The 56,677-nt window shown below is 32.6% G+C and carries 62 protein-coding genes, 10 tRNA genes, 1 other RNA gene and 2 pseudogenes (2 of these 75 cut by a window edge); 34 read left to right on the forward strand and 41 right to left on the reverse strand.

The genetic code is table 11. From position 1 onward, the window contains the following. Positions 1-109, forward strand: partial view of a CinA family protein gene (locus CHLWT_RS06755; RefSeq protein WP_111985423.1) — the final stretch only. 983 nt of this gene lie to the left of the window's left edge; the window shows 109 of its 1,092 coding nt (coding positions 984-1,092); its start codon lies off the left edge, out of view; the stop codon is at positions 107-109. 181 nt (positions 110-290) lie between these two features. Here the strand turns inward: CHLWT_RS06755 and CHLWT_RS06760 are convergent, their stop codons facing one another. The 3 genes from CHLWT_RS06760 to CHLWT_RS06770 form a co-directional block, all read right to left on the reverse strand. After that, positions 291-2,432, reverse strand: a complete 2,142-nt coding sequence (locus CHLWT_RS06760) for a hypothetical protein (RefSeq protein WP_111999867.1) — start codon at positions 2,430-2,432, stop codon at positions 291-293. Positions 2,433-2,528: 96 nt separating this feature from the next. Continuing rightward, positions 2,529-3,782 (reverse strand): arsenic transporter, encoded by a 1,254-nt coding sequence (locus CHLWT_RS06765; RefSeq protein WP_111999868.1) that lies wholly within the window; start codon positions 3,780-3,782, stop codon positions 2,529-2,531. Positions 3,783-3,797: 15 nt separating this feature from the next. Next, positions 3,798-4,925, reverse strand: a complete 1,128-nt coding sequence (locus tag CHLWT_RS06770) for a GGDEF domain-containing protein (RefSeq protein ID WP_111999869.1) — start codon at positions 4,923-4,925, stop codon at positions 3,798-3,800. Positions 4,926-5,207: 282 nt separating this feature from the next. Between CHLWT_RS06770 and CHLWT_RS06775 the strand changes: the two genes are divergently transcribed. From CHLWT_RS06775 to CHLWT_RS09475, 10 genes and pseudogenes are all read left to right on the forward strand, one after another. Further along, positions 5,208-5,283 (forward strand) — tRNA-Lys (locus CHLWT_RS06775). Between the two features lie 3 nt (positions 5,284-5,286). Continuing rightward, a tRNA-Val gene (locus tag CHLWT_RS06780) sits at positions 5,287-5,362 on the forward strand. A 9-nt stretch (positions 5,363-5,371) separates the two neighbouring features. Beyond that, positions 5,372-5,448, forward strand: a tRNA-Asp gene (locus CHLWT_RS06785). Positions 5,449-5,456: 8 nt separating this feature from the next. After that, positions 5,457-5,532, forward strand: a tRNA-Lys gene (locus tag CHLWT_RS06790). A gap of 26 nt (positions 5,533-5,558) precedes the next feature. Beyond that, positions 5,559-5,635, forward strand: a tRNA-Glu gene (locus CHLWT_RS06795). Between the two features lie 13 nt (positions 5,636-5,648). Beyond that, positions 5,649-5,724, forward strand: a tRNA-Val gene (locus tag CHLWT_RS06800). A 9-nt stretch (positions 5,725-5,733) separates the two neighbouring features. Continuing rightward, positions 5,734-5,810 (forward strand) — tRNA-Asp (locus tag CHLWT_RS06805). A 23-nt stretch (positions 5,811-5,833) separates the two neighbouring features. Next, positions 5,834-5,909: transfer RNA gene (locus CHLWT_RS06810), tRNA-Lys, on the forward strand. Between the two features lie 14 nt (positions 5,910-5,923). Next, positions 5,924-5,998, forward strand: a tRNA-Glu gene (locus CHLWT_RS06815). Positions 5,999-6,077: 79 nt separating this feature from the next. After that, positions 6,078-6,638, forward strand: a pseudogene (locus CHLWT_RS09475) (IS1595 family transposase). A gap of 15 nt (positions 6,639-6,653) precedes the next feature. Here the strand turns inward: CHLWT_RS09475 and CHLWT_RS06820 are convergent. From CHLWT_RS06820 to CHLWT_RS06845, 6 genes and pseudogenes are all read right to left on the reverse strand, one after another. After that, positions 6,654-6,988 (reverse strand): annotated as a pseudogene (locus CHLWT_RS06820) (hypothetical protein); the annotation flags it as partial. A gap of 490 nt (positions 6,989-7,478) precedes the next feature. Continuing rightward, on the reverse strand, positions 7,479-8,303 hold the full coding sequence (gene lgt, locus CHLWT_RS06825; protein WP_111999870.1) for a prolipoprotein diacylglyceryl transferase: 825 nt from the start codon (positions 8,301-8,303) through the stop codon (positions 7,479-7,481). Next, on the reverse strand, positions 8,296-8,847 hold the full coding sequence (locus CHLWT_RS06830; protein ID WP_111999871.1) for a hypothetical protein: 552 nt from the start codon (positions 8,845-8,847) through the stop codon (positions 8,296-8,298). Before CHLWT_RS06830 ends, lgt begins: the two co-directional genes overlap by 8 nt. Before the next feature lie 77 nt (positions 8,848-8,924). Then, positions 8,925-11,090 (reverse strand): heavy metal translocating P-type ATPase, encoded by a 2,166-nt coding sequence (locus tag CHLWT_RS06835; protein WP_309300079.1) that lies wholly within the window; start codon positions 11,088-11,090, stop codon positions 8,925-8,927. Positions 11,091-11,099: 9 nt separating this feature from the next. Beyond that, on the reverse strand, positions 11,100-11,303 hold the full coding sequence (locus CHLWT_RS06840) for a hypothetical protein (protein ID WP_063997876.1): 204 nt from the start codon (positions 11,301-11,303) through the stop codon (positions 11,100-11,102). Then, positions 11,300-11,854, reverse strand: a complete 555-nt coding sequence (locus CHLWT_RS06845; RefSeq protein WP_111999872.1) for a GNAT family N-acetyltransferase — start codon at positions 11,852-11,854, stop codon at positions 11,300-11,302. The genes CHLWT_RS06840 and CHLWT_RS06845 overlap by 4 nt, the downstream gene beginning before the upstream one ends. Positions 11,855-12,253: 399 nt before the next feature. Between CHLWT_RS06845 and CHLWT_RS06850 the strand changes: the two genes are divergently transcribed. Next, a complete protein-coding gene (locus tag CHLWT_RS06850) occupies positions 12,254-13,255 on the forward strand; it encodes a Cj0814-related protein (protein ID WP_111999873.1) in 1,002 nt (333 codons plus the stop codon). Between the two features lie 238 nt (positions 13,256-13,493). Here the strand turns inward: CHLWT_RS06850 and dsbI are convergent, their stop codons facing one another. The 7 genes from dsbI to CHLWT_RS06880 form a co-directional block, all read right to left on the reverse strand. Further along, the gene (gene dsbI / locus CHLWT_RS06855; RefSeq protein WP_063997873.1) at positions 13,494-14,141 is read right to left on the reverse strand and encodes a protein-disulfide oxidoreductase DsbI; all 648 of its coding nucleotides are present in this window, start codon (positions 14,139-14,141) and stop codon (positions 13,494-13,496) included. Between the two features lie 62 nt (positions 14,142-14,203). Next, positions 14,204-14,335, reverse strand: coding sequence for a hypothetical protein (locus tag CHLWT_RS09600; RefSeq protein ID WP_258521925.1), 132 nt, complete (start codon positions 14,333-14,335; stop codon positions 14,204-14,206). A 125-nt stretch (positions 14,336-14,460) separates the two neighbouring features. Further along, on the reverse strand, positions 14,461-14,952 hold the full coding sequence (locus CHLWT_RS06860; protein ID WP_063997872.1) for a peptidylprolyl isomerase: 492 nt from the start codon (positions 14,950-14,952) through the stop codon (positions 14,461-14,463). Positions 14,953-14,977: 25 nt separating this feature from the next. Continuing rightward, the gene (locus CHLWT_RS06865) at positions 14,978-15,685 is read right to left on the reverse strand and encodes a YebC/PmpR family DNA-binding transcriptional regulator (RefSeq protein WP_111970698.1); all 708 of its coding nucleotides are present in this window, start codon (positions 15,683-15,685) and stop codon (positions 14,978-14,980) included. 150 nt (positions 15,686-15,835) lie between these two features. After that, positions 15,836-16,324 carry a flavodoxin FldA gene (gene fldA, locus CHLWT_RS06870; protein WP_111999874.1) on the reverse strand — a complete coding sequence of 163 codons (489 nt, stop codon included), beginning with the start codon at positions 16,322-16,324 and terminating at the stop codon, positions 15,836-15,838. Continuing rightward, positions 16,321-17,043: a hypothetical protein gene (locus CHLWT_RS06875; RefSeq protein ID WP_059433543.1), complete on the reverse strand. Its 723-nt coding sequence runs from the start codon at positions 17,041-17,043 to the stop codon at positions 16,321-16,323. Before CHLWT_RS06875 ends, fldA begins: the two co-directional genes overlap by 4 nt. Continuing rightward, positions 17,040-17,354, reverse strand: a complete 315-nt coding sequence (locus tag CHLWT_RS06880) for a DUF2325 domain-containing protein (protein WP_063997868.1) — start codon at positions 17,352-17,354, stop codon at positions 17,040-17,042. Before CHLWT_RS06880 ends, CHLWT_RS06875 begins: the two co-directional genes overlap by 4 nt. Positions 17,355-17,503: 149 nt before the next feature. Here CHLWT_RS06880 and CHLWT_RS06885 point away from each other — a divergent pair, with 149 nt between their 5' ends. After that, positions 17,504-18,004 (forward strand): hypothetical protein, encoded by a 501-nt coding sequence (locus CHLWT_RS06885; RefSeq protein WP_111999875.1) that lies wholly within the window; start codon positions 17,504-17,506, stop codon positions 18,002-18,004. On the opposite strand, the gene CHLWT_RS06890 is transcribed toward CHLWT_RS06885, so the two are convergent. The 13 genes from CHLWT_RS06890 to CHLWT_RS06950 all read right to left on the reverse strand — a co-directional run bounded on the left by CHLWT_RS06890 (position 17,925) and on the right by CHLWT_RS06950 (position 29,010). After that, positions 17,925-19,577 (reverse strand): lytic transglycosylase domain-containing protein, encoded by a 1,653-nt coding sequence (locus CHLWT_RS06890; protein WP_111999876.1) that lies wholly within the window; start codon positions 19,575-19,577, stop codon positions 17,925-17,927. The two genes, CHLWT_RS06885 and CHLWT_RS06890, sit on opposite strands and share 80 nt — an antisense overlap. Then, complete coding sequence (locus tag CHLWT_RS06895; protein WP_111968559.1) at positions 19,555-19,851, reverse strand: YggT family protein; 297 nt, start codon at positions 19,849-19,851, stop codon at positions 19,555-19,557. The genes CHLWT_RS06890 and CHLWT_RS06895 overlap by 23 nt, the downstream gene beginning before the upstream one ends. Further along, a complete protein-coding gene (gltX, locus tag CHLWT_RS06900) occupies positions 19,851-21,137 on the reverse strand; it encodes a glutamate--tRNA ligase (protein ID WP_111995759.1) in 1,287 nt (428 codons plus the stop codon). The genes CHLWT_RS06895 and gltX overlap by 1 nt, the downstream gene beginning before the upstream one ends. A gap of 74 nt (positions 21,138-21,211) precedes the next feature. Beyond that, complete coding sequence (gene queC, locus CHLWT_RS06905; protein ID WP_111999877.1) at positions 21,212-21,895, reverse strand: 7-cyano-7-deazaguanine synthase QueC; 684 nt, start codon at positions 21,893-21,895, stop codon at positions 21,212-21,214. Then, the gene (locus tag CHLWT_RS06910) at positions 21,895-23,265 is read right to left on the reverse strand and encodes a phosphomannomutase/phosphoglucomutase (RefSeq protein WP_111999878.1); all 1,371 of its coding nucleotides are present in this window, start codon (positions 23,263-23,265) and stop codon (positions 21,895-21,897) included. Before CHLWT_RS06910 ends, queC begins: the two co-directional genes overlap by 1 nt. 40 nt (positions 23,266-23,305) lie before the next feature. Next, positions 23,306-24,085, reverse strand: a complete 780-nt coding sequence (locus CHLWT_RS06915; protein WP_063997862.1) for a TIGR02757 family protein — start codon at positions 24,083-24,085, stop codon at positions 23,306-23,308. A gap of 3 nt (positions 24,086-24,088) precedes the next feature. Then, the gene (gene flgK, locus CHLWT_RS06920; protein ID WP_111999879.1) at positions 24,089-25,942 is read right to left on the reverse strand and encodes a flagellar hook-associated protein FlgK; all 1,854 of its coding nucleotides are present in this window, start codon (positions 25,940-25,942) and stop codon (positions 24,089-24,091) included. 1 nt (position 25,943) lies between these two features. Then, complete coding sequence (flgN, locus tag CHLWT_RS06925; RefSeq protein ID WP_111949569.1) at positions 25,944-26,375, reverse strand: flagellar export chaperone FlgN; 432 nt, start codon at positions 26,373-26,375, stop codon at positions 25,944-25,946. A gap of 37 nt (positions 26,376-26,412) precedes the next feature. Beyond that, the gene (locus tag CHLWT_RS06930) at positions 26,413-26,616 is read right to left on the reverse strand and encodes a flagellar biosynthesis anti-sigma factor FlgM (protein ID WP_111949571.1); all 204 of its coding nucleotides are present in this window, start codon (positions 26,614-26,616) and stop codon (positions 26,413-26,415) included. A 51-nt stretch (positions 26,617-26,667) separates the two neighbouring features. Next, entirely contained in the window at positions 26,668-26,964 is a 297-nt protein-coding gene (locus tag CHLWT_RS06935) for a rod-binding protein (RefSeq protein ID WP_111999880.1), read from the reverse strand. After that, positions 26,964-28,013, reverse strand: a complete 1,050-nt coding sequence (locus tag CHLWT_RS06940) for a flagellar basal body P-ring protein FlgI (protein WP_063997858.1) — start codon at positions 28,011-28,013, stop codon at positions 26,964-26,966. The genes CHLWT_RS06935 and CHLWT_RS06940 overlap by 1 nt, the downstream gene beginning before the upstream one ends. An 84-nt stretch (positions 28,014-28,097) precedes the next feature. After that, positions 28,098-28,670, reverse strand: a complete 573-nt coding sequence (gene rsmD / locus CHLWT_RS06945; protein WP_063997857.1) for a 16S rRNA (guanine(966)-N(2))-methyltransferase RsmD — start codon at positions 28,668-28,670, stop codon at positions 28,098-28,100. After that, positions 28,660-29,010: a hypothetical protein gene (locus CHLWT_RS06950; RefSeq protein ID WP_063997856.1), complete on the reverse strand. Its 351-nt coding sequence runs from the start codon at positions 29,008-29,010 to the stop codon at positions 28,660-28,662. Before CHLWT_RS06950 ends, rsmD begins: the two co-directional genes overlap by 11 nt. A gap of 117 nt (positions 29,011-29,127) precedes the next feature. Between CHLWT_RS06950 and CHLWT_RS06955 the strand changes: the two genes are divergently transcribed. From CHLWT_RS06955 to CHLWT_RS06970, 4 genes are read left to right on the forward strand one after another with little or no spacing between them, the layout of a single operon-like run. Next, on the forward strand, positions 29,128-29,487 hold the full coding sequence (locus CHLWT_RS06955) for a flagellar protein FlaG (RefSeq protein ID WP_111968534.1): 360 nt from the start codon (positions 29,128-29,130) through the stop codon (positions 29,485-29,487). A 3-nt stretch (positions 29,488-29,490) separates the two neighbouring features. Next, entirely contained in the window at positions 29,491-31,284 is a 1,794-nt protein-coding gene (fliD, locus tag CHLWT_RS06960) for a flagellar filament capping protein FliD (protein ID WP_111999881.1), read from the forward strand. 9 nt (positions 31,285-31,293) lie between these two features. Next, complete coding sequence (gene fliS, locus CHLWT_RS06965; protein WP_063997853.1) at positions 31,294-31,665, forward strand: flagellar export chaperone FliS; 372 nt, start codon at positions 31,294-31,296, stop codon at positions 31,663-31,665. Positions 31,666-31,667: 2 nt separating this feature from the next. Beyond that, positions 31,668-31,883 (forward strand): hypothetical protein, encoded by a 216-nt coding sequence (locus CHLWT_RS06970; protein ID WP_063997852.1) that lies wholly within the window; start codon positions 31,668-31,670, stop codon positions 31,881-31,883. On the opposite strand, the gene rnpB is transcribed toward CHLWT_RS06970, so the two are convergent. The 4 genes from rnpB to CHLWT_RS06990 all read right to left on the reverse strand — a co-directional run bounded on the left by rnpB (position 31,879) and on the right by CHLWT_RS06990 (position 34,637). Continuing rightward, an RNA gene (gene rnpB / locus CHLWT_RS06975) (RNase P RNA component class A) lies at positions 31,879-32,203 on the reverse strand. The two genes, CHLWT_RS06970 and rnpB, sit on opposite strands and share 5 nt — an antisense overlap. A 32-nt stretch (positions 32,204-32,235) precedes the next feature. Continuing rightward, complete coding sequence (truD, locus tag CHLWT_RS06980; RefSeq protein ID WP_111999882.1) at positions 32,236-33,369, reverse strand: tRNA pseudouridine(13) synthase TruD; 1,134 nt, start codon at positions 33,367-33,369, stop codon at positions 32,236-32,238. Next, positions 33,347-34,165, reverse strand: coding sequence for a thiamine-phosphate kinase (locus tag CHLWT_RS06985; RefSeq protein ID WP_111999883.1), 819 nt, complete (start codon positions 34,163-34,165; stop codon positions 33,347-33,349). The genes truD and CHLWT_RS06985 overlap by 23 nt, the downstream gene beginning before the upstream one ends. After that, positions 34,158-34,637 carry a helix-turn-helix domain-containing protein gene (locus tag CHLWT_RS06990; RefSeq protein WP_051663732.1) on the reverse strand — a complete coding sequence of 160 codons (480 nt, stop codon included), beginning with the start codon at positions 34,635-34,637 and terminating at the stop codon, positions 34,158-34,160. Before CHLWT_RS06990 ends, CHLWT_RS06985 begins: the two co-directional genes overlap by 8 nt. 132 nt (positions 34,638-34,769) lie before the next feature. Here CHLWT_RS06990 and CHLWT_RS06995 point away from each other — a divergent pair, with 132 nt between their 5' ends. The 6 genes from CHLWT_RS06995 (at position 34,770) to CHLWT_RS07020 (ending at position 38,798) form a co-directional block, all read left to right on the forward strand. Next, positions 34,770-35,876, forward strand: a complete 1,107-nt coding sequence (locus CHLWT_RS06995; protein ID WP_111995768.1) for an aminotransferase class I/II-fold pyridoxal phosphate-dependent enzyme — start codon at positions 34,770-34,772, stop codon at positions 35,874-35,876. Next, complete coding sequence (locus tag CHLWT_RS07000; RefSeq protein WP_104064396.1) at positions 35,857-36,471, forward strand: pimeloyl-ACP methyl esterase BioG family protein; 615 nt, start codon at positions 35,857-35,859, stop codon at positions 36,469-36,471. Before CHLWT_RS06995 ends, CHLWT_RS07000 begins: the two co-directional genes overlap by 20 nt. Continuing rightward, complete coding sequence (locus CHLWT_RS07005) at positions 36,461-37,150, forward strand: methyltransferase domain-containing protein (RefSeq protein ID WP_111949593.1); 690 nt, start codon at positions 36,461-36,463, stop codon at positions 37,148-37,150. The genes CHLWT_RS07000 and CHLWT_RS07005 overlap by 11 nt, the downstream gene beginning before the upstream one ends. Further along, positions 37,147-37,758: an ATP-dependent dethiobiotin synthetase BioD gene (gene bioD, locus CHLWT_RS07010; RefSeq protein ID WP_111999884.1), complete on the forward strand. Its 612-nt coding sequence runs from the start codon at positions 37,147-37,149 to the stop codon at positions 37,756-37,758. Before CHLWT_RS07005 ends, bioD begins: the two co-directional genes overlap by 4 nt. Continuing rightward, entirely contained in the window at positions 37,755-38,120 is a 366-nt protein-coding gene (locus CHLWT_RS07015; protein WP_063997844.1) for a hypothetical protein, read from the forward strand. The genes bioD and CHLWT_RS07015 overlap by 4 nt, the downstream gene beginning before the upstream one ends. A gap of 123 nt (positions 38,121-38,243) precedes the next feature. Next, on the forward strand, positions 38,244-38,798 hold the full coding sequence (locus tag CHLWT_RS07020; protein ID WP_111999885.1) for a YceI family protein: 555 nt from the start codon (positions 38,244-38,246) through the stop codon (positions 38,796-38,798). Between the two features lie 37 nt (positions 38,799-38,835). Here the strand turns inward: CHLWT_RS07020 and CHLWT_RS07025 are convergent, their stop codons facing one another. The 8 genes from CHLWT_RS07025 to gpmI form a co-directional block, all read right to left on the reverse strand. Beyond that, entirely contained in the window at positions 38,836-39,276 is a 441-nt protein-coding gene (locus CHLWT_RS07025; RefSeq protein WP_063997842.1) for a Dps family protein, read from the reverse strand. 659 nt (positions 39,277-39,935) lie between these two features. Then, positions 39,936-40,124, reverse strand: a complete 189-nt coding sequence (locus CHLWT_RS07030) for a hypothetical protein (protein ID WP_111999886.1) — start codon at positions 40,122-40,124, stop codon at positions 39,936-39,938. Between the two features lie 1,075 nt (positions 40,125-41,199). Continuing rightward, positions 41,200-42,132, reverse strand: a complete 933-nt coding sequence (accA, locus tag CHLWT_RS07035; RefSeq protein WP_111949597.1) for an acetyl-CoA carboxylase carboxyl transferase subunit alpha — start codon at positions 42,130-42,132, stop codon at positions 41,200-41,202. Continuing rightward, a complete protein-coding gene (locus CHLWT_RS07040; protein ID WP_111970714.1) occupies positions 42,132-43,346 on the reverse strand; it encodes a beta-ketoacyl-ACP synthase II in 1,215 nt (404 codons plus the stop codon). The genes accA and CHLWT_RS07040 overlap by 1 nt, the downstream gene beginning before the upstream one ends. A gap of 24 nt (positions 43,347-43,370) precedes the next feature. After that, positions 43,371-43,604, reverse strand: coding sequence for an acyl carrier protein (acpP, locus tag CHLWT_RS07045; protein WP_063997838.1), 234 nt, complete (start codon positions 43,602-43,604; stop codon positions 43,371-43,373). A gap of 59 nt (positions 43,605-43,663) precedes the next feature. Further along, positions 43,664-44,407: a 3-oxoacyl-ACP reductase FabG gene (gene fabG / locus CHLWT_RS07050; RefSeq protein WP_111999887.1), complete on the reverse strand. Its 744-nt coding sequence runs from the start codon at positions 44,405-44,407 to the stop codon at positions 43,664-43,666. Positions 44,408-44,615: 208 nt separating this feature from the next. After that, positions 44,616-45,014 (reverse strand): AEC family transporter, encoded by a 399-nt coding sequence (locus tag CHLWT_RS07055; protein WP_111999888.1) that lies wholly within the window; start codon positions 45,012-45,014, stop codon positions 44,616-44,618. Between the two features lie 106 nt (positions 45,015-45,120). Continuing rightward, positions 45,121-46,584 (reverse strand): 2,3-bisphosphoglycerate-independent phosphoglycerate mutase, encoded by a 1,464-nt coding sequence (gene gpmI, locus CHLWT_RS07060; RefSeq protein WP_111999889.1) that lies wholly within the window; start codon positions 46,582-46,584, stop codon positions 45,121-45,123. A 97-nt stretch (positions 46,585-46,681) separates the two neighbouring features. On the opposite strand from gpmI, the gene mraY reads away from it, so the two are divergent. From mraY to CHLWT_RS07115, 11 genes are all read left to right on the forward strand, one after another. Beyond that, positions 46,682-47,746, forward strand: a complete 1,065-nt coding sequence (mraY, locus tag CHLWT_RS07065; protein WP_111949607.1) for a phospho-N-acetylmuramoyl-pentapeptide-transferase — start codon at positions 46,682-46,684, stop codon at positions 47,744-47,746. A gap of 3 nt (positions 47,747-47,749) precedes the next feature. After that, positions 47,750-48,952 (forward strand): UDP-N-acetylmuramoyl-L-alanine--D-glutamate ligase, encoded by a 1,203-nt coding sequence (murD, locus tag CHLWT_RS07070; RefSeq protein WP_111999890.1) that lies wholly within the window; start codon positions 47,750-47,752, stop codon positions 48,950-48,952. 92 nt (positions 48,953-49,044) lie between these two features. Then, a tRNA-Phe gene (locus CHLWT_RS07075) sits at positions 49,045-49,120 on the forward strand. A gap of 217 nt (positions 49,121-49,337) precedes the next feature. Next, entirely contained in the window at positions 49,338-50,624 is a 1,287-nt protein-coding gene (locus tag CHLWT_RS07080; protein WP_111999891.1) for a tyrosine-type recombinase/integrase, read from the forward strand. 137 nt (positions 50,625-50,761) lie between these two features. Next, positions 50,762-51,751, forward strand: coding sequence for an AAA family ATPase (locus CHLWT_RS07085; protein WP_111999892.1), 990 nt, complete (start codon positions 50,762-50,764; stop codon positions 51,749-51,751). Positions 51,752-52,255: 504 nt separating this feature from the next. After that, on the forward strand, positions 52,256-52,588 hold the full coding sequence (locus tag CHLWT_RS07090) for a plasmid mobilization relaxosome protein MobC (protein WP_111999893.1): 333 nt from the start codon (positions 52,256-52,258) through the stop codon (positions 52,586-52,588). 393 nt (positions 52,589-52,981) lie between these two features. Beyond that, positions 52,982-53,383: a hypothetical protein gene (locus CHLWT_RS07095; protein ID WP_058893337.1), complete on the forward strand. Its 402-nt coding sequence runs from the start codon at positions 52,982-52,984 to the stop codon at positions 53,381-53,383. Positions 53,384-53,392: 9 nt separating this feature from the next. Further along, positions 53,393-53,719 (forward strand): nucleotidyltransferase family protein, encoded by a 327-nt coding sequence (locus tag CHLWT_RS07100; RefSeq protein WP_111995777.1) that lies wholly within the window; start codon positions 53,393-53,395, stop codon positions 53,717-53,719. Further along, entirely contained in the window at positions 53,712-54,269 is a 558-nt protein-coding gene (locus tag CHLWT_RS07105; RefSeq protein WP_111999894.1) for a HepT-like ribonuclease domain-containing protein, read from the forward strand. Before CHLWT_RS07100 ends, CHLWT_RS07105 begins: the two co-directional genes overlap by 8 nt. Before the next feature lie 279 nt (positions 54,270-54,548). Beyond that, positions 54,549-54,755, forward strand: coding sequence for a helix-turn-helix domain-containing protein (locus CHLWT_RS07110; RefSeq protein WP_111968552.1), 207 nt, complete (start codon positions 54,549-54,551; stop codon positions 54,753-54,755). A 773-nt stretch (positions 54,756-55,528) separates the two neighbouring features. Then, positions 55,529-56,677: the 5' portion of a DUF262 domain-containing protein gene (locus CHLWT_RS07115; protein ID WP_111968553.1), read on the forward strand. 513 nt of this gene lie beyond the right edge of the window; the window shows 1,149 of its 1,662 coding nt (coding positions 1-1,149); it begins with the start codon at positions 55,529-55,531; its stop codon lies beyond the right edge, outside the window.

A 56,677-nucleotide genomic window follows, 5' to 3' on the forward strand; every position in this document is an offset into this window, starting at 1 on the left:
TTATACTCAAAGACTAAGCTTAAATGGCGATAGAGACTACATCAGAGAGCAAAGCGCCTTGCACGCTTACGCTCTACTTTTAAGGAGTTATCCAAGCTTGCTTGAGTAAATCCAAATTTATAAATTTGGATTTTTTAAATTTATAAATTTTTTTGAATTTAGAGATTTTGATTTGAGCCATAGCTATGCTTAACAAGCATTAAAGGCTATTTTATTAAGTAAATTTAATAATGCTTTTAAAGGGTATTAAATCGCATTTTAAATCTAGTGCAAATTTATACTCATAGCATTTACCAATCTATACGTTGTTGTCTTCTAGCTTTTGACTCATCAGCATCTTTTATGCCCATAACTTTTCCCTCAGCTCCAGCACCATGCCATTGTGACTTAGTGCTAAATTCTACATTAAATATACCAACTTCTTTTTCATCTTCCATTAGCCAAGTAGCGATAGTATCTGTTTTTACGCCATCTTTAATAACATAAGGGGTAAATTCTATAGCTTTTGCAACAAATTTGCTTGGACTATATGAGAACTCGACTTGCTCTACTCCTTTGTTGAAATCTAATAATTTCACTTGTGTATCTTTAGGCGTATAGTCTGTGTTTATGGTATCTTTACCCATAAACTCAGTTATATAAAATCCTTTATTTTTAGGTACTTTTTTCTTATCACTACTAGTTTTTCCTATGACTTGCTCTATGGTTTGTCTATAAATTTCTCTGTTTTCTTCAGATTCTACCATATTGCTTATACACTTATCATCGCAAAATACACTATAATACGCAGTAACAATCTGCTTGTTGTTTTGTAAATTATCTAAAAAAACATCAGGCACAATCAATGATCCATAGAAAAATTTTGCATAACTCTCATCAAATTTATCATTTTGTATTATATTTACACCATTTTCTATCGCTTCAAATTTATTATCTTTTAAATGGCCCTCAGTTAAATTTTCGGCACGAATCTTATCATTTTTAACTAAAACTAAATTTTGTGGGCTTGAACTCTTATCTAGTGAAAATTTGACTTTTGTGTTAGACTTTCCGCCATTAAATTCGCTTTCATCTACCACAAATTTATCATCTATCCTTAAAGCAGCGCCATCAGTTTTTTCTTTTACGCCATAAAATTTAATATTTTGATCATCTTTATTTTGATCATCTTTTAAACTAAATTCAATACTATTTGCATAACAATTAGCCGAGTATAGTTTTGGCACACTCTCATCAGCCAAACGTGCCTCAAAACCAAGATTTAAACTAGCACTCATCAAATTTTCAAATTTATCTTTATCTAAAGCAAAGTTATTTCCATTTGATGAAAAATAGCTAATAGAATCATAAAAATTTGTTATCTCTTTTTTTACTAATTTTATGCTATTTGGTATAAATGTATGAAATCCCTCTTCTAACTGGACATTGCAACCTATTTTTCCGATAGTATCTGATGAAGAACTACCAGATATGCAATCATCTTGCTCTTCGTCAATAATAGTTGTTTTATTGTCTGTTATGCTTATTTTTGTATGTCCTATGTCTGGATATACAAAATAACAAGATTTATTGTTTATATTATCTTGACTGAATTCCTTTTCATTTCCTAAGTCATCTTCGCATTTTGTGTATATAGTGCCAATACCTTCACTAAATTTAATCCACACGTTTTCTAAACTTTTTGGCTCTATCTTTTGCAGGGTTTTTATTCCATTTTCATCGTAGTAGTAAGTGCAAAACTCATCTTCATTTTTTGTTCTATTTGCGCTTCTATCAAATTCTAAACGTTGATTTTCTAAAATAATATTATAATCATCTATCACTCTGTCTTCATTATCTAAAGCCTCTACAAGCACGAAATCATTTTTATCATCTGTTTGCGGATAATACTTCTTCCCGCCTATTAGATTATCTTTTTTATTAAAACTATTTATTTTTCTAAACTGGGCTGGTCTAGCAGCAAATGTATCTAATGATTTAAATTGCATTATACTGTTAGATGGATTATCTTCAAAAAAATAAATTCTTACTATAAAATACAAATTTGAGTAATCTATCGACTTTTTCTTAGAATTATCTACGCTAAATTTATTATCAAGATTTATAATCTTCAAGCTATCATCTTTTTTATCATTTAGATTTTTTATATCATCTTTACTTAAATCTATCTTTTCTATAGCATCAGTTAATGCATCACCGCTTGTTTTAGAATGCAATGTGACACTTATAGATTTTATATCTTTTGCAAATGAATTTCTATTAAAATTTGTTATAAGTTTGACGCTAAAAGGTCTTTTAACGATTTGAGTATATAAATTTTTGCTATCACCGTCTTTATTAAATTGATCATTTACTATTAGAAATTCATTCTCGCCACCATAAAGCTCTATGCCAAACAAAACGCAGGTCACAAATATAAATATTTTTTTCATTATAAGCCTTTTTAAGTAGTAAATAATTGTATGCTAATTTATCTTAAATTGCTATAAATAGGGTAAAATTTGCTTATTTTATTAAAAAATGCCAAACTAAAAAATCAGAGCCAAAAGAGTTACAAAGAGCACTGGCAAAGTAACTAAAATACCAAATTTACTATACTCCCAAAATCCTATTTTTACACCTTTTTTCTCTAAAACATGCAACCATAAAAGAGTTGCCAAACTACCAAAAGGTGTCATTTTTGGACCTAAATTTGAACCTATAATATTTGCGTAAGCTAGAGTTTCATTAGTGCCATAAAGCGATATATTCATTATCATATTTGTAGGTAGATTATTCATAATTGCAGACATAGTAGCACTTAAAAACCCAGTCGTCATAACAGCGTAAAACTCGCCCTGTAATGCAGCTTTTGATATCAAATTTGATATATACTCACTCATTCCGCCGTTTTTCAAACCATAAACAACGATATAAAGTCCTATGCTAAACCAAACTATCTGCCAAGGAGCGTTTTTGATGATCTTGCTAGCTTTGATGACTTTGGTACGTGAGCTTACGATAAGAAGTAAAACGCCACCACCCAAAGCAAATAAACTCACCGGAAGTCCGTATATGTCTCCTACAAAGTATCCACAAAGCAGAATTGCTATAAAAAACCATGAAAACTTAAAAATACTTATGTCTTTGATAGCGCTATTAGGATCTTTTAGCAAATTTGTATTTATCTTTGGCGGGATATCTTTTCTAAGAACTATCCATAAAACAGCTATAGAAGCCGCAGTGCTTACAACATAAGCAAGAGCCATATTTGCAAAGTACTGACTAAATCCTATCTTAAAATAATTTGCGGTTATTATGTTTGTCAAATTTGAAAACACAAAAGGCAAAGACGCGCTATCGCTTATAAAGCCACCAGCTAGTAGAAAAGCTATCATAGTCTTGACTTTTAGCTGAAGTATTTTCATCTTGGCTAAAAGTATAGGCGTGAGTATCAATACGGCGCCATCATTTGCAAATAGAGCTGAAACTACAGAGCCAAACAAAAGAACATACACGAACATCAAATGGCCATTTTGTTTTGAAAGCTTAGATAAATGAAGTGCGCACCACTCGAAAAATCCTATCTCATCTAGGATCATAGACATAATGATAATGCCTACAAGAGTTAGCGTCGCGTCCCAAACTACGCTTAAAACTACTAAAGTATCATCAAAACTAACCACGCCTAAAAAGAGACTTACCAAAGCTCCCATTACAGCACTAGTTCCTATCTTTAATCCAAATGGTCTAAAGATAATAAGCAAAAGAGTGATGATAAATATAAAACCAGCTATTAGCATACCAAACTCCGATGATTAAAATTTAATGCAGTTCTTACCAGCTTCTTTTGCTTTATAGACTTGATTATCTGCATTTTTTATTAGATCTTCTACACTTTTTGTTTTAAGATCACTTGAGGCTACTCCGATACTTGCACTACCATTCCAATATCCATCGCCAACAGAGACTTTAAGTTCTCTTATCTTTTTTAAGATATTATTTGCTACTTTTATAGCGCCTTGTAAAGACGTGTGTGGGCATATTATCAAAAACTCATCTCCGCCAAGCCTACAAACTATATCATCGTTTCTTACAGAATCTTTTAGCGTTACAGCGACAGTTTTTAAGACGATATCGCCACAATCGTGACCATAATTATCATTTACTTCTTTAAAGTGATCCAGATCTATCATCAAAATAGCGATAGAATCCGTAATTTTACAAGTAGAATACCAAAGCATATCTAGAACATCCATAGCATAACGTCTATTTTTTAGCTCAGTTAGTTGATCTGTAGTAGATAAATACTCAAGATGTCTATTTGCCTCCATAAGCTCGGTAGTTCTTTCTTCTACTTTTTGTTCCAAATTTTTCTTAAGAGACAAAAGCTCTTTATTTCTTCTAGATAATGTATTTAACATATTATTTAAAGCCTTAACAAGAGGCTTGATTTCGTTTGATTCGTGAATTTGATCAGCCATATCAAAGGCTTCTTTTGCGGTATATCCTTGATCTATAAGCCCTATCTGTCTTGCCATTTTCTTATCTTGACCCAGTATATGAAAAGCAAGCCAATTTATAAGAAAATCAACAATTTCTTTTAGGTTTTTTTCATAATCTTTGCTATCTAAAAACTCATCATATAGTGCTTCAACTTCTTGCAAAAACATCTTATGATTGTACGCGTGTTCTCTGATGAAATTTGGATATAATTTGCTTTTGACCATTATGCTTTCTTCATCACCAAAATGATACTTTGCATAATCAAAAAGCTCATTAAATATTAATGATATATCATCTATTTTTAAAGCTTCTTGATTGGAAATTTTTGAGCCAAGTTCATTTATGAGTTCTACTAAATGCGCATGCTCTTCATCGACTAAAGGTATGTTTGTTTCAAAGTCTTTGTTCCAAGTAAAAAGTATAGATTTAGTATATTTCATCCCCACCCCCTAAAAATTATACAAAATCAAAATACTACATAAATACGCGGCATTTTATTAAAATATCTCATAAAATAAACTTAAATATACCCAAACGATAGGAAATAGAATAGTATATTTCACTCATAAATACAAATGAATATTTTATTTATTTTTATTCTAGTTTTTATACTAATTTTTTCCACTATTAATGATATGGATAATTTAATGCAAAGTTGAATTCTACTTGACAAAGATAATTAATTTTTGTATAATTCAACTTCATTTTTAAAAATTCACCCTGTCTCGCTAGCTCAGTCGGTAGAGCATCTCCCTTTTAAGGAGGGGGCCGTTGGTTCGAATCCAACGCGGGACACCACTTGGTCGCTTAGCTCAGTTGGTAGAGCGCCACCCTTACAAGGTGGATGTCATAAGTTCGAGTCTTATAGCGACCACCATTTTTAGGTGCGGCGGTAGTTCAGCTGGTTAGAATATCGGCCTGTCACGCCGGAGGTCGCGGGTTCGAGCCCCGTCCGCCGCGCCATTTACGTTGTCTCGCTAGCTCAGTCGGTAGAGCATCTCCCTTTTAAGGAGGGGGCCGTTGGTTCGAATCCAACGCGGGACACCACTTTTTTATTTATCAATTAGGGTTTTGACCCTTTCGTCTAGTTGGCCCAGGACGTCACATTCTCTGTGTGAAAACGTGAGTTCAAATCTTACAAGGGTCGCCATTTATAAGCTCTTGGTCGCTTAGCTCAGTTGGTAGAGCGCCACCCTTACAAGGTGGATGTCATAAGTTCGAGTCTTATAGCGACCACCATTTTTAGGTGCGGCGGTAGTTCAGCTGGTTAGAATATCGGCCTGTCACGCCGGAGGTCGCGGGTTCGAGCCCCGTCCGCCGCGCCATTTTTTATTTTTGATAGATAAACGCCTCGTTAGCTCAGTTGGTAGAGCATGTCACTCTTAATGATGGGGTCGTAGGTTCGAGCCCTACACGGGGCACCATATTTTGTTTTTTAGGCCCCTTCGTCTAGCGGTTAGGACACCAGCCTCTCACGTTGGTAACACGAGTTCGAGTCTCGTAGGGGTCACCACTTAATATCCTATATTTCTTTTTTATTTATTCAAGTGTCAATCAAATAAAAAGCATAATAAAATAAGCTTTTGGTTGCTATGACAAAGATGAAAAATAAATACATAAAAAATTCAAAAATTTCACAAACCAAATTTAGAGAAATTTTGAACTATTTTTGCAAAGATTTAGAGATAAATAAAATCTCTAAATTTAGCTAAATTTCAAGGCAAAGCTTATTTAAAATTTTCAAATAAATTTATATTTTAATAGCAAATGAGTGTGAAAAAATAAGCAAATTTAGCGCAGAAATAGATGAGAGCTATTTTAAAGCTGTAGCAAAAGATTTCGTGGTGCAAGTGGTAAAACGCCCGTGTTTGGAAGTTTATGTATAAATTGTTAAACTTGTTCTGCGCGTGAGATATTGCTGGGAATGCTCTGAGCTTTCGCTCTACAATTTACTTTGATACTTAAAAGGCGCTTGTGGATTATGATGCAAAATCCCATTATATGCTAATACCGCAAGAATGAGTTTGCAAAAATCACATAAATAAAATTTAGAGTTTTTGGGAAAGCATAGATTAACTAAAGATTAAAAAGAAATTTTCTATCTTTATCTCAAAGAAAGTGAATTTAGATATAATACAAAAAATAGTAAATAAAAAATCAAATTTGATTTATTTGAGACATTGTTTATTTAAATCTTCTAAAATCTTTGCAGATTTTGGCGCAAAATCGCTTTTGTAGTTTTTTGATTACTCATTTTTTCTATATAATGCGATTATCTTCTCTTAATGCCTCTAAATAATCCTTTCTTTTGTATTTTGGAATGTTATCCGCTGTAATGCTTTTTAGCTCAACAATTTCTTTTTTAAGATTTTTTATATTATTTTTATTGAGTTGAGTAAATTTTTCTAAGTCATTATAAAAATTGTTTAATCTCTTTACAAAACCACCAAAATTTACATAACTTTCCAATTTAAAAAAAGGTTTTTTCATCTCTTTTATAAATAAACTTTTATATCCATTAAATTTCATTACGAATTTTTTTATATTTCACTTAAATAAAATTTATATTTTGATATCTTTAGAATAACACTTTTTTATGATGATATACTCACACGCATAAATGCTGAGATTTCTAATATCAACAAATCTAGCCTACTTTTCAATTCTCCACTAAGAGCCACAACTCCATTATACACTATCTATCTTTGAATTACAATTAGGACAATCAAACACCCTGTTTTAAGACCTAAATCCACAACTGCAAATCTTAGAGCTAAGTTTGGTATTTTATCAAAGCTTGTATAAACTGAAGTTAAAAATATAAAATTTCACGAAATATTTGTAAAGCTTTTATTTTTTACATAGCATTGCTACAAACTTCTTTAAAGCAAATTAGGCTATCTTGGCTATCTTTATTACTAAATTTGCTTTATGATTATTTTATATTATAAAGTAATTTTTTAAAATTTTATTAAGATATTGATAAGTTTTGGCTATTTTTTTAGTCTCTTTTTATTTAAATTTATATAAACTATAAAGCCAAAAGCAAACATACAAATCGATAGAATTTGCCCCATACTCATACCAAAAGCTACAAATCCTATACCAAAATCTGGCTCTCTAAAAAACTCACATAAAAATCTAGCTAAAGTATAGAGCATAGCATACATAGCTATCAGTTCGCCATCAAATTTCTTATATTTTCTATAGATGAATAGTATAACAAAAAGCACCAATCCTTCCAAAACAGCTTCATAAAGCTGACTAGGATGACGAAGAGTGCCTGCTACCATAATAGCCCAAGGCTCATTAGTAACCCTACCAAACAACTCTTGATTTAAAAAGTTTCCGATACGTCCAAAAAAGTAGCCAAGAGGAACAGATAGCGCCACAAGGTCTAAAAGCATCCATAAATTTTGCTTATATCTTTTACAAAACATTAAAGTAGCAAGTATAAATCCTACAACAGCTCCGTGATAACTCATACCACGAATCCCGACAAACTCACCATTTACAAAAGGGTTAAAAATTTGCCAAGGATGAAGAAGATAATAGCTAGTATTTGGATCATATATAAGTATATAGCCAAGTCTTGCACCCAAGATCACGCCGATCTCCACCCAAAAAAAGTAATTATCAAGAAGTGAGTTTGAGATACCAAGACTATCTTTTTTAGCAAAATACTTCGCCATTAAAAGAGCGACAACAAGAGCCAAAACATACATTATACCATACCAATGCACACTAAGACCAAAAAGCTTAAAAGCTACTGGATCTATTTTGCTATAGATTAGATTCCAAGAATTTAAATCACTCAAGTGCAACCTTTAGTCCAAGAGATTTTTTTATGATTTTGCAGTAGTCTATCAAAAACTCCCCAAGAGCTCTGTAGTAGTCGGTTTTAGCATTGTATCTTATAAATTTACCAAAAAGCATAAGACTAGGAAGTAGATACTCGCTCAAGTAAAGTCCTAAAAGAGCGTGTGTTTTATCATTTACGTCACTTTTAAATATCACACAGAGCAGAGCTAGCATATTTGAGATATGTGAAGCTTTTAGGTCGCTAAAAGGCTTGTTAAAGTTTATAGATCTATAAAAGCTTTCGATCTTTTCTTCATTAATGTGCTTAAAAAATTTAAGATCGCAAGCGCCTTTAAAGCCGTCAAGGTCATTTGCTATGCTAATACTATCGCAAGTTTGCAGGGCGTTAGCTAAAAACGTATGACCTTTTTTATTTTCTTCATTTTCAGTTTTTATAAGCCAGTTGATATTTAATTTTTTTAAATTTTCATCACTGATCGCAACTCTAAAATTGTTTGCAAAAATAAGAGCCATTATAGAATACGCTTGTGCAACTTTCATAAACAACCTTTTTTAAATTTTAAAACTAAAATTATACACAATACAGCTTAAATTGCATACTCAAACCATCTTTAGCTTCAATGCTCAAAAACATTTTTAACAAATTTTAGTCTTAAAGAGTTTAAAACGACGCTAAATGAGCTTATACTCATCGCTAAAGCCGCATACATCGGATTTAAAAGAAGTCCAAAAACAGGATATAAAACTCCAGCAGCAACCGGTATGCAGACAATGTTATATACAAACGCCCAAACTAAATTTTGTTTGATAGTTTTCATATTGCGTTTTGCCAAATAAATACTATAAGCAACACTTAAAAGATCATTTTTGATAAGAACTATGTCGCCTACGTCTTTTGCTATATCGCTACCACTACTCATTGCTATGCCTATATCGGCTGATTTTAAAGCAAGAGCGTCATTTATACCATCACCTATAAAGATGACAATGCCTTCTTTTTTTAAATTCTCTATAACTTCAAATTTTTTGCTCGGTAAAACGCCTGCTATAACCTCATCAATACCCAGCTCTTTTGCGACTATCTTCGCGATCTTTTCATTGTCTCCTGTAAGCATGATAGGCGTTACACCAAAACTCTTAACCGCACTGATTGCTTGTAAAGCATCATCTTTTAAAGTATCACTTATAGCGATAAAACCTCTGTATTTAAAGCCAAGAGCGACAAGCACAACTCCAAGTCCGCTATCTAAAACTTTTTGAATGCTCTCTTTTTGTTCGCTATCTAAAAATACATTAAACGAATTTAATAGCTTTTCATTGCCTATAAGAATCTCTGAATGTTCTGCGCTGATGCCCATTCCAGGGATATTTTCATAAGCGTAAGTAATATTTTTATCTATATACTCTTTGGCAAATTCGCTAATAGCCTTTGATACTAGATGTTCGCTTAAATTTGCGGCGTTTGCGACTATTTTTAGACTTTCATCATCTAAATTCGAGCTTACGACTGAAATTTGACCTTTAGTAAGAGTGCCAGTTTTGTCAAAAACAGCGTATTTTGCATCTCCTAAGATCTCTAAAATTTGCGGATTTTTGATAATGATACCATTTTTTGCACTTTGAGAAATTCCAACTACGATAGCTATAGGCGTAGCAAGACCTAAAGCACAAGGGCAAGAGATAATCAAAACACTAACTGCAGCCAAAATACCATTAAAAGGCTCACCGCATAAACTCCACAAGGCAAAAGTTCCAAGAGCTATGAACACTACTAAAGGCACGAAAATATTTGCTACTTTATCGGCTAACCTTGCTATAGGCATTTTTTTACTGCTTGCTTCTAAAAGAAGATCTAAAATAACAGAGATTAGCGAATCCCCGCTAAGCTTCGTAACTTTGATATTTATGTAGCCATTTGTATTTAAGGTGCCGGCATTTACGGTATCACCTACGCTTTTAAACACCGGCATACTTTCACCACTTAGCATAGACGCATCTATCTCAGCTCCACCATTTACAATAACTCCATCACAAGGCAGTGTGTAGCCACTTTTTACAACTACGATATCGCCTAATTTTAAATCATTAACTAAAATAGGAGCAGTAGTGCCGTCTTTTTGAAGTACCAAAGCAGATTTTGGGCTTAGATCCATAAGTGCTTTTATATAGTTTCTTGCACTTTTTTTTGATCTTTCTTCTAAAAATTTACCTAAAAGTACGAACGTGATTATCATAGAACAGCTACTAAAATACAGATATTTCATCGCTTCAGGCATTAAATTTGAAAAGCAAAACGCAAAAATAGAGTAGATATAAGCAGCGCTTACACCAAGTGTGATCAAAACATTCATATCATAATTTAAATTTTTTATAGACTTCATAGCATGCTTGAAAAAGTCAAATCCGCAGTAAAATATAACGATACTAGTTAAGATAAAAAGCGCTAATGATTTATATAAAGTCTCGTAAGAATTCATCTCAAAAACCATTATGATGACACTTAAAATAGCAGAGATGATAAGTCTGTTTTTTAAATTTATAGCATTTTTGTTTTGAGCAGCTTCTAGCTCGTCATAGTTATTTACCACGCCAAAACCGAGCTTTTTTATTTTATCTTTTATCTTGTTTATATCTTCATCATTTTGTACTTCAAAAACGCCACAGCAATCAGCAAAACTAACTTTTGAACTAGTCACCCCTTGTATTTTTAAGACATTTTTTTCTATAGCGTTTGCACAATTAACGCAGGTCATTCCTGTTATTTGTATTTTAATAGTCGCCAAGATAGTCTCCTAAAGCTCTCTTATAACGCTAAATCCTAAGCTATTTAATTCGTTTTTAAATTTTTCTACATCTTTATCAAGTAGATCACAGCTAAGCACTCTAGGTTTTACGCTCATATCTACGTCTATATATCCAAAATCATCTTCTAGCGAACTTTTTATGGTATTTGCGCAACGTTCGCAATTTACATTTTCTACTTCAAATTTTTTCATATCAAATCCTTTGTCATATATGTATATTTGTGTCCTAAGATCTCAAGCTCATTACTACCACAAAAACCCAAACTTTCATAATATCTCTTTACTTTTGGTTTTTTAATATCTACTATAAGAGATACTCTGCTAAGACCTAGCTTTTTTGCTCTCTCAAAAACAGCGCTTATAAGCTTTGTAGCGATCTTTTGTCCTCTATAGTCAATACCAACTGCTAAGCTATCTATGTAAAGTTCGTTTTTGATGCATTCTTGTTTGATGTTTGGCTCTTCGCCTAGGTCTTTAAGTCTTTTTATAAAAGGAATATCTAGCCTTTTAGAATCTAAGCCATTATAAGAGCAAATAGCACCTACTACTTTTTGAGCATCTTTAAAAACTAAGATATTTTTGTAGCTTAAGCGATTATCTTCGCCTGTAAAAAACTCTTGTAAAATTTGGTTGCTTTGTTCTAAATTTGACGTACCACTCAAACTAAAAGCGATATCTTCCATAGCTAAATTTAAAAGTTCTATGACCTCTTTAGCATCGTTTTTATCTGCTTCACATATCATTCAAAGCTCCTTTTTTAGTATTATAATTATTTTGATTAAACTCATAATAAATAAAAATTAAGAAGCAATAGCTAAAAGTATTTTGCATAATTAAAGTATAAATTGTCTCATATTTATTGCATCAAAAATAAATTAAATTTAATCATAACAAAGCAAAATAGAGACTAAATTTGAAGTTTAGTAAATTTACTAAATATAAATTCTTTATTTAAAGTAAAATGTAGATATTAGTTATATTATAAATTATATTTTTAATATACTTTACTATAATAGCAAAACTTCAGCAGAAAGGCTATTAATAGGTGATAATATAGATAAAAAGGACGCTTTTAATATATTTCTATACCAAAATATAGATAAACATATAGATATTAAAGTGTAAATCTTTAAGGAGAATTTATGGATAAGATAGGAAATTTAGCTACCATAAGCAGTAACCTATATGATTACAACAGCCATATGGATAAGATAAAAAATGTTGTTGGTAATAATGCAAATTTAGATAATAGCCAAGATGGCATAAAACCATATAAGGTAAGCTCAAAAGATGTGAAATTAGATTTAAAATTAAATTTAGATGAAGCTCAAGAAGAGAAGCTTATTAAAGCATTTGGTTATCAAAAAAATAGCGATGGCACATATGGATATGCACAAAAATTTGATATCATCAATGGCGATTTATCTATGCTGAGCTATCAAGAGCGAGTAAAACTCACTGGGCTAAATGAGAATAGACCACTAAGTGGCTTTACTCGCTATGACGCTGATAAAGTAAGCATTTGGGGCAAGATAACCGGGCTTGATCCAAATTTTAGCAAAGAAGAGATTAAGGATTTGGTGGATTTTATAGATGAAAGTGGCGGCATAGCAATAGAGCAGATAGAAGCACTGCAATATAGCCCAAACTCAAAAAACCGCATACTTAGAACCACGCCATACACAGTAGAAGAGTTAGCCTCGCAAAATGCCAACTCCATAATAAGCCCTTGGCAAATTTATGAGCTTGATGGAGATTTGCCATACACCATATCCTTACTAGACTCAGACCTTAGCGTAGAAGACTTCAAAGCCCAGTGGGCAAAGCATGTCATAAATATACGATATGGCTTAGATATAAATGATGAAGATGCTAAAAACGCAGTGAATATTTTCAAAGAGTTAAAGGCCGGAACATATCAAAATAAAGAAGATAAAGTAAATTTAAACGATGTCCAAAAAGACAAAGATGATGAGAAAAAATTTACTCCCATACAAGGCTTTTCATCAGATAACAAAACTTATAAAGATGAAGCCATAGAGAGACTAAAAAAGCTTTACGAGATGATTAAAAGCGAATTTGATAATGGCAAAACAGAGCTTGAGATATTAAAACAACTAGCAAAATTAAATTTAAAGGTATAAAAAGACTTAACTGCTCTCATATGCCCCGTCTATGATAGCAAATAGAGTTTTGTATGATAAGAGATTTGCTAAATCCGCCAAATGACTTTGCTAACATAAATATTAAAAATTTAAAGCTTTTTTAATGATATGACCTATACTTAGTTGCTGATATATTAGCAAAAAAGCCTTTGATTGTTTTACTAAATCGTATCATTAAAAACCTGCTATTTATAGGAAAGCATAAGATAAAAATGAGTTATGCCTTTTTTGACTTTACTATCTGGCAAACAAGCATAGCACAAAGTAGCACAAAAGCAACTGCGTAAGCTATAAAGCAAGCTTGCGCCATATTTATAAACTTAAGCGAAGGGATAAGATACCAACCCTCACTATAAAAATCTACAAACCATTGCCTAAGCCATGAAAGACTGACACCATAAGGAACCATAGGATTATCATATCCACAATCCCCAGTTGGCTTAAACAAATCAGGCACCCATATATCAAGCCGAAGTCCAAAAGGAAAACTAGGCTCAAATGAGCAACCTTGTACCCCAAAAGGGTCTTCGCTATGAACTGCGTTATGTATAGAATTTAGTTTTAAAGAATACATCATTCCTATAATAGCTCCATAAAATCCAAAAATATATCCGATAATTTTTAGAATAATATTTTTAGGATTTATAGCAGCAATAACGCCGCCAAGAGCCATAACAAGCATAGAAAACCTTATATAAACACACTGTTCGCAAGGCGCCATATAAATATAGTTTTGAAACAAACTATGAGCGACTACAACTAACCCGCCCATAGCCACGACCATAATTATCCAGATAGCTCTTTCATCTTGTAAAGAGGCTATTTTGCCTATCGGATCACTTTTTAAGTCCTTGAAAAACTTCATTTTAACGACCTTATTTTTATGTATGTAGGTATTTTAGCCACAGCATCTATATCTATGGATTATCAATAGCGATTATCTAAGCTTGATAATGTGGTGAAATAAGAATTTACGCTAGAAATTCTTGAGTTCATCCACTCTGTTACATTAAAAAATCTACCACAAAGCATAAGCAAATTTTTCCTAGATGACTTCAATTTATAAGCCTTTTAAGAAATTTCGTCTTGAATATAACTTTTTCTCCTTAATTGAGATTATGATTTTATAAGCTTATTTAAATTTATTTTTGAGTTTATAAAATCGCAACAAAACGATATATTAATTATAGCTTTTCTTTTATTTCAATTGTTTGTATCTTGTCATTTTGTCTTATAGAGTCTAAGACTTTTTTACTATCTTCATCTATAAGAATACCAAAAACAGTATGAACGCCATCTAAATGAGGCTGAGCACTATGACATACGAAAAACTGACTTCCACCGGTGTCACGTCCGGCATGCGCCATAGATAGACTTCCTCTTAGATGTCTATGTTTTTGATTTACGCATTCACATTTTATTCTCCAGCCTGGCCCTCCAGTACCATTACCTAATGGGCAACCGCCTTGGATAACGAAATTTGGTATAACTCTATGGAAATTTAGTCCATCATAAAATCCGCTTTTTGCCAAAGTAGCGAAATTTGTTACGGCTTGAGGCGCTTCGTCTGCAAAAAGCTCTGCAATCATATCGCCCTTATCTGTTTTTATCACGGCGTATTTTAGCTTTGCAAGCTCGTCTTTGTTTATCTCATAAACTTTTAGTTCTTCTCTCATTTTATGTTCCTTTTTTAAATTTAGCTTATTCTATATTTGTATAAACGGCTTGAACATCATCATCGTCTTCAAGTTTATCTAGTAGTCGCTCAAGCTCACCCAAAGCAGATTCATCTAAATTTACAGTTGAGTTTGGGATAAATTGTAAGCTACCTTTTTTTACTTCAAGCCCCATTTTCTCTATACCTTCGCTAAGAGTACCAAAACTAGTATAATCTCCATATATGGTTATAGTTTCACCATCTTCTTCTATATCAGTAAGTCCAGCATCGATAAGCTCAAGCTCCAACTCCTCTATATCGCCACTTGGTTTTACTACTTCAAAGACTGCTTTTCTAGAAAACATAAAATTTAAACTTCCACTAGGTAGCATCTCTCCGCCGTTTTTGCTAAATATCGCTTTGACGTTTGCTACGGTGCGAGTTGGATTATCGGTCGCGGTTTCTACTATAATCTGAACTCCGTGTGCTGCTTTTCCATCATAAAATATAGTTTTTATATCACTACTATCTTTTCCATTTGCTCTTTTTATAGCTGCATCTATGTTATCTTTTGGCATATTTTGAGCTTTTGCCGTTGCTATTGCGGTGCGAAGTTTTGGATTCATTTCAGGATTTATTCCGCCTTCTTTAGCAGCCACTGTTATAGCTTTTCCTAATTTTGGAAAAAGCTTACTCATTTTATCCCAACGAGCCTCTTTTGAAGCACGTCTATATTCAAATGCTCGTCCCATTGTGATCCTTAATCTATTTTTTAAGTTTGCAATTATATCAGATAAAATTTAAATTTAAAATATCTTGAATAAAATAGTCAGTATCGTCGCACTCCAAAAAAGCACAAATAGTAAATTTAATAGAGTGATTCGCCTAAAAAGGCGAATTTATTATAAAATTTGAGATTTTATAGACTCAGTCCATTTTTTGATGCGTTCTTCAGTCTGGTCGCTCTCATTGTCAGCATCAAGCGCAAGTCCTACGAATTTACCATCCTTTAGCGATCTACTCTCATCAAAACTATATCCATCAGCAGAAACTTGACCTATGATATTTGCTCCTTTTTGGGTTAGCTTATCATAGATGATCCCCATAGCATCACAGTATGTATCACTGTAGCTTGAGCTATCTCCCAAACCAAATAAAGCCACAGTTTTACCGCTCACATCTAAACTATCAAAGTCAAAAACATCCCAATCATCTTGCAAATCTCCACTTCCCCAAGTAGAGCTACCGATGATAAGTTTGTCAAAACTATTTATAGTTTTAGCATCAGTGTCAGCTACATTTAATACGTTATCAATACCTAAATTAGAAGCTATCAAATTTGCTGCTTCTTCAGTATTCCCCATACTACTACCAAAAATTATACCTGTCATTTTTTTCCTTTATTATAAATTTTATCACAAACACTATAAGGGACTAGTTTAAGTCTAGCGCCACTCCTAAAACATCCTTTTACTTCTATATGTTTTGTAAATTTAGAATGTCTAGGAAAAACCATATATAGATCTAGGCCCATAGATTCTATACTTTTTGCCATATCGATCTCTTTTGTGAGTTCAACTTCTTGCTCAAAGTCTATCTCTTTAAAGATAGGAAGCACTCCAAGAATGCCCTTGCCATCTGATTTTAAGATCAGTAGATTGTCTTTTATATCGATTTGTTTATCTGGATGTCTTCTTTTTATCTTGTCAAATACATAGTTAAAAAACAAAATTTGAGCATCTAAATTTAGATAAAAATCACCATTTTTATAGACGCTTTTTATGAGTTTGGCTACTTTCATTTTTGGCTCATTTGCAAAAACCGGAAGTTTTTTACCATTTAGATACCCGTTTATTATAGCGTTTGATGTAAAACAAAAACTAATACATTTTTTAACGCTAAATTTATTTTTATACAACAGATCATCTATTCTTTTTGTAAAAATATCACTTATGGATTTTGAGTATTTTACATATTTATTAGGAATTTTGAGCTCATCGCTAACAAAACAATTGTAAAGAGATAGAAATATTTTTAGCCTATCTTCCAAACAAAGTTTGCTATAAAAATTTGGAAATATATCGCTCGTTTTATCAAATCCAAAGCTCATTTATCCGCACACCCAAACTCTTTATCTAGTCCAAAAACTTTGCAGTATTCACAAAAAACACAACTTACACTTCTTTTTGCACAAACGATCGGAATATTGCGTTTTTTAGCTTCACATTTGATTTTTTTCATCGTATTGTGATTTAAAAAACTAGTTAGCATAACAACACACTTAGTATCTTGCGGTATAGGTTTTCTATTTACCCTATTTTCATTTCTAGCATCCCAATGTTCTATGTTGTCTGCACCTAAATCTTTTAAAACTGCTTTGATCGGGGTTATTTCATCTGCACCTATGACTAGCACTGACATTATTAATCCTTCGATAGTTTTTTTGATATCGATTATTATAATATAGCAATACTAAATTTAAACTTATTTTGAATATACTTATCAAAATTAAATATAATCCAAATTTTAAAAATTTGAAAAATATGTTATAATTGCCAAAAAGGATTTAGATGAAAAAAGTTATAATTTTTGCCATTTTACCACTATTTATAATAGGTTGCACTACTAAAAAAATATATGTGCATGATCCTTTAAAAAATGAACTTTTAGCATATACACAAAAATTTGAAGACGTAAATAATAAATTTCTAGTTGTAGCGACTTACTTAAATCCGATACATCAAAATATTTTAGAAGATAAACAAAATGAGTATTTTATACTCTCTATTTACCCAAAAGAAAGCATTATAGACTATAGATCATTTAAAGTAAATAACAACTCAAATGCCACAAAAATAGAAGTTTTAGCAGATGATGATCCGCTTTTAAAACTAACAACATTTAAAATGCCATGGGGTAAATATCTAAAAGTTAGCGCACCGCAAATAGATAGCGATACGCTAAATCTTACTTTTGATAGGATTATAGATATTAGCGGAACTTCTCGCTCTCTCCAGGTATCATTAAATTTTCGAAAAATTGCGAAATCTTTGTACTGGAATTCAAAATAGCAAGATATATAATATAGTTTGAAAGCACCTTTTTTGCGTAGTTTCTACTCTCTGCATAAGGCACTAGCTCCATAGATAAAAACGGCTCATACTTCTTATATGCACTATTTTTGTTAAAAAGATCGCCTTTTTGGAGCATTCTTTTTGTAAAACCTATACCGCCGTTGTAAGCGTATGCTATAAATACTGGATTGCTCAGATACTTTTCTAAGTAATCTAAATGACGATTTGCAAATTTATATGCAACGCTTGGTTTAAACATATCATCTTGATCAAAGCCTTCTATTTTTAACTCTTTTTTCCCTATGTGATTTGCTAAAAATGGCATAAATTGCATCATTCCAAGTGCATAAGAAGTCGAAACCGCACTCGGTACAAACCTACTTTCTTGTCTAGCCAAAGCAAGTATCAGCGCTTTTCTTTTTGTATCATCTGAGCCGATATCTTCCATAAATGGAGTTGGATAAAAGTGAAGTTTATAGTTATGGGCTTTTTCCATTATATAACTATACTCGCCAATAGTGCTTTTAGTAAAAAATCTAGCTCCATACTTTAAAAGCTCAGCACTATCCATTTTAGATATGCTATTTTTCACTCTTTGCCAAGCTAAAGGATCGGTGTAGTCATAATTTAATAGCGTATCTATTTTTGGATTTGGAACTATAATCTTTATCTTTCCACCACCGCTAAATTCTCTTGCATAAAGACTATAGATATTTATATCGCTACTTTTTGCTATGGTTTTTAATAGCTTTTTATCTTTTGTTATCAGATATACCCAAAAATTTGCATTATCTCTTTTACTAGCTGCAGTTGCGTTTTTTGCCGCACTACTAAAAAATCTCAAAGCGTCTTCATCTCTATGAAATAAAATAGCATTTAGCCCAAGTAAAAATGCGACATCGCTATCGATAAGATCACTACTACTAATTCTTATGAGATTATGCCTAAACTCATTGTATTTTCGATTTATCACTATATCATTTATCAAAGCTTTAAACTGCCGATTTGAGCTTATTTTCGCTACAAATTTACTAGTAAGATTATGTTCGTTTAAAAACTTCTCTTTATCTCTACTTGCATTATAGCATTTTAGATAGCTAGCAGTATCGTTAGTATTTATATAGTATAAAACAGGATCTGGCATATCAAAACCGATGATAAAATTTGCCAAAGACGGCGATACATTTTTAAATTTATCCGCCAACTCTTTTCTCTTTTCTCTACTAAGAGTTTGTAAGTATTTAATAGTGACGATCGCATTTTGACAAGTCGCATTCGCTTCTAAAAGATTGTTTGCATTTATGCCACGACAGTCTAAAGTAACCTGCTTTGAGACGCCTATTTTATCTTCTATCTTGCTTTTTATCTTTCCAGCATATCTATAAACATAATGTTTTAGCTGAGCTATCTCTTTTTTACTCGGTTTTTTCTCATTAATATACCGGTATATGTAATAATCTCTTGCCAAACCGCGTGGGGCAGTTTTTAGTTCTTCTATGTTTAAAACTTGTGAATTTAAAAAAGAGCTAAAAAATATAGCTATTAGACTAAAGTTTATTAGCGATTTCAAAGAGCAATCCTACAACAAACATATCTAAAAACTGAAGTACTAAAAGCACAATGATAGGAGCTATATCTATACCGCCAAATACAGTTGGAATGCGTGTTTTACGAACCAACTCATAAGCCGGAGTTGTGATGCGATAAAGTATCTGAACGACCTTATTATACGGATCTGGATTTACCCAGCTAATAAGAGCTGCAGCAATAATCACCCAAGTATAAGCCGTGATAACAATATGAAGTAAATTTGCCACAGATACTAAAAACAGACTCAAAACCATCATAATACTATCTCCTTTATATCGTCTTTTATAAGATCATAAAGCTCTTTTAGCTCAGGTCCGTGCTCACTTTTTGTTAGCAAAAGACGAAGTGGCATAAAAAGTGCTTTGCCTTTTAAATTTGTCTTTTGAATGATAGCGTTTTTAAATTCATCAAAACTATTAGGGATATCTAAATTTAGTATAGCATCTTTTATCAAATTTGCATTATCGCTCCACTCGCCATCGATATTTTTATGAGTATAAATTTGATCTATTTTAGCCTTGATTTCTGGGATAAGACTGCTTTCTTGAGTATAAAATCTAGCCAAACTAGGCTTATTAAATCCAAGCTCTTTTAATCTCTCATCGCTAGCCATTTTTATATGTTCGCGATTTATCTGAGCTAGTTTATCTTCATCGAATCTGGCTGGGGATTTGGATATATTTTTGATATCAAACCACTTTATGGCGTCATTCAAGCTAAATATCTCACAAGGCGTTTTGTTGCCAAGCAAAATAAGATAATTTGCAATAGCTTCAGGCATATAACCTTTTTCTAATAGCCATTTTACAGATGAGCTATTTTCTCTCTTGCTCATCTTTTTACCTTCTTTATTTAAAATGATAGGAAGGTGCGCATAGCCAATTTTACCGGTATAACCGAGTGCCTCACGAATGAGATTTTGTTTTGGGGTATTACTCACGTGATCTTCACCCCTTATAACAAAAGTAACGCCCTCAAGCATATCATCTATCGCACAAGCGAAGTTGTAAGTAGGAGTTTTATCTGCTCTTAAAAGCACAAAACTATCGATGTTTTGCGGTTCAAATTTAACCTCACCTTTTATAGCGTCATAAAAACTTTGTGGCTCATTTTTGATTTTTAGGCGAACTGCTGCTGGATGAGGATTATGAAGTACCTCATCGTCACTTAAATGCTCACAAGCACCATCATATCTATACGCTTCTCCAGCTGCCTTTGCAGCTTCTTTTTTAGCTTCTAAGCTTTTTTCATCGCAAAAACATAAAAACGCTTTTTTTTCGCTCAAAAGTTTAGCTGCAAATTCTTGATGAAATTTGAGATTTTTACTTTGATAATACAGCCTATCCCATTTCACGCCAAATTTAGTCAAAATATCAAAAATTTCTTTGTCTTTTCCGTCGATATTTCTAGCATTATCAGTGTCTTCTATACGTAAAATAAATCCACTTTTATCTTGAAGCGAACATATATAGTTAAATAAAGCGACTCTTAAGTTACCTATATGCATATCCCCTGTAGGCGATGGTGCGAAACGATACATCTATTTTCCTTAAAAAAATTTAGGATTGATTATATCATATATAGGTTAAATATTATCTTTGCAAAAAGTCTTTATCAAGCTTTTTTATAAGGTATTTTATCTTCTAAATTTGCTAATTCAAAACCTTTTAGTCTAAGTCTGCAACTATCACATTTACCGCAAGCCTCATCTTCGCTATCATAACAACTCCAAGTAAATTCAAGAGGAACTTTTAGTTCTAACGCTTTTTTAACGATATTTTCTTTAGTGTAATGCACTAAAGGCGTTCTGATTTTGATACTATTGTCGCTAGTTCCTAAATTTATAGCTTTATTCATCGCTTTTATAAACTCTTCACTGCAATCTGGATAGCCACTACTATCTTCTTCTACAACTCCTATAAATATAGCTTCGCAATCTTCTTTTTGTGCAAGTGCAGCTGCGATACTAAGGAATATTCCGTTTCTAAAAAAGACGTAGGTTATAGGAAGATCACTTTTTACACCATCTTTTGGCACCTTAACATCTAGATCTGTTAAAGCATTTCCGCCGATATTTGCTATGAAAGAAGTATCTAAGATCACTTTTTTGCTTACACCTAAACACTCACAAATTTTGTGAAAACAATCTTTTTCTTTATTCATAGTTTTTTGTTGATAGTCAAAGTGAAGTGCGATTATATCATAGCCTTCGTTTTTAGCGATATATGCAGATAAAGCACTATCCATTCCGCCACTTATCACGCAAACTGCTTTTTTATTTTTCACGTTCTTTTTCATTAGTTAAGTTCTGACTTTATACTCTCTACTAAATTTAAAACTTTTTCTTCCAAAAGCTTAACAAACTCTGGGCTACTAGCCTCAAATCTAGTGACTAAAACCGGCGTAGTATTTGAAGCCCTAACAAGCGCCCAGCCACCATCAAATTTAATCCGAACGCCGTCTATATCGATGATATCAAGGATATTTGGAAGTCCATTATCTTTTTTATTTAGTTCTTTTTTTAACTCATCTATGATTTTAAATTTGGTTTCGTCTTTAGTAGATACTTTTATCTCATCTGTTGAGTAAAGCACCGGAAGTTTATCTAGCTCAGCATCAAGCTCAAAGCCTTTTTGAATCAGCTCCAAAACTCTTATCATCGCATAAATAGCATCATCAAAGCCAAAAAATCTCTCTTTGAAAAATATATGTCCGCTAACCTCAGCAGCCATATCTATATTCAATTCGCGCATCGCTTTTTTTATGTTACTATGACCCGTTTTTCCCATAAAAGATTTACCGATCTTATCGATTTCATCATACATATTTTGCGAGCATTTAACCTCGCCTAAAACTCTAGGATTTTTCATATTTTTAGCATAAAGATAGGCTAAATCATCGCCTTTTATAACCCTTTTTTTGGTTAAAACAGCTATGCGATCTGCGTCGCCATCAAACCCAAAACCGATCTCAAATTCACCCTTTAGTGCAGTTTTAAGATCTTTTAAATTTTTTTCTTCACTAGGGTCTGGATGATGATTTGGGAAATTTCCATCTGGCTCTTTGTAAAGCAAAGTCGCATTTAAACAAAGAGCTTTTACGACTCTTTCTAAGACTATCCCAGCAACTCCATTAGCGCAGTCACAAATAATCTTAGTTTTTAATCCTTTTAAATGAGAAAACTCTTTTTCATAAAACTGAACGTAGCGACTCAAAACATCAAATTTAGTTGCACGAAAATCATCTTTTACGACTTCGCCACTAGATAAAAATTCATTTACGCTATCTTTTAATTTTTGCAGATCAGCTCCAAAAAAACTTTCAACGCCAATAGTAATCTTAAAACCATTATACTCTTTTGGATTATGACTTCCGGTGATCATTATATTTGCATCAAAAATACCTGTAAAAACACTAAAATATCCAACCGGAGTCGGTAGCATTCCTATATCAAAAACCTCAAGTCCAGCTCTATTTAAACCACTAACCAAAAAGCCAAAAAGAGCTCTAGCGCTAAGCCTTGCATCAAATCCTACGCTAACACTTTTAACGCCACGATTTTTCATAGTGATTCCAAGACAATAGCCAATAGCTTTTACGCTAAGCTCATTTAAATCCTTTTCATAGATCCCGCGTATATCATACTCTCTAAATATTGTTTCAAACACTTTTCATCCTTTAATAAGCGTTATACTAGCAAAAATAAAGTTAAATTTTATTTAGTCTAGATTTTACCCTTTCAAGCTCTTTGCTCTGCCCTATTCTATAAAGTGCAAAATCATATTTTACTGGATCGCTACTATCAAATATTTTTAAATTTGAAGTAATACACAAAGCCGCCTTGTAATCATAACTCTTACGATCACAAAGACCAAGCTCTAAACTAACTCTATGAGTATGCGTATCAAGCGGAAGTATAAGCTCACTTTTTGGTAGGTTTTTAAATAATCCTAGATCTATATCGCTATCTCTTACCATCCATCTAAGCCACATATTGTAGCGTTTATACGGACTTTTAGGCTCTTTATCAAACCCACGTCCAAAGAAAAACTCATAACCATCACTCTTATATAAATTTAGTTTATAAATTTGAGCTATAAGCTCATTTATAGCATCTACCATTAAAGATCGCTTATTAAAACCATCTAGCAAAATACCTTGTAAATCATACTCTTTTAAGCGTTTTATCGTTATAAAGATCTCGCTTACGTCAGAGCTATTTTGAAAACGATACAAAATTTTTTTTGATTTAAACTCTTTTCTTATCTCATCATCGCTAAGATTTAGCATATCAAAATCTAGAGAATTTAAAAATTTAACTATCATTTTTGCGTTTCCATACGCAAATAACGCACAGATCAAAGCTATAAACGGATCTTTAAATTTAGATGCTATTTGAAGTGGATCGGCTTGAGAGTATAAATTTACTATCGTATTTTTGCTTGTAAGATGCTCATCTAAAATCTCTTTTAAATAACTATTATTCATAATTTATTGCTTTAATCCTATCAATGTTTCGAGCATTTTTTCTACAGTCGTTATTATCTTAGCTGCAGCTCCATAACTTGATTGAAATTTGATTAAATTTGAAAGTTCTTCGTCTATATTTACGCCACTTATTGATTGAAACTCAGCATATACACTCTTATGTAAAGATGTATTTGTGCTGTTTATGCTATTTACAGACTCAGTTTTTGCTGCTATATCAGTAGTGAGATATCTGTAGTACCCAGATATCGTTTCATTTTTAGTAATGCCATTTTCTGAAATGAAATCTAGTTTTAAATTTTGTAAATTTACCATAGCGTTCGCCATACTATTATCTCCGTTGATAGGAGCTTTATTACCTTGTATCTTTGAGCTATCTTTAGCCAAAGAACTTTCGATTCTAATACTAGCAGCATCATCGCCTTCAAAAAATTTACTAAGACCAAAAACACCAGCGAAATTTGTTCCATTATCTTGTATGGCGATTTTATAATCTCCTGAAGCGTATTTTGGTGTAAAGCTTAAATTTCCTGTTTTTGTTATCTCATCATATTTAAAATTTGCTACAAAATAATCATTTACATCATTATTTAAGTTCTTATCGCCGTTATCATCAGTATCTGCGTTAAAGTCACTAACTATAGAATTGCCTTGAGTAGTATCGTTCATAGAAGTTGTTTGATTGATATTTATAGTTTTTTTAGCTACTTCTTTACCAGAAGCATCATAGATAATAACATCAAAACTTCCATTTTTTATATTTTTATCTATGTTTTGAAGAGTTGTATTGTCTCTCATGCCAGAGATATCAGCAGTATTCATCTTATCTTGAGCTGAGCTTGCATAGATATTATTTGTCTGCTGAATAAGAGTCTTTGCAAATGTATCTAAATTATCTCTAAATTCAGTAATCATACCATCAGTCATATTGCCATTTTCATCGCTATATCTACCTCTAAGATCTAAAATAGCTCCTAGCTTTCCACCTGTTATCTTTGAGCTCATATTAGCTCTTGTCTCATCGTTTAGTTCGTAAAATATATCGCTAAAGCCGTATTCGTTTTTGTTAGATTCGAGTTTTAGCGGATGAAATGTTACGCCATCAATCAAAGTAATCCCGCTTATATTTAAGTTATAGTTTTTACCTTGATCTGTCAATGTTCCACTCACAGTGCTATCGCTATAAAGCTCATTTTTAAATGTAGAGATATTTACTAGCTTTGACATAGTTAGTTCAAGTTGGTCTCTCTTATCTCTTAAATCATTTGCGTGATTTATCCCATTTGATTCTACAGATTGAATCTCAGCATTTATACCAGCTATCTGCTCTCCTAAACGATTTATCTCATCAACTGTAGTTTTTACTTGATCATTTACTATAGTATGTATTTTTTCTAGTTGATTTGAAGTATCGTTTATACGTGAAGTTAAAGTTTGAGTTAATTTTAGTAAATTTGTCTTTTGTGAGCTCTCATAAGGATGAGAGGCAAAATCATTCCACGCACCAAAATAATTTTCTATATCTCTTATAAGTCCAGTATCTTGAAGATCAGGAAATCTTTGAGCTATCTCTTGCAAAACTTGTTGTTTATATGTTGTATTTTCTAGGTTACTAGTCGCTGTTTTTAATCTATCAAATGTAAATTCATCGTGAATTCTAATAATAGTATCTACTTTTACACCAAGACCTATATCGCCAGGAGTTGAGTGAAATGGTTCGCGAGCAGATTGAACTACTCTTTGTCTTGTGTAGTAGTCGCTATTTACGTTTGTTATATTTTGACCAGTAACCTGAATTTGAATTTGAGCCGCACCTAGCCCAGAAACTCCAGTATATAATGAATCAAAAATTCCCATCTCAAATCCTTAATTTAAAAAGTTGCTCCGTACTCATATTTTTATCGACGTACGATGAGTCGCTATCTTTGCCAAACATCTTTTTTACTAAAGAATCATAAAACTCTTTGACCGCCACGACAAATTTAGCATACTCTTTATTTTTATTTTGCAACAAAACCAAAGATTCTCTTAAAACACCTAGTTTATCTTTGATCTCATCTGAGAGAATACTAGCAAGATCTGTTCCGTTGTGTTCGCTAGAAATTTTTATGAGCTCTTTATCTAAAAGATTTTTTGTATTTTCAAATTTTTTGATGATAATAGCTTTTTGTCTTGTATGTTCGTCAAGCTGAGTATGGTCTGCGTTTTTGATATTTTCTATATCTTTTTGTGTGATCTCTATGAGTTCATTTAAGAGAGCTATACTCTCATCTAAGTATCTATTTATCATAAGACTGCTCCTTTATCTAACTCAAAGGAGCAACGCTTTACATAAGGGAATCTGCTATTTTACTTGCTAGACCTTTAAGGTCTATCTTGTAAGTGCCTTCATTTATCTGTTTAGCTATAGCATCAACCCTACTTTCTGTACTACTTTGAGTATCTTGTGTTGATTGTGTTTTTTTTGTTCCGTTTTTTTGTACTGACTCATTTTGTGCGATGTATTGCACAGAACCTACAGAATTTATCATATTAAATCCTTTTTAACTTTGAAAGCTAAATCGGATAAAATAATTTTTTATTTAACCTCTCTCTTTTAAAAAATTAAACAACATCTCGCTAAATCCTAATCCTCCGCTAAGTGCCTTACTCATCGTATCATTATACATTGATGAGTAGATCTTATCTCCTGCATCTTTTGGAAACAAAGAGTTTTCGTTTTTTATAGAGATATCTAAAACCTCTTTTACTAAAAATGCTTCAAAAGCATCTGTTTGCTCTTTTAAAAGAGCGTCATCTTTAGAAAGACTTTTATCTTTCAAATTTGGCGTGCTTAATTTGTTGTAAGCATCAAGTGCTAAAGAGTTATCTACTTGCATTATATGATCTCCACTGGCGCATGTATGGCTCCTGCTCGTTTAAGATTTTCTATGATGGCTATGATATCTTTTGGACTAGCTCCTAGCTTGTTTAAAGCCCTTGTTATGTTTGCAACCGTAGTTTGGTTTGCACCGATTTTTAGCGTATTGTTTGCCGTATCTATAGACGTGTTCCCGCCTATATCCACGTCCGTTGCATTTTGTGTCCCATCATAAGTATTTGGATCTATCTTTATAGTTATGGCTCCATGAGATATGACGACTGGATCGACTGTGATATTTACACCGCTCACTACGGTTCCAGTTCTTTCATCTATGATGACTTTTTCATCTGCTTTGTAGTTCATATCTACGTCTAAAACTCTAGCTAGAAACTCTACCATATTTAAATTTGCAGGTTTTGCTAGTCTTACTGTTCTTGGATCTATGGCAGTAGCAGACTTTGCGCCAAATTTCGCATTTATAGCTCTTTGCATATCTACTGCTGTTTGAAAACTTGAGTTTTTAAGACTTAGATTTGCAAATTGTTGAGTGTAGATATCAAATACAACCTCTTTTTCAACCAAACCACCAGCAAGTATAGTTCCAACAGTAGGATGATTTCCGCCTTTACTTGTTCCGCCGCCTATAGTCAAGGCTCCTTGGGCAAGAGCGTATATATCGCCATCAACGCCTTTAAGAGCAGTCAAAAGCAAGGTGCCACCTTGAAGATTTTTAGCATCGCCGATAGAGCTTATAGTCACGTCTATCTTATCGCCTTGTCTTGCAAAAGGCGGAAGCTTGGCTGTGACCATCACAGCTGCTGTGTTTTTTGATTTTATATCATTTGGATCTATTTTTACATTTACCGTTTGTAGCATATTTGATAAAGATTGAATAGTAAATTCACTACTACTGCCATCTCCAGTACCATTAAGTCCTACAACAAGACCATATCCTATAAGTTGGTTTTCACGAACGCCGATTATGCTTGCTATGTCTTTGATCTGAGTAGCATTTAAAGTCGCGCAAAAAGATATCAAAATGCAAAGCCTAACTATAAATTTCATATCAATCCTTAGAATTTTAAAGAGTAAAAGCAAAAGTTATTCCAAATTTTGCTTTATGATAAATTTATGATCTGAATTTGTTTATTAAATTTGGTAGTAGCTTAGCGTGGTTTTACCAAATTTTCGTGATTTAAACTTTATAAATTCGCCACAACTATTTGGCGCGTCATAGCTAGATATATGTTCGATAACAACTAAATATATCTTTGATCTATCTATAAAAGTCAGCATATCCCAGACTTTTTTATAGATATCTTCAAAACCCTCTCTTATATCAAAAGGCGGGTCTATATATAAAATCACGTCGCTGTTTTTACTAACAAGTTCAGGCGTGATCTTAAAAGTATCTGCGTTAAAAGCTTTTATATTTTCATCTTTCAAACTTAAGGTATTAGCAAGAGTAAGCTTAAAGGCATTTTTATCTATCTCTATAGCATAAGCATTTTTTGCTCCGTTGCTAAGAGCTTCCATAGCCATAAGAGCAGATCCGCCAAAGACCTCTATAAACGTCTTTTCATAAAGCTCGTTTTGGATAGTGTTAAAAAATGAACATTTTACGATAGATTTTGTACTCCTAGTAGTCAAAGAGCTAGGAAGCATTACTTTTTTGCCTTTGTATTTTCCACTAGTTATGGTTGTAAATAGGTTATTTTTCATATTCGTTTTTTATCAAATTTAAAAGATCTGTTTTAAATTTATCTATTAAATTCGATAAATTTTGCTCAAAAGAACTACTCTTTGCCTTAAATAAAGTAGCGCTTTTTTGTATCTCTATAGCAGAGTAAAACTCTTCAAGAGTGTTTATTAGAGACTCTTTTGTAAATGGAATCTTTAGATATGGAGATTTTTCATCTATTACGAAAACAGGTTTATCAGAATCTATTTTTTTATCACTTATTATAAAATCACAATCCTTTTTTGAAGTATAAAAATCGTCTAAAAATAGTCTTAAACTCTCACTAAGTAATAAACATTCGCACTGCGTAAATATCTTCATAAAATCTCCTAAAGGTTCGTATTTTAACATATTTTATCTCAATATTTCAATATAACTATAAAAATTTATCTTTCTTAACCGATATTTGGATTAGACTATAATTTCAAAGGATGTGAAATGGAAATTTTTAAAGTGGCTTCACAGCAGCTAGATACTCAAATATCTACTCAAAACACTCAAAATACTCAAAATACAAGAGCGGTTGAACATGCAAATAATGAACAAAATACAAAAAACTCTACGCAAGCTATGGATAGCAAAAGCGTAAATGAAACCATAAAAAAACTAAATGAAGATATGCAAAGACTTGAAACAAATGTAAGATTTGGATATAACGATAAAATAGATGCAATGTATGTAAACGTCACAGAAGCAAATAGTGGTAAAACTATACGTAAAATTCCAACCGAACATGCTATGAAAATGACTGAATATTTCAAAGAAGCTATTGGTATGCTTTTTGATAAAAAGGAGTAAAAAATGGCATTAGGAAGCGTAAGCGCAATAGGCGTATTTGGTAAAATAAATGGCGGTGAAAAAACAGCTTTAAATGATGAGCTTATACAAACACTAAAACAATCAGATGAAAAAGCAACAATAGATCCGATAACAAAAAAAATAACAGCAAATCAAACAAAACAGACTGATCTGACTGCTATAACAACACTTCTTAGCAGTTTTAAAACAAGTGTTTCATCGCTGACTGATAGTTCAAGCTATATGGCAAAAAAAGTTAGTAGCACAGGAAGCAATAACGCTACTGTCTCTGTAGCAAATGGCGTAAATGCTGGAAATATGAGTATAAAGGTAAATCAGCTAGCCACAAAAGATTCATACCAAAGCAAGACTTTTTCTATGAGTAATAGTCCAGTGCTTACAGATGCCAAATCAGCTTCATTTAATATATCTATAGGCGATAAAACTTACACTATAGAAGCAGATAAATCAACATCATTAGATGATATAGCAAAACAGATAAATGAAAAAACAGAAGGCAAAATAAATGCAAAAGTCCTAAATGTAGGCGGCAATGAGCCTTATAGACTAGTGCTTAGTTCAAGCGAAACTGGCAAGAAAAATGAAATCAAATTTAGTCTTTATGAAGACAAAGCTAACACTAGCTCATCAACAACATCACAAACAAATGACAAAGAAAATTCAAAAAAATTACTTCAAGCACTTTTTAATGGTATTACAGAAAAAGACAACAACGTTACTTTTAGTGATGGCGGAGTGACACTAAGCAAGGCTAGTGATGCAAAATTTAGCTTTAACGGTATAGAAATCACTAGAAGCACAAATACTATCAAAGATCTTCAGCTTGGAGTGACTATAAATTTAAATAAAGTAGATAAAAGTGACGAATATACAAATTTCAATATCACTCAAGATACCGAAACTGTTACTAAAAGCATTCAAGATATGATAACATCATATAACTCGCTTGTAAATAACCTGCAAGTTGCAACATCGTATAATACAGAAACAAAAGCTAGTGGAACTTTTCAAGGAGTTTCAGAGATAATAAATATAAAAACCAGCTTAAATAAGATCATAAATGGTGTCGATAGCAATGGAAAATCATTGCAATATTTTGGTATTAGCTTAAATAAAGATGGACTTCTAACACTTGATAGTGTGAAGCTAAAAGATAAGCTAGAAAATGATTTTGATAATTTCCAAAGTTTCTTTAGCACAGCTACAACATATACAAACGTAAGCACAAGATCAACTGGAATACAAGAAAATACAAATCCAATAAAAGGAAAACTCAAAATCAATGATAAAGAAATTGATATAGAATTAAAAAGTAGTGATAAAAAAGAAAAAACCAAAGAGCTTTTAAAAGCTATAACAAATGCAGGAGTTACCGATATCGCAGCTAGTTTAGATACAAATGGAAATTTGGTACTAAAAGGTGTAGGTGGAGCAAATTTAAAAATAGATGGCGAAGAATCTTTCCTTCAAAATCTAGGTCTAAAAAAAGTAGATCTAAAAGGTAGCTCGACTACTACGACTGGATTTTTTGAAAAATTAAAAGATACACTAAATGGCTTAATAGGAACAAATGGAACTTTGACAAACTATGCAAATAGCTTAGTATCTGAAAACAAAAAATTATCGACAGAAAAAGAAAACACACAAAATAGAATAAATGAAAAATATGAGCGTATGCAAACTCAATTTTCTCAATATGAAGTTATTTTAAATAAACTTAGTAATCAAATGAGCACCCTTTCATCTATGATCGAAATGGCGACAAAAGACAAGTAGGACAAAAAAATGCAAACAAATTTAGCCTATCAAGCGTATAATCAAAATAATATGGGCATAGAATCTCCTAAGAAGCTCATCACAATGCTTTATGAGGGGATTCTTCGTTTTATTTATAGAGCAAAAAAAGCTATGGACGATGGTGATATAGAAAATAAAGTCTTGTTTTTAAACAAAACAAATGCCATATTTTTTGAGCTTATAAACTCACTAGATATGAGACAAGGCGCTGTTTCTCAGTATCTAAATGGACTTTATGCTAGACAAATTCAGCTCATAGCAGAAGCAAATTTAAAAAACGACAAAGCTCCTCTAGATGAAGTAATTCATGTAACAAGAGAGCTACTTGATGCGTGGCATGATGCTACAAAAGAAGAGTAATGATGAACTGGATAGATGAGTTTAAAATAGCTCTTGTAAATGAAGATCTTGACAAAATAGACTATCTTACAAATAATTATCCAAATGAGATGAGCTTAGATGAGATGAGAAGCACTTTAGCTCTTGTAAATGAAGCTGTAAAAATGTTTAAAGAAAAACAAAAAAAACTTGATATCGAGTTTCAAAAGATAAAAAAAGTAAGACAATATAGCATATAAAAGTGCGACCATAAGCCGAGTTCTGTTTATGGTAGTCATTTATCTAAATTTTGATTTCACAATCAAATTTGAGCGAAGGGTTGAACATAAGACTCCAAACCATCCCTTCTTGCTGCAAGTTGGGTTTACATAGCCAAATGTATTACTACAAATGCTGGTGAGCTCTTACCTCACCGTTTCACCATCACCGCAAAAGCGGTAGTTTTCTTTCTGTTGCACTATCCCTTAGGTTTCCCTAGCCACCTGTTAGGTGGAACTCTGTCTTATAGCAGCTCGGACTTTCCTCAAGACTTGCGTCTTGTAACTACCAGTCGCACTGATCTGATTGTATCTAAAAACATTTTAAAGCAAGTTAAATCTCAAATATATCTCTACCCAAAATTTCTTTCAAAACAACGGTCGCATAAGAGCCTTTTTGAAGTGTAAAACTCATACTAAACTGAGCTTGTTGCTCGTTGTATTTGTATTCTAAATTTTCTATCCAAACCCAAGCGTATCTTCTTGAACCGCTCATCAAATGCTTAAAATTATTTGCCTCTTTAAAAAACATATCTTCGATTTCTTTAGCTACGTCCTTGCTCTCATAAGCCTTAGCGCCTACTATAAGCCCGGAGCTAGTCCTATCTCTAGCGACAAATTTTTCAACTTCAGCTTCTAAATCCTCACATAAAAAGACTTTGCCATATGGATAATGCTCTAAAACTTCGCCTTGTAAAAGTTTGAAAAACTGCTTTTGGGATTTTAGACTAGCGATAGTCTGTTTATCAAATTTATATATCTCTTTTAACTCATTTGCATTAAAACACTCACTAAAACGGCTAATTTCCACTCTTTTGCTAAGCCATTTATTAAACAAGTCGCTTTGATAAGCAGATATGAGAAAATCCCTAAGTTTTGGGTTATACTTCCCAAATACTTTTTTATCGCCGCAATTTAGTGCTTTTAAAATTTCTAGTCCGCTTTTTGAATTATCACCAAATTTACCAAATCTTTGATATCCAAAATAGTTCGGATAGCCGTTTTTATCGATTAAATTTAAAACTTCTCTAAGCCTAGTAGCCTCACTAGGAAGTACTTTTTTAAGTCTGATAAAAAAATTATTTGATTTTAAATGACCGAGTTTTATTTTGTTATTATGCCTTGTTGTGTTTAGAATTTTTAGTTTTTCGTGGCTAAAATTGCTTAAATTTTTTTCAAATTTGACTGGCAAACTTATAAATTGCGTCGTCATTCCCTCTTTATCTTTTAGACCAGCATAGCCAAAATCACGTATCTTAGCACCGCTTTCACCACTCAATATGCTAAGAGCCTGAGCGGTAGTAAGATCTTTTTTTTGAATTTCGACGATCAGATGCTCGCCACTTCCACTAAACTCATAAAGAGGGTTTTCACGCACGACAAAATCGCTAGCATTTTTACTAAAATGTGCATTTATAGGCGAATGAGTAGTCGAAAGAAGTGGCTCAAAAATGGGTGAATTTTCCATGTGTTTTTTGTTTTCCTTTTATGATTTTTCCTAAAATATTTAGCTTCACACGGCATCTTTTTGCCTCATTTTGCACTCTTTTTAGATTGCGAGGAGACACGCAAAAAAGCAGTTCATACTCCTCGCCACTAAGCCACTGCAATTTAGATACATTTTTGTAAAATTTAACCCTAAATTTAGAACAGATCTTTGGTAGATCACTAGCTAACCCGTCGCTGATATCCATAGCACATTTTATAAATTTAGCCGAATGTTTCATAAATTTATCTCTTAAAATAGGAGTTTTAAATTTAGACTTGCTAGAGATATGTCCGCCATTTAGCAGAGTTTTAAGCCCTTTTAAAGAGCCACCAAGGCTTCCTGTATAGCAGACTAGATCCCCTAGTGCTGCGCCTTTTCTACTCACTTCTTTGGCATTTTGAAGATATGAGATAATACTTAAGCTGATAGTTATCTCGCTAGATTTTACGGTATCGCCACCGATGATCTTAACGCCGTATTTCTCAGCAGTAAGCTTTATGCCTTTACAAAGCTCTAAGATATAGCTATTTTTTAAATTTGAAGGCACACCAAGTCCTAGAAGAGCAAAACACGGCACCGCGTTCATAGCAACAGCGTCGCTTAAATTTACTAGCATCGCTTTTTGACCGATCTCAAATGCACTAAGCCAACCACGCTTAAAATGCGTATTTTCCACAAACATATCTTTGCTAAGCACCATTTTACCAACTACAGCGCCATCATCGCCGATAAATTTATTTGTAAAAATATCTATGATATTTTGTTCTTTATCCATTTATTTTCGACTCTAAATACGCCCAAGAAGTTTTTGTATCAGTCATACTTAAGACTCTGCCGTATTCGCAAAAATCTTCGCTTGAGTATTGGCAAAACTCGCTTAAAGCATTTTTGTATCCGCCTCTTATGGTAGCCTTGCCTCCATCTAAAAATCCAGCACCCGCAAAAAGCAAAATACCAAGATCTAAGCCTATTTTTAAATTGGCCTCTAAGCCACTTTTTATCCAACTCAAAAATATATCATCATATCTTAAATTTAGAGCGCCAACGCCACTTGGGATAGCTACTATATCATACGCGTATAAAGACTCTGAGTGTCTTTCTGCTCTTAGCTCGAAGCCTCTTTCATCAAGCACAACTTCACTTAAAGATACCACTTCAAAATCAAGCTTATTTTTGGTAAAAAAGTCATAAATTTTGGCAAAACTAAGCAAATTTACTCTATCATACAAAACAATACAACTCTTCATTTTTAAACCTTATAAATTTGTATAATATTAGCAAATACTCTATAAAATAGTTATAAATTTAGCAACATTTTGCTATAATCACCCTCTTTTAAATAAAATAATTATAAAGCTAATCAACCAACTAGGTGATAAATGTTTGATATAAAAAAAGCAAAAGAACAAGAAAATTTCAGAGAGATCAAAAAGACAAGAACACATTCTAAATTTATCGAAATTAATGGCAAAACACTTCTAAATTTAGGAAGTAACGATTATTTAGGTATAGCCACAAACGCAAATTTAAAAAACGAATTTCTAGAAATTTGCAAAGATAAAGATTGGTTTTTTGGTTCAGGAGCAAGCAGACTAGTTTATAGTGCAAATGAAGAATTTGACAAGCTAGAGAGCTGGTTTGAGACTAAATTTAATTCCAAAAAAGCGGTGATTTTCAACTCTGGATATTGTGCAAATCTCAGCTGTATCTCAGCTTTAAATGGCGATAAAACGCTATTTTTAGCAGATAAACTAATCCACGCTAGTATGATAGATGCTCTAAAACTTGCAAATGCAAATTTCAAAAGATTTGCTCACAATGATAATGAAATGCTAGAAGATTTACTCAGACAAAACAGCGATAAATTTGATCACATCATCATACTAACAGAAGCGGTATTTAGTATGGACGGAGACAGCGCTGATATAGAATTTATGGTAAATTTAAAAAAGACTTACCAAAATGTTTTGATTTACGTCGATGAAGCGCACTCGTTTTTTGTCAAATCACAGCTTGGGCTTAGTGCAGAGCTGGGGCTTGATAGGCAGATCGATTTTTTGTTAGTAACTCTTGGAAAAGGCGTCGGAAGTAGTGGCGCAGTGATGATAAGTAGTAATGAATTTAAAGATATTTTTGTAAATAGCGCTAGAAGTCTTATCTTTTCAACAGCGATTCCACCTATAAATGTAGCTTGGACGAATTTTGTTTTGAGTAAAGACCATAGCATCAAAAGAGCAAATTTAAAAGAAATTATCAAATTTTTAGGGATAAGTGATAGTCATATCAGCCCTTTTATAGTCGGTGAAAACAAAAAGGCACTTGCGCTTTCACAAAAGCTTTTTGAAGCAGGATATTTCATACCGGCGATTCGTCCGCCGACTGTTCCACTTGGAAAATCAAGACTTCGCATAAGCTTAAGGGGTGATATTTTAAGTGAAGATTTATTAAATTTAAAAGAGATTTTAGATGAAAATAGATCTAATTAAAGACAAGAAAAAGCTAATACTGCTATTTTTAGGATATTCTTTTACTCCTAGCTCAGTTAAACACTTAAATATTGATGACTACGGACTTTGCGTAGTTTATGACTATAGCGATTTAAAATTTGACTATGAAATTTTAAAAGAGAAAGAAATCTATCTGATCGCTTGGTCTATGGGCGTTTGGGCGGCGAATTTAGTACTTAAAGACATCAAACTTAAAACCGCAGTAGCGATAAATGGAACACCTTTTGGGATAGATGACGAGTTTGGGATAAAAAAAGATATTTTTTACAAAAGCATAAGCGATTACGATTTTGAAAGTTTTAAAAAACTATGTTTTTTAGGTATTTCAGAGAATAAAATAAATGATTTTAAATTTAACCAAAATGCAAAATTTGAATTAATAAATTTATATAAAAATGCCTCACAAAAAAATGAAGATCATATCAACTGGAACAAAGCGATAATCAGCAAAAAAGACCTGATATTTCCAAGTAAAGTATGTCTGGACTACTTCAAGCAAAAAGCTGTTTGTATAAACGCTCCGCATTTTGTATTTTTTAAATTCAAAAGTTTTGGAGAGATTTTTGAAATTTGAAAAAGCCACGCTTTATGACGAGTTTGCACTTCCACAAATTTATGTTGCGCAAAAACTAGCAAGAACTATAAAAAAATACAAGCAAGATTTTGAAGATATCTATGAGATAGGCGCTGGAAGTGGGGTCTTGACTAAGGAAATTTTAGGTTTATTTAAATTTAAAAATATCACTCTAAATGACATATATAAAAGCGACTATATGAGCGAGTTTAACACGCAAATAGGCGATATTTTAGAGATACAAATACCAAAAGATCAAAGCCTTATCGTATCTAGTTCGGTTTTTCAATGGATAGAAAACTTAGAGCTTTTAAGAGATAAAATAAGCTTAAGTCTAAAAAATGATGGTTTCCTTGGATTTTGTACTTTTATAAAAGGTACTTTAAATGAGCTTTCATCATATACAAAACAGAGCTTAAACTACAAAACAGAAGAGGAAATACTGCAAATTTTCGGAGATAAATTTGATATTTTAGAAACCAAAACAGGCGATTTTGAGCTTAAATTTGCAAGTTTAAAAGAGCTACTAACGCACCTAAAGCAAACCGGCGTAAATAACCTAAATGGAAGCTTTAAACTTACAAAATCAACATACAAAGCTTTAGAATCTTACTTTGAAGGTGAGTTTAAACTCACGTATAGTTTTATGATAATGATATGTAAAAGGATAGAAATTTGAGAAATATCTGCATAAGCGCAATCCACACAGACGCTGGAAAAAGCTGCGTTAGCGCTGCACTTTGTTATGCTTTTGGGTTTGAGTATTTTAAACTCATTCAAGCAGGCAGCATCACTGATAAAAGTTTTGTAGAAGCAAAAGTAGCAAATTTAGTATCTCACGCTCCTGGCATTAGCCTAAAAACAGCTGCTAGCCCGCACGTAGGAATGATAAAAGAAAACGTTACTTTTGAAGGTCTTAAGATAGATATTCCAAAGCAAAACGGCGTATTAGTCGAGCTTGCTGGCGGACTTTATTGTCCGATGGATTCTGAAAAATATATGATAGATTATATAGAAGCTAAAAAATTGCCTACATTTTTAGTCTCTAGAAACTATCTTGGGAGCATAAATCACACAGTTCTTAGCATAGAAGCTTTAAAGAGTAAAAATATAGAAATTTTAGGAGTTATCTTTAGCGATGAAAAAGACGAATTAAGCGAAGAATATCTAAAAAGACAATATCCAAATTTAAACTTTTTTAATCTCAAAAACTTTGATAAATTCGGCTTTGAAAATGCAGCAGATGACCTAAGAAAGCAAATTCTAAAAGTAGGAGTAAAGCTATGATTTATAGTGATGATTTTATATATCTTGAGTTTGAGACAAGTGAAATTCCGTGGGTAAAAATCTTTACAAAGCAAGTTTTTAAAGAGCTTAGCGACTGCGATGAGACTACTAAAAAAAGATTATTTGAAGCTGGTTTTATAGTCGAAAAAACTATGCTTGAGTTTTATAGACCTACTAAAATCAACTGGGCGAGTTTTGCAAACTACGTTCCAAAGGTGCATTTGCATATACAAGCTAGATTTGCAGATGATAGCTTTTTTCCAGAATCCATGTGGGGAGTAAAGCAAAGAGAAGGTTTAAAAAGAGATTTAAGACTAGAAGAATTTAAATCCAAGCTTATTTTAGCGTTAAAACAAATTTAATAATTGCGGATTTTTTGTAAATTTAGTTTTTGGTTTGCATTATTAATTTTCTATTATTTTGATATTCAATACAAATTTTAATTTTAATAATACAATAGTGCGATTTTAAAAAAAGGATAAAAAATGACAAAAAAAATATTTGGTTCGGCTATCTGCGCTATGTTTTTAGCAGGTGCTGCATTTGGTGCTCCTTATGAGCTAGACACTGCACATTCAAGCATAAATTTCAAAATCAAACACCTAAGCGTTAGCAATGTAAATGGAACTTTCAAAGATGTAAAAGCTAATATAGATATTGAAAACGAAATCCCAAACAAACTAGAAGCTACGATCAAAACAAAATCAGTTTTTACAGATAATAGCACTAGGGATTCTCATTTACAACAAGCAGATTATTTTAATTCAGCAAAATATCCAGATATGAAATTTACGATGACTAAATTTGATGGCAAAAATGTAACTGGAGATTTAACAATCAAAGATGTAACTAAACCAATAACTCTAAACTATGAATTTGGCGGAAAAACAATTAGTCCATTAGACAAAAAAGAACACATAGGATTTAATCTAGAAGGCGACATAAAACGAAGCGATTTTGGAATTGCTAAAGATACACCAAATGCAGTTCTTGGTGATAAAATAAAAATAAACATAGAAATAGAAGCGATAGCAAAATAAGCTAAAAAGGCGGTTTTGCCGCCTTTTATAAAATAAATTATGCCAAAGTTTGATTAATCATCCATATCTTTTTCTCATAATCACCATAATGATCTTGAGCCATATTTGAAGTTGTTGTGTCGCCTGCTTTTTCAGCTACTTCTTCTAGTTTTTTAAACTCTTCAACAAGATATTTATAAGCTTTTCTTATCTCTTCTAAAACCTCAGTTGGAGTATAGCTATCTTTTTGCAATACAGGAGCTTTTGCACCTAGTTTTACTAACTCATCAGCTTTTAATATGGCTTTTCCACCGATTTGTATAGCACGTTCAGCTGTATCATCATAAAGCTCTGCCATCTCTTCATACGCTTTTTCAGTATATTCATGAATAGCATAAAATTGAAGACCTTTTACGTTCCAGTGATAGTCGTGGAAAGCTATAAAAAACGCATGTGCGTCAGCTTGAATTTGGTTTAGTTGTTTAACTACATTTGTCATTTTGTATCCTTTATTTTTTAATTTGTGGAATTATATCCGAATACTCTTAAAAGAAAATAAATCCTAATTAAGAATTTTTATTATTTAGATATAATCTTCCTTCAAGATTAGATTATATCTCTTAAATGGTAAATAAAAAGTAATTTATAGCCATTTTATGGCAGTTTTTGATAATAAATTATCAAAATTTATCCAAAAAATCCACTGATTTGATAATAATTTTGGTTTCTAAGCTTTTAAATACTTGTTGAATTACTTGTGTAAAACACAACCAAAAGAGAAACTAGATGAATTGCGAATATCATTTTTAGGCTTAACTGACATTTAATCGATATATAAACGTCCTTATATAGGCTTTGGGCTACAACCGCTAAAACTACTATTAAGCAAAAGCTCATAAGCATTAAGCAGAGTTAAAAAGTATGTGTCATTTGGCATATATGGCACTACTTCTAAAGACGCACCAAGAATATTTGTAGCCTCGCCATTATAAGGATTGATAATCTTTTGCTACTAGGCTAAATTTGTAAAGCAGTAAATCGTGTTTAGAGATGACGCTACTGTCTTGTAGTTTTTTATCTTATTTAACTAGGCTTGTTAAGCGATCGATTATTTTAGTGTTCTCTTTGAATTCTACCTTATCAATTTTATCGTTATCTTTAGCCAACCTTTATTAAATTTTTAAAACTATCGCCAGTGTCAGCTTCGCCGTTTAGACCTAAATTTATATGTAGCCAAACGCTTAAATTTTCAAAACTAACAGCAGTTTGGGTAAGCTTTTGTCTTTGAGCGTCAGTCGGTCTAGTCCCACATGCTACACGAACTAAATTCCCATAACCTAAACCCAAAATATCAACTTCGCTTTTAATCTTTGAAGTTTGATAAGTATTAGAGATGGCGAGATGCGAGTATCGCTTTAAAATACTCTAAAACTCGTCTGAATATATCAAAGTTAGCGACAATATGCTAAAGTCTAGGTGGGCGAAACAAACACCAAATAGAACTAAGCTCGTATCAAACACACAATGACCCTAAAGCCAAATTTTCAAATCATTGCAAATGATGATAATTTAACTAAGAACATTAGAGATAACATTGTATCTCTTAGCTTTAATGATAAAGAACAAAGTAAGATATCTATGGTCTTAATTTGGCATATGATACACAATCTTTTGATGATAAAATAGTAGTATATCTTAGGCTACAAAGATGATCTCATAGTGGAAATTTAGACTTCAAACAACAGAGTGAAATTTTAAAATTTCACTACTAAAGCAAGAGCAACAGTAGCTAATTTTAGCAATGATACCTTAAAAACTTTAAGATAATATTAGCAATATTAAGTTTATATATACTTTGACTTACGAATTTAGCTTTTTAGTAGCTATTAAAAACTCTACTTTGTGATAGTGGCTAAAAAATTGAATCATGCATTAGCAGCGCACCAAAATATAAGACAGATACTAAGAACTTTATAGCTTTGTCAGGCTTATAGAAATATCCATAAAAGCGTTATAGTACAGCGCAAAATACACTCCTAGTAGAGGTGACTATAATATGAAAGTAGTCCCACAGCCCAAATGTAGCAAAAGCTAGAAAGGAGCGTAAGGTTTCGCAGTTATCTCTAAAGATGGGATATAAATCTGTAAGCGTGGTTAGTTTTGCTGAAATTTGTCTAAATGGTGCGCATTTTAATATCGCTCATCTTTTACAGATATCTAACCGTTAAATCATATCTTAGATGGCGTTCAAGAAATAATTGATATGAGCAACATAGAGTAATTAAATTTAGTTTATTTAAAATAATTAAAGATATTTTGGATTTGATAAGTTAGTTTGGTGGAATTTGAATAGAAAAATGTTTGGTAGCAAAATAGATGAAAATTTAGCCAAATTTCATACCAAATTTGGCTAAATACTCAACTATTCATAAGCTCCGATAGATAATATTTTTTCCATTCTAGCACTTACAACTTCATCTATGGATAATTTTTCAAGCTCTTCAAGCTCTTTGAGTATGTAAGCTCCGATAGCTTTGATAGCACCATCTTTATCTCTGTGAGCCCCCATTATAGGTTCATCTATCACATCATCAATTAAATTTAGTTCTTTTAAGTCATCTGCTGTGATCTTCATAGCTTTTGTCGCGGCTTCGCTTTTGCTAGGGTCATTCCACAAAATCGCCGCACAACCCTCTGGTGATATGACTGAAAAAACAGAGTTTTTCATCATAGCTAAGCGATCAGCAACGCCAATAGCAAGAGCACCACCGCTACCACCTTCACCAATTACAATAGCTATTGTTCTAGTTTTAAGCTCACTAAGCTCAAATAAATTTCTAGCTATAGCCTCACTTTGACCACGCTCTTCAGCACCAACACCAGGATAAGCTCCTGGGGTGTCTATCAAAAATATAATAGGAATTTCAAATTTTTCAGCCAATCTAGCTACACGCAAAGCTTTTCTATAGCCTTCAGGATGAGGCATACCGAAATTTCTCATGATTTTGTATTTTGTTCCACGACCCTTTTGTTCGCCTATTACGATAACTCTTTTACCACCTATGTAGCCACTAAAACATACTATAGAAGGATCGTCTTTAAACGCTCTATCTCCATGTATCTCATAGCTATCTGTAAGCAATGCCCTAACATAATCAAGAGTATATGGACGATCAGGATGACGAGCTAGACCTAGTCTTTGAAACTCATTTAAATTTTTGTATGTTTTACTTATCTCTTTTTCAAGATTTTTTTTTAAAATTTCGACTGCGTGCTCATCGCCTCTGATCTTCGCGTTAGCTATATCATCATCTATTTGTTTGATGCTTTTTTCAAAGTCTAGATAACTAGCCATTATTTTTCCAGCTTTTTAAATATAACAGAACCATTTGTTCCACCAAATCCAAAAGAATTGCTCATTACCGCATTTAGTTCAGCTTTTCTAGCTACATTTGGTACGTAATCTAGATCGCATTCTTCATCGCTTACTATTTGATTTATAGTAGGCGGTATAATGCTTTTATTTAAAGCCATTATGGAAATAACAGCCTCTATGGCTCCAGCAGCACCTAAACAGTGTCCTGTTTGACCTTTTGTAGAGCTGATAGCAGGTATATTTGAGCCAAAAATGGCTTTTACTGCTGCAGTTTCGTTTTTGTCGTTCGCGTATGTTGAAGTACCGTGAGCATTTATGTAGTCTATTTTTATATTGCCAGCCATAGTGAGTGCTTTTTTCATCGCACGCTCAGGTCCATCTTGACTAGGACTTGTCATGTGATATGCATCTCCGCTCTCACCAAATCCAACTAACTCAGCGTATATTTTTGCACCCCTAGCTTTTGCACTCTCATAATCTTCAAGCACCAAAGCACCTGCGCCTTCTCCCATCACAAATCCATCTCTTTCTTTATCAAACGGACGTGATGCGTGCTCTGGGTCATCGTTTCTAGTAGATAGTGCTTTCATGGCTGCAAATCCGCCTATTCCGACTGGACATATCGCTGATTCTGCACCAATGACAAGCATTGCTCTTGCTTCGCCGATCATGATAGTTTTTGCTGCTTCGCATATAGCGTGAGTAGATGCAGCACAAGCAGTTACGCTAGATAAATTTGGGCCTTTTAGATTGTGAGCTATACTAACAAATCCTCCTAGCATATTTACAAGTGAAGAAGGGATGAAAAATGGTGAAATCTTTCTAGAGCCTTTTTCTAAGCATATGTTTGAGTTTTTTTCGATATTTGGAAGTCCGCCTATACCAGCAGCAGAGCTTATACCAAATTCTTCAGGATCAAATTCTCCGAAATTTGCATCGTTCATTGCCTCATTGGCCGCTTGTAACCCAAAGTGGATAAATCTATCGGCTTTTTTTACTTCTTTTGCTTCCATGACGGTTGTTGGATCAAAACCATCGATCTGCGCGGCTATCTGAACTGGAAAATCAGTAGCATCAAATAAGGTTATCTTTTTAACTCCGGTTTTACCATCGCAAATATTTTTAAAAGATGTCTCTTTTTCAAGACCAAGTGCGTTTATCATACCTATGCCAGTTACTACGACTCTTTTCAATGCTACTCTCCTTATTGTATGCAATTATTTTTTTATACCATCTATATAATTTACAACATCAGAAATGCTTATTAATTTTTCTGCTTCACTATCTGGAATTTCTACTTCAAATTTCTCTTCTAAAGCCATAACTAATTCAACAACATCTAGCGAATCAGCACCTAAATCTTCGATGATTTTCGATTCCATTTTAACTGCATCTGGTGCAACACTTAGTTGCTCAACAACTACGTCTCTAACCTCATCAAATACTGCCATAATTTTCTCCTAATAAATAAAAATGTCTCAAATCATACTATATTTTTGCTTAAAGTTTTCTACATATATAAGCCGCCATTGACTTTAAGAACGTCCCCGGTAATGTAGCTTGCATAGTCGCTAAGCAAGAATGCCACTGAGTTTGCAACTTCTTTTGGATCTCCTAGTCTTTTTAAAGGAATGTTTGTCACATAAGCGTCTTTTACATCTTGACTTAAAACCTCGGTCATTTCTGTTTGGATAAATCCCGGAGTTATGCAGTTAAATCTTATATTTCTACTAGCGCCTTCTTTGGCAAAGCTTTTACTCATAGCTATCATGCCGCCTTTGCTTGCAGCGTAATTTGTTTGTCCTGCGTTTCCCATTTCGCCTACTATAGAAGCTATATTTACAACAGATCCAAAACGTTTTTTGCTCATAACTTTTAGTGCTTCACGAGAGCCTATAAATGCGCTTTTTAAATTTGCATCTATCACACTCATAAAATCTTCAGTTTTCATCCTAAGAGCAAGTTTATCGTTTGTGATTCCAGCGTTATTTACAAGGTAGCTAAGCTCACCGTCTGTTTGAACTATAAGGTTTATGGCTTCTATAAATTCATCTTCATTTGAAGCGTCAAATTTAACTACGGCAGCTTTACCGCCATTTTTTTCTATTTCGTCTTTTAATGCGTCTGCAAGTTCTGGTTTGCTTCTATAGTTTATCCAAACTTTTAGTCCAAAACCTGCTAGTGTTTTACAAATTTCAGCCCCTATGCCACGACTTCCGCCAGTTACTAGTACGTTTGTTCCGCTAAATTTCATTTTATTCCTTGTGAAAGTAAAATTATTTAAAAATTTAATTATATCATTTAAATTTTAAATAAAAATTTCTCAAAATAGCTATAAAAATAGAGCATCGCTGGAATGCTAAAAAGTAAAATGAGTGTTGAAATAAATACCGCAACTAGCATTTTTGCTGGCCAAACATTTAGCAAAGCCGCGATTGTTACCGTGTTTCTAGCAAGTGGAACTATAGAAAGTATAAAAAATATGATATATAAATTTTTATCAAAAAATCCAAAAATTTAGCATCTAGAAATATCAATATACATATCAAAGTCGGCCAAATTATAAATTTAACAAAAATAGAAATTGAAACAAATTTGATGTCTATTCCTTTTTCTTGTATGATTTTTTCCATACTGACTATCATCATACCTAAAATAGCCAAAGCGCCTTTAGTATATCCAAAGACATTTAAGAACATTTCTGGCATAGTAACGCCAAATTTATTTAGAGTTATACCGAGCAAAAATGCGTAGATCACAGGTAGTTTTGCGACTTTTATCAAGCTTTGTTTTACGCTGCTATTTCCTTTTGCTGTTATAAAATATCCAGCGGTATTTTGGTAAAAAACAGCTCCTAACATACTAAATATGGTTTATCTACTGCATTTTAAAACCGCAGTAGAGATAAAACCTAAAAATATACATATATAAAGAGGGATTATAGAAGTGTGAAAAATTCATTCATATTTAAATAAGTGGTTCGTCCATCGCACTTGGAATTTCTAGTCCCATTAGTTTTAAAACGCTCGGCGCTATGTTACTTAAACCGCCTGGTTTTACGCTAGTTACGCCTTCGCTTATGATAAATCCAAAAACATCAAATGTCGTATGATTTGTAAGCGGATCGCCGTTTTTATCTCTCATAGCTTCACAGTTTCCGTGATCGCTGATTTGTATGTAAGCATAGCCGTTTTCTTTGGCTGTTTTTATGACTTTTCCAAGGCATTCATCTACTGCCTCAACTGCTTTTGTAGCAGCTTCTATATTTCCTGTGTGTCCTACCATATCGCCATTTGCGAAATTTACTACGATAAAATCTATACCATCATTTAGTGCTTTTATGACTACGTCTGTTACTTCATAAGCACTCATTTGTGGTTTTTCATCGTATGTTTTTACTTTTGGGCTAGGCACTAAGATCCTAGTTTCGTTTTGTACTAATTCTTCTTTTCCGCCATTAAAAAAGAATGTCACGTGTGCGTATTTTTCGGTTTCTGCGGTATGGAGCTGTGTAAGGCCATTTTTAGCTATGACCTCTGCTAAAGTATCTTTTATCTCGTCGTTTTTAAACATAATAGGAAAGCTAAATTTGGCATCATATTCTGTCATCGTGATCAAATTCTCACAGAAGTTTTCACGCTCCCATTCGCTAAAATTTCTTTGCGATAAAGCAGTGCAAATTTCTCTTGCTCTATCGTTTCTAAAGTTTATAAAAATGATCCCATCATCTTGTTTTATCCCGCCAAAATCCATAAAACTAGCAGGCTCTATAAACTCGTCAAAAATCTCTTTATCATATGATTTTTGCATATAATCGCTTGGAATATTTTGGACTAAATTTGCATTGTTTGCTATAGTTTCATAAGCAGTTTTTACTCTATCCCATCTCTTGTCTCTATCCATGGCGTAAAATCTGCCACTTATACTAGCGATCTTAAATTTACTTTCTAAAGACTTTATAAAATTTAGCCCAGAAGTAGGACTGACGTCCCTACCATCAGTGATAGCATGAGCGTATGTTTGCAGACCTTTTTGTTCGCAAATTTTACAAATTTCATCAAAATGCCTTAAATGAGAATGAACTCCTCCATCACTATAAAGCCCGATGATATGAACTCTTTTTACTTTATTTATTAAATTTAAAAGAGCTTCATTTTTTTCGATACTTTTATCTTCTATAGCCTTATCTATCTTGACTAAATTTTGATATAAAATTCTCCCGCTTCCTATAGTCATGTGTCCGACTTCACTATTTCCCATTTGACTCTCTGGAAGTCCGACAGATAAACCGCTTGTTTTTATATAATTCATAGGTGCATTTTTAAATAAGTAATCATATGTCGGTTTTTTAGCTGCAGCAAATGCGTTAAAATCATTGCTTTTATTGTAGCCGATACCGTCTGTTATGACTAAAATACATTTTTTATTCATTGAAAATCCTTTGCGTAATTCTACCAACAATTTTTAAATTTTAACTTATTTTTATCAATCATTTTGTATAATTTTGGCTTTTATATAAAGGTAAAAAGTGTTTTATTATTTCTCTAGTATTTTTGGTATAAATTTCTTTAGTTACATCACTGTTAGAGCTGGAATAAGCTTTTTTATAGCATTTGTTTTAACCGTATATCTGATGCCTAAATTTATAGCTTGGGCAAAGAGTAAAAATGCAAATCAACCCATTTACGAACTAGCGCCGCAGTCTCATAAAAAGAAAAATAAGATACCTACTATGGGTGGCGTGATCTTTATATTTTCAGCTATGGTAGCAACTATTTTAAGTGCAAAATTAGACAATACTTTTATAATCGTCGGATTACTCATAGTAGGTGGTTTTTCGGCTTTAGGATTTATCGATGATAGAGCAAAGATAGTAGGTGCAAATAATCACGCTGGACTTAGCGCTAGGGCTAAATTTAGTTTTCAGATTATTACCAGTTTTGTTTGCGCGATCTTGCTATTTTTCTTTAGTGATTTAGATGGAAACTTCTATATACCATTTTATAAGTATCCTATTTTGGATATGAGTTATTTTGTGATTTTATTTTGGATATTGGTTTTAGTTTCAGCTTCAAATGCTGTAAATTTGACAGACGGGCTTGATGGATTAGCGACCGTGCCTAGTATTTTTGCGCTTGTTACTCTTGGGGTTTTTGCTTATTTGATGGGAAATGCGGTTTATAGCTCATACCTTTTGCTTCCTAAATTTGCAGGAGTTGGCGAGCTTCTAATACTAGTTACTGCTATGATAGGTGCAATGCTAGGATTTTTATGGTTTAACTGCTATCCGGCTGAAGTTTTTATGGGTGATAGCGGAAGTCTTAGTATCGGTGCGTTTATAGGATATATGGGAATCGCTACAAAAAACGAGATACTACTCATCATCATCGGCTTTGTGTTTGTGATGGAGACTATGTCGGTAATACTTCAAGTAGGAAGTTTTAAGATAAGAAAAAAACGGATATTTTTGATGGCGCCTATCCATCATCATTTTGAGATAAAAGGCTGGAATGAAAACAAGATCATAGTTCGGTTTTGGATGATAGCTTTGCTAGCAAATTTGATAGCTTTAACTGCGCTAAAACTAAGGTAAATAATGAAAAAATCACTATTTGGCTATGGGCTTACTACTAGTGCTCTTTGTAGAAGTGGCGGCTTTGATATCTATGATGATAAATTTACAAAAAGTAGCTTTGATGAGTTTGGAAATGCTCTTTTAAACCCATCTGAATTTGATCCGTTAAAAAGTGAGCTTGAGATCCCAAGTCCTGGATTTCCAAGAAATCACGCTTTGATTATGAGTGCTAGAAATTTGATAAGCGAGTATGATTATTTTGCAAATATTGCCCCAAAATCAGTCTGGATAAGTGGCACCAATGGCAAGACTACTACCACTAAAATGACGCAGTGGCTCTTAGAAAATAGAGGTTCAGTGATGGGTGGAAATGTAGGAATTCCACTTGCAAATTTGGTAAATTTAAAAGCAAAATTATGGATATTAGAGACTAGCTCTTTTACGCTACATTATACTAAATTTGCGACTCCTGAAATTTATATTTTGCTTCCTATTACGCCTGATCATCTCTCTTGGCACGGAAGTTTTAGCGAGTATGAAGAAGCAAAGCTTAAGCCTCTTTCAATGATGAAAGAAGGAAGTGTAGCTATAGTCCCGCAAATTTATGCAAATAGACTTTCAAAGGCTAAAATCATCGGCTATAAAGACGAGAGTGATCTGGCTATTAAACTTGATATAGATATAGGTTTAATCAAATTTAAAGTGCCATTTTTGTTGGATGCGCTTTTAGCACTTTGTACCGAAAAGCTAATCTTTGGTGTAACAAGCTTTCGCCATTTAAATGATTTTGTCATAGAAGCCCATAAATTAGAAGAATTTAAAGATAGATACGGCAGGATTTTTGTAGATGATACGAAAGCGACAAATGTCGATGCTACGCTTCAAGCTTTAAAAAGATACGCCGGTAAAAAGCTGCATATTATTTTGGGCGGAGATGATAAAGGTGTAGATCTAAGTGCTGTTTTTGAAGCACTAAAATCATTTGATGTTTGTGTTTATGCTATCGGATCAAATACGGATAAAATAGTGGAGCTCTGCTTTAAATTTGGACTACCTTGCGAACGCTCGGAGTTTCTAGAGATAGCTGTTAAAAAGATGGATGAAAATATGAGCAAGAATGCTAATGAAATAGGACTTTTAAGTCCGGCTTGTGCTAGTTTAGATCAGTTTAAAAGCTACGCAGAGCGTGGAGATCTATTTAAAAAATATATAAATTCTCTTTGATATTTAAATTTAATGATTAAATTTAAATATTTTTACATCTTTTTAGCTATTTTTAAGTATTAAGTAAATATAATAACACTTCTTTTTTAGGTGGTTGGATAGCTCAGTCGGTAGAGCAGCAGACTGAAAATCTGCGTGTCGGCAGTTCGATTCTGCCTCTAACCACCATTTAAGTTATTTTTAAGTTTCTTTCAATTCTAAATAATTCTCTTAATTTACTTTGATTTCCCTTGTTTGCGAAGCAGGGAGCAATATTTAATTACTTTTATTTGCTTTTCTGTGCTAATTAATTTATTTTAATTCTAGTGGATTAAAGGTAGTAATTAAGGTAGTAAATTTAATTAAGTCAGTATTGCTCTAAATTTCATCTATAAAAGGGAAAAAAATGGGCAATATAGCTACAACCACACTTCAAGACCGAGATATAAAAAATCTCACTTTACAACCAAAACAATACCGAAAAGTAGTCGGCAACCCCAAAGAGCTTTACATACAAGTAAATCCAAAAGGCACAAAGACATTTACTCTTAAATACAAAGAGAGCAAATATGACAAAGAACAATTTATCAAAATAGGCGAGTGGCGAGAGAGCATATTTACCGCAAATATGGCACGAGTAAAAGCCACGCAAATATTAAGAGAGCTAAACAGCGGAAAGCAAAATATAAACGAGCTAAGGGGTAAGAAAAAAGATGTTTATATATACGAAAATCTCTTTAATAAAACCATAGAACACAAGCGAAAGAACGGCAAAAAGGAGAGTTATCTCTCAAAGGTCGTCATCAGACACCAAAAATATTTTTTACCTGCCTTTGGAAACATGGATATAAGAGATATAAAATACAGCGACATAAAAGAAGTTTTAAGTGCTATATTTAATCCAAACGACCCAAATAAAAGCCGACTTGAAACCATACACCGCTTGATTGACAATATAAACGAAGTATTTACTATCGCCGAGAGAGACGAGCATATCGCTAAAAACCTAATACCAAATTTACATAAAGAATTCCCCACTTCACACACATACAAGCATAAACTAGGCATAGATAGCAGACTTTCAGCTATCACAGATGACGCAAGATTAGCCGAGTTTTTATGCGACCTAAAATGCGATGGCAAAATGGATCTGCAAACAAAAAGGGCAATTTACTTGCAAATTCTTTGTGTAAATCGCCCCATAAACACAACTAGCGCAAAGTGGGAGTATATAAATTTTGATGATAAAACTTGGACTATCCCAGCTAATGAAATGAAAATGGGTTACGCCCATCAAATCGCCCTAAATTCCTATGCTACGCAAATTTTAGCAGAACAAAGAAAATTTTGTATAGTCGATAACGGCTTTGTATTCCCGGCATTTAACAAACAAAATCACCTACACAAAGATAGTCTAAACAAAGCAATCATAAATTTAAATGGTGGCAAATATAAAGGCTTAGCCACAGCACACGGCTTTCGTGCTACTTTTCGCACGATTTGCTCTAAAAACAAAGCCCAGCTTCTGCAAATGGGAATAAGCGATGAAGTGATAGAAACAGCACTCGCACACAAAGAAAGCAATGCGGTCAAATTTGCATATGAAAGGAGCAGAAGCACAAAAGAACAGCTAGAAAGACTAATGCAATGGTATGGCGATCATTTAAACAATCTTGAACCTTTTCCCTTTTAAAAAAGGAAAAAATTTATAAATTTTTTATTGATTGGGGTCATTAGGGGATTGAGCTCCCCTAATATTAGCCTTCTCGTGAGTGCAGTCAAAGACAAGCTCACGCCTAATCGAAAAAATTTAATTACAAAGGAGAAAAAATGCAAAATCAACAAAACGAACAATTTGACATAGAAAAGTCAAATTTGGTGCTTACACCAAAAGTTATAGCAGACTACAACCCAAAATGGCTTATAAACGGCTTCATTGAGACAAATAAGCTGATAAGCCTTTATGCGATGCCAGGAAGCGGTAAGAGCATAACAGCGCTTTACCTATCTATGCATATGCTAGATATTGGAGCAGTTAAAAAGGTAATCTATGTCGATATGGATAACGGACTAGGGACGCTAAAAAATCGTGGTATAGAGCAAATTTTAACCAAATATGCAGGCAAGTTAAAATACATAAGCTCGGCTGTAAAAGCCAAAAGAGACTTTGACCCAAAGACGCTTATTTTTAGCCTATCAGCACTTGTAGATGAGAGTTGCAAGGATACTTTAATCATCTTTGATAGCATTCGCAACTTCATAAGCGGAAGTATGAGCTACGATGAAGTCGTGATGCCAACACTTGATGCGATGCAAAATATGCGTGATTATTACGCGGGAGTGTGGTTTTTAAATCATCAAAATAAGCAAGATTTTACAGGCGAAAACAATAAAGCCTATAAGGGAGCAACTGCGTTTTTTGATAGTTGTGATGAAGCTTATTTTGTGAAAAAAAGAGACAGGAAAGAGAGTAAGCTAATCGTAACGCTTGAACCTATGAAGCAAAGGGACGACACAACGCCCCAAGCTATCATCATCGATACAGCAAATTTAAGCATAGAATTTGCTGATTACGCACTCTATGCGATGAGCGAAAAGCAGAGCCAAGCACTAGAATACGCAAAGGAAATTATAGCACAAAATCAAAATGGTATCAATATGAAAAATCTTGTAAGAGAGATAAAAGAGAGAGCCAAATTTGATGAAACCGAAATTTGCGGAATACACACAATTAAAAATTTACTCAAAGAATTTGACGGAAAATTTTACAAAACCTTAAACGGAAACGCTCACAACTTTTTAACATTTTACCCGCTTTAAGCAAACTATCCACAAAATGCCTTTAAATCCTATATTTAAGGGCATTAATTCATTAAGAAATCAAATAATCCAATTTTAGAAATTCATAGAAATTTATAGAAATTCAGCCATTTTGAATTTCTAATTTTAACTTCAAATATCAATAAAATAGATATTTTATATATCAAAAAATTTTAGAAATTCAGAAATTCACTTTATATATAAGGAAAAGCAAATTTATCTTACATAGTTAGAATTTCTGAATTTCTAACCAAAAAAACCTTAATAAAGTACGATTAAATCGATAAATTTAGAAATTCAGTGACACTGAATTTCTATGAATTTCTAAAATTTTTCATTTTCAAACCTTAAACAAATTTTTTAAAAAATTTTGAAAAAAAAGGGGAGAAAACTTTTTAACTCTTCACTTTTTTTAAAAAGAATGTAAACGTTAAACGAAATTTTTAATTTTTTACTTTACTTATTTTCGCTTTGATTGTATGATAGAGACAAAAAAGGTGGAAAATGCAAGACATACATATAAACCTAACCGAACAAGATTACAAAACACTTCAAAAACTATCAACAAAATATGGTGTGAGCAAATCAAATATTATCAGAAAGCTTTTGCGTGATAAAAAATATACAAAAACGCTTGAACAAATAGAAATAAAAAATGAAATCATAGCTGAATTCTTACTAGAGCTTGTCCATATAGGAAAAAATATAAATCAAATTGCATATCATCTAAATATAAATATCTTTGAAAACAATTTGGAAAATAAAATAGCTGAGCACCTAACTCAAATCAAAAAAATTTGCGACGAGACGCAAAAACAAATTCGTAGTACAAAATAAAATTATTTATTATAGTTAAAATTTTCTCTCCCCTTTTTTATCATTGCTAACAAAGTAAAGTAATCTAAAATTCAAAAATATTTTTAAAACTTTTACATAAACTTTTTTACAAATTTTAAACCAGCAAAGAAAAAATAAGATAACAGAAGACAGGCAGGATAACCCATTTTATGGCTGTGTTTTTAGCTAAAATACCTATTTTATCAGCATTTGATGGCGATTTTTTGTTATTTTTGCAAATAACGAAAATAAAAAATAAAATTTGAGTTTTATTTTAAAAAAATTTAGTAGAAACGTAAAAAATATTTGCAAAAAATACAATTTATAAAGAAGAACAAAGAAGAGCCAAAAAGTAAAAATTATGCTATAATCTTAAGAAAAAAAGGATCAATGATGAAAACAATTCAAATTTTAGTAGCTACTGCGGTGGCTGGGTTAGTATTAACTGGATGCGCAGAGCTGAAGTTACCAGAGTTACCAAAAGTTCAAAGCAATAGTCAAACATCTGATTTTGATAATATTGCAACAAAAAAACCAAATAAATTAACAAAAAAAGAGTGTGAAATACTACTTAAAATGGAAAAAGAAGCTAGAGAAGCAAAGAAAATAGCTGATGAAGAAACAAGGGTTAAAGGGCGCGATAGGGTTAGTGGAGATATATATTTAAGTGCAGCGAACAAAACAGCAAAATTACAAAAAGTATATTATTTAACCGAGAAGTTGGCATATTGCAGGGATATTGGCAAAGAAAAAGTTAATATAGATATAGATAAAATCATGGAAATAAATAAATAAGGATATACTATGCAACCTATCTTAACAAAAGAAGCCATACTTGCTTATTTGTCCGAAATTAAGCCGAGCCTTGAAAAAGACGGCATTCAAAAGATAGGACTTTTTGGAAGCTATGCCAAAGGTTATGCAGACGAAGAATCTGATATCGATATAGTGGTGTTGGCTGATAAAAAGAATTTTTTAGAAAGATTGGATTTGTGTAATGCGTTTGAATATTTGCATGATTTAAGAAAACAAATTTCAAATAAATTTCACAAATCCGTAGATATTTGCGATTTTTACTCTGAACAAAAAATGCAAGAGAATAAGATAGTAAAAGGAGCGATTTATGTCTAGTTGTATCAAAAGATTAGAGACGGCGGTTGAAAAAATAGAAGAAATAGAAAAGATTTGCAACCTAAATGGAGTCACAAAAGCTTTAGAAGACGAGTCGATTTTAAAACCAGCTATAATGAAGCACTTTGATGTAATTCATCAGCAGTTCGAAAAGCTTGAAAAAGCGCAAGAATACCACATTTTAAGCAAAATTGACAAAGACGATCTAAAGGGGCTAAAGCAAGTTAGAAATTGGTCTTCACATGATTACGATAATATAGAAAATGAAATCATAGAACATGCAATACATACGAAATTACCAAAACTCAAAGAAAATATACAAAAGGTTTTAAAAGAAACAAAAAAAGACATGTGCGAAGATTTGCAAAAAAAAATTGATCGTTTTGTTAAAAAGCAAGATATTTTAACATCACAAGCCAAAAGCGAATTAAAATCCGATATCCAAAAAAGTTACGATATATTACAAAAAAATGGACTTGAGCTTGATAAAACATATACTGGCAAACTAAGTAATATTATTAAAAACAATTCCAATGAGAATGTAAGATAAACTTTGCATTCTCAAAAATTAAATTTTTAACCTTTTTTATCTCTTTTTTACTAAAAATTTATCTTTTTTATTATTTTTATTTTTGCTAAATTTAAATTTTTTATTATTTCTGAATTAAATATTTTATTATTTTTTTTAGCAAACTATCAAATAATACAGGCATTTAAAACTTAGTATTTGTTAGGGCTAATGGTTTTATATATCATTTTTCTAAGCTGTGTTTGGGTTTGCTTTGAGTAATGTTGTCAAACCAAAACAAACTAAACAAAAGGAGCGAAAATGAAAAAAATTCAAAGCAATGATTTGATGAATATAGAGCAGTTAGAGCAGGAATTTGGTATATCAAAAAGCGCACAAGCAAAAGCAAGGATGAAAATAAATCAGGGCAAGGATAATTCTATCCCTTTTTACAAATACGGCAAAACGATACTTTATAGTAGAAAAGCCATAAACGAATGGCTACAAAAATTTGCTGTAAATTGCTAGTTTTTACATAAATGCCGCGACTATAATTGACTTTGCGGCGATTTTTAATATATAATTGCATTTCGTGTCTTTTCAAGCAAATGCAAAGCTTTACAAGTCATATAAAAATGGCACTTTTAAAGCGTAGTATTTATGGGAAGTATTTTTTATTAGTAAGTTTTTGCCAAATTTTGGTAAATTTACTAAAAAAGTAAATAAGGTAGTATTTCAAGCAGTATTGAAAACTTAAATCACAAAATGCCAATAAATAGGCGTTTTATTAGCTTAAATCTAGTTAGCCTCTAACCACCATCTAATATTTTTATAAACTTTCTTTTAATTTTAAATAATCACTTCTATTTACTTCTTTTTCCTTTATCTGTAAAGCAAGAGCGACTGCTTTTTATTTGATGAAAAACTTAGCCGCGCTTATGATGAAAATCTAGCTTTAAATTTAAAAAATATGAAACGCCAAATTTAGACAAAAAGCTTAGCGAAAACTTGCTTTAAAGCACATTTTGCTAAAATCATAATTAAAAACAAAGGCAAACTATCCATTTGGGGCAATATTTTAGAATATTATTTAATCTATGATGACAATCGCTATGAGTTTGACACACAGGGCAATCTCAAGGACAACCCACAAGCTCAATTCGTACAAGGTATAACTTTTATAACACCAAATATTTAGTTTGTGAGTTAAATCTTTTTAGCTAGATAATAGTTTATAAACTGCAGCCTTGTTGTTGTTTTTTGATTATAATACACACACATATTACATTTAAGGAGCGATAATGGCAAATGATTTCAAAGTAGAAGGTTTCAATCTAGAGGACTTATTGGCAAATAAAAAGATGTCTTATCAAATCCCATCATATCAACGACCTTATGCGTGGGATAAAGATCAAATTAGCGATTTAATTGAGGATTTGACAGAATCCTATCGCAATGATAAAGAAGTGCAATATTTCTGTGGTTCATTAGTGATTGCAAGGGGTGCAAATAGCGAGCGATATGATATTATAGATGGGCAGCAGAGACTCACTACTTTTACTATTTTAGCCTGTGTGATTAGAGATTTTTACATAGATAACTTGGGAGCTGAAAACAAAGATCGCATACAAGATAGCATATATGATAAATATGATAAAGACAAACACAAGCTAAAATTTTTAACAGATGAAAAGTATCAAATTGCCTTTGAAAATAGCGTATTAAGAGAAAATGTTTTACAAGAAAGGCTAAAAGATATTAAAAAAGCACAAGATATAAAGGATAATAGATATTTACAAAATGCGTATTATCTAAAAGAAAGGCTTAAAGAAGCAATTGACGAAAATAGTATTGATATAGACGATTTTGTGTCGTGGCTTTATACAAAGGTGATTTTAACAAGAATTGAATGCCCTGATGAAGAAAGTGCGATTAGAATCTTTAATGTTTTAAATGATAGGGGTATGCCACTTAGCCCTGTGGATATTTTAAAATCTTCTCTTATGCAGTCATTAGACAAAGAGCGTAGAGAAGCTTTTAAAACAACTTGGCAAGAGATTATGTCAAATTTGAAAACAATGGGATTTTCTATGTATGACACATTAAATGCTTATCTTTACTATGCGATAGCAGACAATCCTAAAGGAAGGCTTGATAAAGAGCTTAAAACTTATTTTGAAAAAACTAAGCAAGATTCAACAGCCATTATTGAAGAGATAAAAACATTTGCAAACCACTACATTGAGATAATTAACACTAAGGATAAACATATCTATTGCTTAAGGTATCTGCCTAATCAAATCTATTGGCGAAGCATTTTGTGTGCTGCAAAAATGGTGGATTATAAAGATTACAATAAGCTAAAAGAATTGCTTATGGCTTACTATTACCAAAACCTTATAGGTATGGCAACGGCTAACAGATTTAAGCAAGTTTCATTTAATATCCTT

The sequence above is a fragment of the Campylobacter hyointestinalis subsp. lawsonii genome (assembly GCF_013372165.1).
Taxonomy (GTDB): Bacteria; Campylobacterota; Campylobacteria; order Campylobacterales; family Campylobacteraceae; genus Campylobacter; species Campylobacter lawsonii.

What these genes read in the sequence shown, in the direction of transcription:
- truD (WP_111999882.1), bottom strand. Translation starts at nt 33,369, where the DNA reads ATGGAAAATTCACCCATTTTTGAGCCACTTCTTTCGACTACTCATTCG.
- CHLWT_RS07080 (WP_111999891.1), top strand. Translation starts at nt 49,338, where the DNA reads ATGGGCAATATAGCTACAACCACACTTCAAGACCGAGATATAAAAAAT.
- fliD (WP_111999881.1), top strand. Translation starts at nt 29,491, where the DNA reads ATGGCATTAGGAAGCGTAAGCGCAATAGGCGTATTTGGTAAAATAAAT.
- dsbI (WP_063997873.1), bottom strand. Translation starts at nt 14,141, where the DNA reads ATGAAGTTTTTCAAGGACTTAAAAAGTGATCCGATAGGCAAAATAGCC.
- CHLWT_RS06930 (WP_111949571.1), bottom strand. Translation starts at nt 26,616, where the DNA reads ATGATAAATTCTGTAGGTTCTGTGCAATACATCGCACAAAATGAGTCA.
- CHLWT_RS06895 (WP_111968559.1), bottom strand. Translation starts at nt 19,851, where the DNA reads ATGGTTTTGAGTCTGTTTTTAGTATCTGTGGCAAATTTACTTCATATT.
- CHLWT_RS07095 (WP_058893337.1), top strand. Translation starts at nt 52,982, where the DNA reads ATGAAAACAATTCAAATTTTAGTAGCTACTGCGGTGGCTGGGTTAGTA.
- CHLWT_RS07020 (WP_111999885.1), top strand. Translation starts at nt 38,244, where the DNA reads ATGACAAAAAAAATATTTGGTTCGGCTATCTGCGCTATGTTTTTAGCA.
- CHLWT_RS06770 (WP_111999869.1), bottom strand. Translation starts at nt 4,925, where the DNA reads ATGAAATATACTAAATCTATACTTTTTACTTGGAACAAAGACTTTGAA.
- CHLWT_RS06885 (WP_111999875.1), top strand. Translation starts at nt 17,504, where the DNA reads ATGAAAAAAGTTATAATTTTTGCCATTTTACCACTATTTATAATAGGT.
- CHLWT_RS07110 (WP_111968552.1), top strand. Translation starts at nt 54,549, where the DNA reads ATGAAAAAAATTCAAAGCAATGATTTGATGAATATAGAGCAGTTAGAG.
- CHLWT_RS06955 (WP_111968534.1), top strand. Translation starts at nt 29,128, where the DNA reads ATGGAAATTTTTAAAGTGGCTTCACAGCAGCTAGATACTCAAATATCT.
- flgK (WP_111999879.1), bottom strand. Translation starts at nt 25,942, where the DNA reads ATGGGAATTTTTGATTCATTATATACTGGAGTTTCTGGGCTAGGTGCG.
- CHLWT_RS07000 (WP_104064396.1), top strand. Translation starts at nt 35,857, where the DNA reads ATGAAAATAGATCTAATTAAAGACAAGAAAAAGCTAATACTGCTATTT.
- CHLWT_RS06915 (WP_063997862.1), bottom strand. Translation starts at nt 24,085, where the DNA reads ATGAATAATAGTTATTTAAAAGAGATTTTAGATGAGCATCTTACAAGC.
- CHLWT_RS06970 (WP_063997852.1), top strand. Translation starts at nt 31,668, where the DNA reads ATGAACTGGATAGATGAGTTTAAAATAGCTCTTGTAAATGAAGATCTT.
- flgN (WP_111949569.1), bottom strand. Translation starts at nt 26,375, where the DNA reads ATGATAAATAGATACTTAGATGAGAGTATAGCTCTCTTAAATGAACTC.
- gltX (WP_111995759.1), bottom strand. Translation starts at nt 21,137, where the DNA reads ATGTATCGTTTCGCACCATCGCCTACAGGGGATATGCATATAGGTAAC.
- CHLWT_RS06765 (WP_111999868.1), bottom strand. Translation starts at nt 3,782, where the DNA reads ATGCTAATAGCTGGTTTTATATTTATCATCACTCTTTTGCTTATTATC.
- CHLWT_RS07055 (WP_111999888.1), bottom strand. Translation starts at nt 45,014, where the DNA reads ATGTTAGGAGCTGTTTTTTACCAAAATACCGCTGGATATTTTATAACA.
- CHLWT_RS06940 (WP_063997858.1), bottom strand. Translation starts at nt 28,013, where the DNA reads ATGAAATTTATAGTTAGGCTTTGCATTTTGATATCTTTTTGCGCGACT.
- rsmD (WP_063997857.1), bottom strand. Translation starts at nt 28,670, where the DNA reads ATGAAAAATAACCTATTTACAACCATAACTAGTGGAAAATACAAAGGC.
- fldA (WP_111999874.1), bottom strand. Translation starts at nt 16,324, where the DNA reads ATGACAGGTATAATTTTTGGTAGTAGTATGGGGAATACTGAAGAAGCA.
- CHLWT_RS07085 (WP_111999892.1), top strand. Translation starts at nt 50,762, where the DNA reads ATGCAAAATCAACAAAACGAACAATTTGACATAGAAAAGTCAAATTTG.
- CHLWT_RS07100 (WP_111995777.1), top strand. Translation starts at nt 53,393, where the DNA reads ATGCAACCTATCTTAACAAAAGAAGCCATACTTGCTTATTTGTCCGAA.
- CHLWT_RS06840 (WP_063997876.1), bottom strand. Translation starts at nt 11,303, where the DNA reads ATGAAAAAATTTGAAGTAGAAAATGTAAATTGCGAACGTTGCGCAAAT.
- CHLWT_RS06990 (WP_051663732.1), bottom strand. Translation starts at nt 34,637, where the DNA reads ATGAAGAGTTGTATTGTTTTGTATGATAGAGTAAATTTGCTTAGTTTT.
- CHLWT_RS06860 (WP_063997872.1), bottom strand. Translation starts at nt 14,952, where the DNA reads ATGAGAGAAGAACTAAAAGTTTATGAGATAAACAAAGACGAGCTTGCA.
- CHLWT_RS06845 (WP_111999872.1), bottom strand. Translation starts at nt 11,854, where the DNA reads ATGATATGTGAAGCAGATAAAAACGATGCTAAAGAGGTCATAGAACTT.
- CHLWT_RS06995 (WP_111995768.1), top strand. Translation starts at nt 34,770, where the DNA reads ATGTTTGATATAAAAAAAGCAAAAGAACAAGAAAATTTCAGAGAGATC.
- CHLWT_RS06865 (WP_111970698.1), bottom strand. Translation starts at nt 15,685, where the DNA reads ATGGGACGAGCATTTGAATATAGACGTGCTTCAAAAGAGGCTCGTTGG.
- murD (WP_111999890.1), top strand. Translation starts at nt 47,750, where the DNA reads ATGAAAAAATCACTATTTGGCTATGGGCTTACTACTAGTGCTCTTTGT.
- CHLWT_RS06830 (WP_111999871.1), bottom strand. Translation starts at nt 8,847, where the DNA reads ATGAAAGTTGCACAAGCGTATTCTATAATGGCTCTTATTTTTGCAAAC.
- accA (WP_111949597.1), bottom strand. Translation starts at nt 42,132, where the DNA reads ATGGCTAGTTATCTAGACTTTGAAAAAAGCATCAAACAAATAGATGAT.
- CHLWT_RS06985 (WP_111999883.1), bottom strand. Translation starts at nt 34,165, where the DNA reads ATGGATAAAGAACAAAATATCATAGATATTTTTACAAATAAATTTATC.
- acpP (WP_063997838.1), bottom strand. Translation starts at nt 43,604, where the DNA reads ATGGCAGTATTTGATGAGGTTAGAGACGTAGTTGTTGAGCAACTAAGT.
- CHLWT_RS06760 (WP_111999867.1), bottom strand. Translation starts at nt 2,432, where the DNA reads ATGAAAAAAATATTTATATTTGTGACCTGCGTTTTGTTTGGCATAGAG.
- CHLWT_RS07025 (WP_063997842.1), bottom strand. Translation starts at nt 39,276, where the DNA reads ATGACAAATGTAGTTAAACAACTAAACCAAATTCAAGCTGACGCACAT.
- CHLWT_RS06935 (WP_111999880.1), bottom strand. Translation starts at nt 26,964, where the DNA reads ATGCAAGTAGATAACTCTTTAGCACTTGATGCTTACAACAAATTAAGC.
- CHLWT_RS07090 (WP_111999893.1), top strand. Translation starts at nt 52,256, where the DNA reads ATGCAAGACATACATATAAACCTAACCGAACAAGATTACAAAACACTT.
- queC (WP_111999877.1), bottom strand. Translation starts at nt 21,895, where the DNA reads ATGAAAAAGAACGTGAAAAATAAAAAAGCAGTTTGCGTGATAAGTGGC.
- CHLWT_RS06950 (WP_063997856.1), bottom strand. Translation starts at nt 29,010, where the DNA reads ATGAAGATATTTACGCAGTGCGAATGTTTATTACTTAGTGAGAGTTTA.
- fliS (WP_063997853.1), top strand. Translation starts at nt 31,294, where the DNA reads ATGCAAACAAATTTAGCCTATCAAGCGTATAATCAAAATAATATGGGC.
- CHLWT_RS06875 (WP_059433543.1), bottom strand. Translation starts at nt 17,043, where the DNA reads ATGAGCTTTGGATTTGATAAAACGAGCGATATATTTCCAAATTTTTAT.
- gpmI (WP_111999889.1), bottom strand. Translation starts at nt 46,584, where the DNA reads ATGAATAAAAAATGTATTTTAGTCATAACAGACGGTATCGGCTACAAT.
- CHLWT_RS06880 (WP_063997868.1), bottom strand. Translation starts at nt 17,354, where the DNA reads ATGTCAGTGCTAGTCATAGGTGCAGATGAAATAACCCCGATCAAAGCA.
- CHLWT_RS07105 (WP_111999894.1), top strand. Translation starts at nt 53,712, where the DNA reads ATGTCTAGTTGTATCAAAAGATTAGAGACGGCGGTTGAAAAAATAGAA.
- fabG (WP_111999887.1), bottom strand. Translation starts at nt 44,407, where the DNA reads ATGAAATTTAGCGGAACAAACGTACTAGTAACTGGCGGAAGTCGTGGC.
- CHLWT_RS07015 (WP_063997844.1), top strand. Translation starts at nt 37,755, where the DNA reads ATGATTTATAGTGATGATTTTATATATCTTGAGTTTGAGACAAGTGAA.
- CHLWT_RS06850 (WP_111999873.1), top strand. Translation starts at nt 12,254, where the DNA reads ATGGATAAGATAGGAAATTTAGCTACCATAAGCAGTAACCTATATGAT.